Below are 54987 nucleotides of genomic sequence, written 5' to 3'. Positions count from 1 at the left end.
GTCGCCTGGCTGGTGCCCAGGCAGCGCATCACCGCCGCCCCCGACAGGTGCCGCTCGCTGTGCTGGCGCGCCGCCATGGCCACGGCAACGGCCGCCAGCAGCACCGACACCAGCGCCGACAGGCGCAGGAAGCGCCCGGCACGATCCAGCGCCGAGCGTACTTCCGGGCGCGCATCGGCGATGGTCTCGATCCGCTGCCGCGGGCCAAGCGCTTCCTTCGCGGTGGCGGTGAACCGCTCGACCGCGGCCGCATCACCGGCCACCACCAGGCGGTGGCGCATCCGGCTGCCTTCCTGCACCAGCCCCGTCGCCGGCAGGTCGGCCAGGTTCAGGAACACCCTCGGGGCGACGTTGAAGTAATCCAGCGCGGCGTCCGGTTCGGCGGTCACCAGCGCGGCGAGCTGCAGTTCCAGCTCGCCCACCGACACGGTGTCGCCAACCGACGCGCCCAGGGTCTGCGCGCCGGCGCGGCTGAGCCAGGCGGTGCCGGGGGACGGGACCGATCCGGCCGCGGTCTCGCGGCCGTCCGCGCCGACCACGCGGTACGCACCCCGAAGGGGGAAGCCTTCGCCGAGGGCGGCGAGCTCGCCCAGCTGCAGGCGCGCGGACTCGCCACGGCCGGCCCGGATCATGCTGTTGAGTTCCACGGTACGCGCCTGGCGCAGGCCCGTCGCGTTGGCCGCCTCGGCGATCGCGCCTTCGATCGGCCGCTCCGAACTCACCACCGCATCGCCGCCCAGCAGCTGGTTGGCCTCCATGGCCAGCGCGCGCTGGGCGCGGTCGGTGACGAAGCCGATCGTGGTCACGGCGAGCACCGCCAGCACCAGCGCGGCGAGCAGGATCCGCACCTCGCCCGCCTTCAGGTCGCGGCGGGTCTGCCGCCACGCCGCGCGCAGCACGCCCGCGGCCCCCAGGCCGCGCCAGGTCCCGGGCGCGCCGCTCATGCCGCGACGCCGTCTTCGACCAGCCGGCCTGCGTCCAGCCGCAGCCGGTGATGGCAGCGCGCTGCCAGGTGCTCGTCGTGCGTGACCAGCACCAGGGTCGTGCCGGCGTCGGCGTTGAGCTGGAACAGCAGCTCGATGATGGCCTCGCCGGTGTGGCTGTCGAGGTTGCCGGTCGGCTCGTCGGCGAACAGCAGGGCCGGCGCGGTCACGAACGCGCGCGCGAGGGCGACCCGTTGCTGCTCCCCCCCGGACAGCTGGCGCGGATAGTGGCCGAGCCGCTGGCCCAGCCCGACCTCGCCCAGAATGCGCCGCGCCGGTTCCTCGACCTCGCGGTCACCGCGCAGCTCCAGCGGCAGCATCACGTTCTCCAGCGCGGTCAGCGACGGCAGCAGCTGGAAGTTCTGGAACACGAAGCCGACCTTTTCCCCGCGCACCCGCGCCCGGCCGTCCTCGTCCAGCGAGGAGAGCTCGCGCCCGTCGAGCAGCACCCGGCCGCTGCTCGGCACGTCCAGCCCGGCCATCAGCGACAACAGCGTGCTCTTGCCGGAACCGGACGCGCCGACGATCGCCACCGTCTCCCCGCGCCCGATGGCGAAGTGCACGTCCTCCAGGATGGTGAGCGGCCCGCCGGGCAACTGCACCTGCTTGCCCAGGGAGTCGACCTCCAGCATCGGGGCGGCGGCCGCGGGCGTGGACAGGGAGGAAGCAGCGGGATCGGTCATCATTGCGAGGCTTGTATGGAGGAAGGTGATGCAGCAACGCAGTCGCACCGGCGGCGCTCGTGCCGCCAACAGGGTTGCCGGCCCGGCGCTGGCGGCACAATGTGCCATTGGCTTGATGCTGGCCCTGTTGCTGGCCTGGCCGCGGCTGGCGGCCGCGCAGGATCGCACACCGGGCGACGGCGCCCCGACGGTACTGGTGATGGGCGACTCGCTGTCGGCCGCGTACGGAATGGCGGCCGCCGACGGCTGGGTCGCGCTGATGGCCGAACGCCTCGCCGCGCGCCAGCCGCGCTGGGACGTGGTGAATGCCAGCATCAGCGGCGAGACCACCGCGGGGGGTCGATCGCGGATCGTCGACGCGCTGGCACGGCACCGGCCGGAGGTCGTGGTGATCGCCCTGGGCGCCAACGACGGGCTGCGCGGCCTGCCCACGCAACAGACCGCGGCCAACCTGGCGTACATGATCGGCGCCGCGCATGGCGCCGGGGCGCGGGTGCTGCTGGTGGGCATGCAGATGCCGCCCAACCTCGGCGCGGAGTACACCCGGGCCTTCGCCGGGAACTACACCGTACTGGCCGAACGCTTCGACGTGGCCCTGCTGCCGTTCCTGCTGGAGCCGATCGCGCTGGACGCCGACGCCTACCAGTCCGACAACCTGCATCCGGTGGCCGAGGTGCAGCCACGGCTGCGTGACCACGTGTGGGCCGCGCTGGAGCCGCTGCTGGATTGAGGACGGCGCCATGGCGGTCGCGTCCCTCGCCGGGTCGCGGTCGCAGCCGCGGCTAACGGCCGGCGAGCAGCGGGTATGGATTGACGGCGGTGCCCTCCCACCAGCGCTTCTCGGGCCCCAGTTCGAAGATCGCGAAGTGCAGGTGCGGGGCGTCGTCGCTGGCATTCCCGGTGCTCCCGACGTAGCCGATCACCTGCCCCTGCTCCACCGCGTCCCCCTCCTCCAGCCCCGGCGCGTAGCGGTCCAGGTGGGCGTAGTAGTAGGCGTGGCGGCCGGCGGGATCGAACTGGTAGATCGTCAGCCCGCCGGGCTTGCTGTCGAACAGCTTCTCGATGTGGCCGTCGGCGACCGCGAGGACCGGCGTGCCGCGCGGCGCCATGATGTCGAGCGCTTCGTGGCTGCGGTCGTCCCCGCGGGCGTCGCGGAAGGTGTCCTCAAGGGCGTCGGGGGCAACGCCCTGGACCGGGACGATGAGGCCGGCCGTGTTGGGGGTGGCGCGCCCGGTTGCCGGGGGCGACACCGAGCCGCGTACGTCCGCGGCTCCTGCACGCGGCGGTGGCGCAGTGCCGGAACCGGGTTCGGCGGGCACGCCGGGCTCCGTATAGGCGTCGGCCTCCCCCGGTTCCGGGCGGCCCGCTGTCGCGGCCGGGTCCACGGTGCCGCCTGCCCCCGTGCCCGCACCCCGAGGGAGGGAAGCCTCGCCGTGCTGCGCCTGCTCGCGTTCGAACACCAGCGCCGCGGCCGCGTCCGGCCGGTCGCGGGTCATCCAGAAGTAGACCGCATTGGCCCCCACCAGTACGCCGGCTGCGAACAGCAGCACGCCGGCGAAGACCCGTCCGCCGCGCCCCACCGCCTACTCCTGCAGCACCACGACCGTGCCCGGTGAGATCGCCCGGGCGAGCGCCAGCGCGCTCCAGTTGGTCATGCGGATGCAGCCGTGCGAGGCGGTCTTCCCCACGTTCGCCGGCTCGGGCGTGCCGTGGATGCCGTAGTGCTCCTTGGACAGGTCGATCCACACCGTGCCCACCGGGCTGTTCGGACCGGGCGCGATCTCCGCCTTGGCATGCTCCGGGTCGGCGTCCCAGAACAGGTCGGGGTTGTAGTAGAAGACCGGGTCCTCGGCGACCGCATCGACCGTCCACTCGCCGATCGGCAGCGGGTCGTGCTCGCTGCCCATCGTCGCCGGCCACTGGCCCAGCACGGTCCCGTCGCCATCGAGCAGCCGCACCACGGAGTCGGACCTGTCGACCACGATCTTCTCGCCCTTGGGCAGCTCCACGTCCACGACGTTGGGGACCCACCAGCGCGCGCCCGCCTCCAGTTCCGCGTCGGGGTTGAGGCGGCGCAGCAGGTCGGGACTGGCGTGGAACTTCTCCCCAAGCGCCTCCAGGGCGGAGGAGTAGCCGAGCCGGTCCAGGCCGGCCTTCGCCTCCATGTCTTCGGGGATGTCCACGAACGGGCCTTCCACGTCGGCCGCCGTGAGCGTGTAGGCCAGCAGCGGCGCGGCGGTGTCGAGGCCCAGCTTTTCCCGGGTGGGGGCGTCGACCACGCCGGTGACCTCCAGTCCGTGGCGCTGCTGGAAGCCCTCGATCGCACGCGCGGTGTTGCCGCCCCAGCCGCCGTCGATCTCGCCGGGCGAGAAGCGCGCGCGCTCCAGCAGCACCTGTGCGCGCAGGATCGCCGCCGCCGGCGCATCGGCGTCCACGGTGCCGGCCTCGTCCCAGCCGTTCACGACGGCGGCGAAATCCTGCCCGCTGGTGGCTTGGTCCTGCGCCTCGGTCGGCTGTTCACCTGACTCCTGTGAGGCCGCATGGACGTGCCCCGCGGCAAACGGGAGCAGGAGGACAAGGCAGGTGGCGAGGGTGGAAGGGCGGAGTGCAGGCATGCGGATGGTTCCGGGTCGAGGGTCCACGGGAATGCTCCCTGCCGGAGCGACGCCGCACCGTGAAGCCGGGCTGAGCGGTTCAGTCGGGCGGAAACGGCTTTACTCCGATTTCGCGCACCTCTTACGCGCGCTGCGGGAACCTGTGCCTGCGACGCGAAGGCAATGCACCCGAGCGCGCTCCACACGGAACCATCCGAGGAGGAACGACATGGCGAACAATCGAAACCGTCAGGACCAGGACCAGGGCCAGTTCGGCGAGGGCCAGCAGCAGGGCCGCCAGACCCGCGGCCAGTACGAGCAGGGCCGGCAGAACGTGGGCCAGGACCACGGCCAGCACTCCGGCCGGAGCCAGATGGGCCGCGGCATGGAGGAAGAGGAGGAGGAGTAGTCTCCCCTTGACCCTTCCAGGAGAAGGCGCCTCCGGGCGCCTTCTTCGTGTCCGCCGGCCGCGTTCGGCGGTCTAGCCGGCGTCCAGGCCCGGCAGCTGCTGCCGGCCGGCCTCCTCCAAGCCCTCCCATGGGTCCCGCTTCAGGCTCGCGGCGCGGCGCAGTGCGCGCGGCAGGTCATAGTCCGAACCGGACTTCGCCCGCCCCAGCTCGTCCCAGCGCAGGGGCACGGCCACGCCCGCCGCCTCGCGCGCCCGCAGTGACCAGCTCGCGACGCTGGTCGCACCGCGTCCGTTGCGCAGCCAGTCGATGAAGACCACGCCCTTGCGCTTCGCCTTGGAGGCGGTCGCCACGTAGCGGTCGGGCGCGCGCTGCGCCAGCGCATGGGCGAACGCCTCGCAGAACGCTTTCGCGGTCGCCCAGTCCGGACCCGGCGCGATCGGCACGACCACGTGCAACCCCTTGCCACCGGACAGGCGCAGGAAGCTCTCCAGACCCGCTTCGCCCAGCCGGTCGCGCACCTCACGGGCGGCAGCCTTGATGGCGTTCCAGTCCACGCCCTCCCCCGGGTCCAGGTCGAAGACCAGCCGGTCCGGGCGCTCGATGTCGTCGATGCGCGAGCCCCACGGGTGGAGCTCCAGCACGTTCATCTGGACCAGGTCCAGCAGGCCGTCGACGTCCTCGATGTAGACGTAGTCCTCCGACCCGCCGTCCTTCTCGCGGATCGGCACCGCGTGCACCGCCCCGCCCAGGGCGTCGGCGTGGTGTTTCTGGAAGAAGCAGGTACCCGCCACGCCGTCCGGGCAGCGCAGCATCGACAGCGGCCGCCGGGCCACCTCCGGCAGCAGCCGGCCGGCGATCGCGCGGTAGTAGTCCGCCACCTGCTGCTTGGTGATCCCCTTGCCCGGATAGACCAGCTTGTCCGGGCTGGTGAGCCTGGCGCGCGCGGGCACGGGTCAGGCCGCCTTCTTCCTGGCGGCCTTCTTCTTGGTCGCGGACTTGGCCGCCTTGCCCGCCGACTTGGCGGCGGTCTTCTTCGCGCTCTTCTTCGCCGCCTTCTTCGCAGGCTTCTTCGCCGCCGGCTTTGCCTTCCCGCCGTCACCATCGCCGGATTTCGCGTCCGCCTGCTTCTTCGCCGGCGTGCGCTGCTTCTTGCTGATGCTCTGCTGCAGCAGCTCCATGAAGTCGACGACGTTGGTCGCCGCGTGGTCGTGCACCTCCGGCTCCTGCTCGGCGGCGGACACTACCCCGCTTTCCTTCATGCGCTTGCTGATCACGTCCTGCAGGCGTTCGCGGAACTCGTCGCGGTAGTCCTCCGGCGTCCACTCCCCGGTCATGGTCTGGATCAGCTGCTCCGAGAACTCTAGTTCCTTCTCGGTGATCCGGTAGTCACGGCTCTCGCCCTCCGGAAGCCGGTACTCGCCCACGTCCACCAGTTCCTGCGGGTAGCGCATCATCATCAGCATCAGCGCGCTCCCCTGCGGCATCACCGCGCACAGGTGCTCGCGGGTGCGGATGACCACCCGGGCGATGCCGATCCTGCCGGTGCGCTCGAGCGCCTCGCGCAGCAGGACATAGCCCTTCTCGGCCTTCTTGGCCGGCACCAGCACGTACGGCTTCTCGAAGTACTGCGGGCCGATCTCCTCCACGTCGACGAACGCCTCGACCTCGATCGCGTCGTGGCTCTCCGGGGCGGCGGACTTGATGTCGTCCGGCTCGAGCACGACGTAGCTGCCCTTGTCGTACTCGAAGGCCTTGACGATGTCCTTCCAGGCCACCTCCTCGCCGGTCTCCGAATTGACCCGCTCGTAGCGGATCGGCCGCTTGTTGCGCGAGTCCAGCATCCGGAAGGAGATGTCGGTCTTGCGCTCGCCGGCCATCAGCGACACGGGGATGTTGAGCAGCCCGAAGGTGAGGGTGCCGGACCAGATGGGGCGGGCCATGGAAGCTCCTGCGCCGTGCGGGCGATCCAGTATTGGAAGCCCCGCGTGACGCGCGCGTCGAACCTTTCACCGCCGGTTGCCGCCCTCCGCGGGAGCATCGGTGGCAGGCCCGATCACGAGGAATCTCCATGAACCCCACCGCCGAGCGCGTGTTCACCCGCCCCGAGGACATCGAGCACCTGCGCGGGCAGATCCGGGAGCTGTGCGAGGGCGCGTTCGTCCGATTGACGCTGCGGGACGGCGACGTGCAGCAAGGCACGGTCAGCGCCCGGCCGCAGGCGCAGGTGTTCTTCGGCCCCGACGGGGAGGAGGGAACCAACGCAACCGTCCGCCTGGTGGACCCGGCGATGGACCCGGTCGGCGCCACCCAGCGCGAGTTCTGGCTCGACCAGATCGTCCGGATCGAGCGCCTGGACCCGCCCTGACCCGGCGGAAAACGGGTGGCGGAAACGGAAAAACCCGGCCGGAGCCGGGTTTTCCTGTCTTCGGGCGCCGCCAGGCGGCGCGGCGAAGGCGTCTTACATCGCTTCGACGGCGTCGGCCTGCAGGCCCTTCTGGCCCTGGGTCACGGTGAAGCTGACCTTCTGGCCTTCCTGCAGCGACTTGAAGCCGGTGCCCTGGATGGCGCGGAAGTGGACGAACACGTCCTCGCCGTTCTCACGGCTGATGAAGCCAAAGCCCTTGGCATCGTTGAACCACTTGACGGTTCCGGTTTCGCGATTGGACATCTTTCTTGATCCTTGTAACGGGTGTCGAATGCCGCATTGGTGCGGCGGTGGTGCTGGTTGCAAGGAACAAGCGAGGTGCAACGATGATGCGGATCGTGGGATCTGCGGCATCGGGCCACGGTTCACGGTGACCCTGGCAAGCAGCGACCTGCACAATAGGGTGCGCCGGACCCTGCCGCAAGTGCCCGGGTCAGGGCGCCAGTCCTCCGTTCATGAAAAACGAGCAACCCGACCGCCATGACCGACACCCCGAACGACACCCCGCCCGACCGCCTGTCCAACGACCCACGCAGCCCGCACCACCACCCGGAGCTCCTCGCCCGCGGGATCGGGATCCGCTTCAACGGGCAGGAACGCACCAACGTCGAGGAGTACTGCGTCAGCGAAGGCTGGGTGCGGGTGGCGGCAGGGCGGGCGCTGGACCGCCGGGGGCAGCCGATGACCATGAAGGTGAAGGGAACGGTGGAGCCGTACTACCTCACCCCGGCGCCGGATACCGAGGGCCACGTGGACGCCGGCGAGTAGCCGGCCTGCCGTGCCCCGGGCGCGGCGGCTATTCCCACAGCCGGCCGGCGCCGGCGACGAGCAGCTGGTACTTCTGCGGCGGCACCGCGCCGGTGATGGCGAACCCCTCCAGCGACGTGTCGCGCCGGGTCGCGATGGCGGCGAGGGTGCCGTTCGCGTTCACCAGGCGTGCGACCACCGGGTGGGTGGCATTGCTCCCGCGGCGCCAGACCACGCCGACCTCGCCGTTGGCCAGCTGCACCGGGGTCCCGGGCGGAAACACGCCGATCTCGCGCACCAGCCGCGTTGCCAGCGTCTCGTCCACCAGCCGCCCACGCTCCAGGAACAGGCTGCGCAGGGCGTGGCGGGCATGCACCGCTTCGCGCCACGCCCGGGGCCGCACCATCGCGGAGTAGATGTCGACGATCGCCAGCAGCCGCGCGCCGCGGCAGATCTCGTTGCCCTGCAGGCCACGCGGGTAACCGCTGCCATCCAGGCGCTCATGGTGGTTGGCGATCGCCTCCAGCCAGACCGGGTCGTCCACTCCGGCGACCTGCAGCAGCTCCACCCCCAACTGCGCGTGTGCGTCGACGATCGCCCGCTGGTCCGGCGTGAGTGCCGATTCCTGGCGGTTGAGCGCGGCCGACATCGGCGCCAGCGCCACGTCGAAGGTCAGCGCCGCGGCGAGCAGCGACAGCGACTCGTCCTCGTCCCACTCCAGTGCCTGCACCATGACCTGGCACAGGGCGGCGGCGTGGAGCAGGCGTGCGCTGTGGCCGTCGTCCTCGGCCACCTCCAGCTGCATCGCCGCCAGCGCCGCGTCGGCGTCGCGTGCCACCAGCGCGCGCAGGCGGATCGCCATGTCCAGCACCTGCAACGCGAGGTCCTCGCCCCGGCACTCGGCGATCGCCGTATGCAGTCGCTCGAGCTCGACCCGCATGCGCTGCAGGGTGGCGAATACCGGTGGAAGGGGTTCGGCGGGCGGCTCGGGGGCAGGCTGCGCCTCCGCGGCTGGCTCCGCGTCATCGTCCCCTTCGGCTTCGTCGGGGTCGCCGGCGCCCTCGCCGGTCGCGCTGGCGGGCGTGCCAAGCAGTTCCTCCATCGACGGCGCCATCTGGCCGCCGCTGCTGGCCGACTCCGGCACCACCATTCCGCGCTCGAGCACGATGGCGCGGTGCGCCTCGCCCGCGACCACCATGCCCTGCGCGAACAGGAGCTTGCCGCCGCGGTCGTACACCGACCACGGCAGCGGTTTCCCGATCTCGACCTCTTCCGCGCTTACCGGCCGCACGCACGCCTCCTGCCACGCCCCATCGGGACCCCCTCCCGTGCAGTAACGACCGTTCCGGCAAAGCCTTGAGGCCGGGCCGTGCGGTCAGGTATCGCGGGGCGAGCTCGCGACGTCCCCGTCGCTCACCGGACCGTCCCCGGCCCCGCCGTCGACGGAGTCGTCGAAGCCGCCCCGCACGCCCTTGCTGTGCTTGTCGCGGTTCTGGTCCTCCACCGCGGCGCCGCTGTCGCGCAGCCTGACGGTGTCCAGCGCGTCCTCGACGCGCTTGTCGTCGTCGGGCTGGCGCAGCCCCTGCTTCTGGCCGCTGGCGACGCCGCCAGAATACGCGTCGTCGGGATATCCCCCTTGGCCGCGCTGCGTGTCCGCTCCGGTGTCCGGTTTCCTGTCCTGGCCAGTCATGGCGATCCTCCGTTGTTGCGGGTTCGCGCCAAGCCTCGCACCGGTTGCGTCAGGGCGACGCGATCATCCGCCTCAGACCAGGTCTTCCCCGTTGCGCCGGGCCTTGCGCATGTCGCGCAGGATCCCGCGGCCCATGAGGAACATCATCACGGCGACCACGGTCGGCCAGACCAGGATGTAACCCATCATCAGGATGTCTTTCATGCCACTCCTCCTTTCCTGTATCAGGCGCGGCCCGGCTGGCCGGCGCCCTCCATTTCCAGCACCTCGTCATCGGCGTCTTCGTCGTGGAAGTTGGTCACGCGGCGCCGGATGAGCCGGAAGTCGAAGTCCTCGCTGCTGCGCAGGCTCATCAGCACGCAGATGGTGGTGCTCACGCCATAGGCGTTGAGCGAGCTCAGCAGGACGGTGTAGTCACGCAGGAAGCCGAGCGTGAACGGCATCAGCCCCAGGGCCGCGCCGATGCCGACCACCAGGCCGGCGCGCAGGCCGAAGAATCCGAACGCCATCAGCCCCAGCACCACACCCGCGCCGATGGTCGCGAACAGCTCGAGCAGAAGCGCGCTGACGCCCACCAGCGGGATCAGCTCGAAGCGCGCCGCGCAGAACACCACCAGCGACACCAGCACCGAGGTGGTGAACGCGCGGTTGGTGATCCGGCCCCAGTACAGGCTGCCGATCACCGGGAACACGATCGAGCCCCACAGCGCGCCGACGAACACCAGCAGCGAGAGGATGTCGATCCGGTAGCTGGCGAAGATCAGCCCCGCCATGGTGGCCACGATCATGGTGATGCGGCCCACCCACAGCATGACCTTCGGGTTGGCGCGCCCACGGGCGATGTTGCGACCGTAGATATCGGTCATCACGATCGACGACAGCGCCGCCAGGTCCGAGTCCGCGGTCGAGGACAGCGAGCCGATCACCATGATGAAGAACACGCCGATCAGCACCGGGCCCAGGTAGGTCGAGGCCATCTGCGGGATCAGGTTGTTGTAGTCGCCGCCCGCCGGCTCCATGCCGACCATCAGCGCCACCACGCCGATCATGCCCAGGCCGATCACCGTGGCGCCGTACGACACCGTCGCGGCGACGAAGGTCGGCTTGATCAGGTCCTCGCGCACGGCGAACAGGCGCTGCGCGATGGTCTGGTTGCCGATCGCGTAGGCCAGCACCGCCGCGAAGTACGGCGCGCCCTGCTCCAGGAACGCGGTCTTCGAGAACAGCGTCGCCTGCTCGGCGGTGAAGCGGTCCCAGCCCTGGCTGATCACCTCGGTGCCGCCGGCGTTGAAGAACACCATCGGGATGATGATCGCCGCCGCGCCCAGCATCGCCGCGACCTGCACCACGTCGGTCAGGATCGAGGCGCGGAAGCCGGACCACAGGGTGTAGGCCAGGGTGCCGAGGCCGGCGATCAGCACGCCGTGCACGAACTCCAGCGGCGAGAGCATCGCCACCAGCGCGCCGGCGGCGGTGAAGTTGGCCATCAGGCTGATGACGCTGCCGACGATGTTGGACCCGGCCAGGATCATCTGGCTGGAGCGGCCGTGGCGGGCCTGGATGATCTCGGCGAGGGTGTGCGCCTCCGGCGCGAGGGCGCGGAAGCGGCGGCCGAAGGGGTAGATGAACAGGATCATCAGCGCCCCCCACAGGCCGTAGTGGATCGGCCCGGAGATGCCGTACTTGTAACCCGACGTGGCCGCGGCATAGAACGAGGCCGCCCAGATCCAGGTGGCGGTCATGCTGGCGGCGGAAACGCCGAAGCCGACCGCGCCGGTGGAGTTCATGTAGCCGTCGACGTTCTCGCTCTTGCGCCCGATGCGCATGGACAACAGGAACGTGCCGCCATAGAACGCCAGCAACAGCAGCAGCACGGTCGGGGTCTGGAGCTGGTAGAACGAAAAGCCGTCCACGGACAGTGATTCCTCCGGTTACGGCAGGCACGGACTGCCTGCATGACGCAGACAAACCGGCCGGGAATCGACTGCAGTGGTCGAGCGACGCGCGAGAAAGAAAGGGCGCCTGGCGGTGCACGGGGCACCACGCACGGGTCAGCTGGGTTCGTCTACGCCGGGAGCGCCCCGGGCGCCGCCAGTCGCGGCAGCGTCGGCATCAGGGCGCGGCGATCGCAGAACCCTAACAAACGGGACTACCGACTGTCACGCAACACTGTGTTGCACGCGTACTTGTCACCAGGGCAGCGGATCGCCCTTTGCGTGCCAGAAACTGCCGGTGTCCTCCATCCCGAGCTCATCGATCCGCTCCACCAGGCCGGCGGCGGCCTCGGAGGGCTGCACGTCGCCCCTGTTGCCCACCATGTCGGTCGCGACATAGCCGGGGTGCAGCAGCAGGACCGCGATCCCCCGCGGCGCCAGGTCCACCGAGAGCGACTTGCCGACCGCGTTCACCGCCGCCTTGGACGCGCGGTATCCGTACGAGCCGCCCGAGCCGTTGTCGGTCATCGACCCCATCCGGCTGGTGATGATCGCGATCTTCGAACCTTCCCGCAGCCGCGGCAGCAGGGCCTGGGCCACGCGCAGTGGAGCGATCGTGTTCACCTCGAACTGGCGGCGCATGGCCTCGAAGCCGGCCTCGTCGATGCTCCCGAGCGACTCTCGCGTGAGTACCCCTGCGTTGAGCAGCAACACGTCCAGCTCGACGCCCTCCAGCCGGCGCGCGAGCGCGGCGACGGCCCCGGCATCGGTCACGTCGACCCCGCTTTCCACCCGGGCACCGGTGGACGGCAACGCGTCCCCCGCATCACGGCAGACGGCGATCACCTTGTCGCCGCGATCGAGGTAGTGACGGGTAAGCGCGAGACCGATGCCGCGGTTGGCACCGGTGATCAGAACGGTCTTCATGTCACCGATTCTCGCGTAAAGGATCCTGTTCCTGCAGCGAGTTGCCGTGGTCGCGCGACGAGCGGTTGGGATCGGCCTGCCCGGCCGATGCCCGCTCGCCTCCACTGGTGGTCCCCAGGTGCGTGGTCGCTGCGTCGCGCCCGCCCTCCAGTCCCGTGTCGCGCCCGGTATCGGCGCGGTCGTCGTTGGGCGGCGTGTCCGGGGCTCGCTGGGTGAGCCGGGACTTCGGGTCGCCCGGCGTGGAATGCGCGTTGGCCATGGCGGTCTCCTGTGCGGATGGAGGTCCATGCTGGGCGGGCGGCGGTTACCGCCTCGTAAACGCGCGCAGCAAAAAACCCGCCGGCGGTGAGCCGGCGGGCCTCTGGTCGCTCGATATCGGGGCAAGCGCCGCGTCGCGCATGCCCGGCGGCTTACCCGGCCTTGCGGGCACCCACCTGGATGCGGCGCGGCGTGGTCTCCGGGCGCTTGGGGATCACGATCTCCAGCACGCCGTTCTCGCCGTGGGCGGTGATGCCGTCCGGATCGGCGCTGTCGGGCAGCGCGAAGCGGCGGTGGAATACGCCATGGCGGCGTTCGATACGGGAGAAGCGCTCGCCCTCCTGCTTGGCAACGCCCATCCGCTCGCCCTTGATGGTGAGCAGGCCCTTGTCCATCTGGATCTCGATGTCGGCGGGGTCCACGCCGGGGATGTCCGCGAAGAGCACGAAGCGGTCGTTCTCTTCCTTGATGTCCACCCGCGGCACCCACTGGCTGGTCACCACGGCGGACTCGTCGCTGGAGTTGTCACCGAACAGGCTGCCGTCGAACAGGCGGTCGAACAGTTGGCCCATGGGGTCCTGGGGGCGGGGCCACTGGTTGCCCCGCTGCATGCTGGTCTGGCTCATGTGCATTACCTCGTTTCCGTTGCGCTGAGCGGCGTGTCCGCTCCTGTCCCAACAGATATGCGCTCCGGCTTGCAATCCAAGCGCCTCCGTGGCAGGCGGGCGGTGATTGTTGGCGATCGTTAAGCGGCGCGTTCACGGCGCGGCGCCGATGCTCCTGCCGATGCAAACGCCTCCCGTCCTCGAGACCGGCAGCGACCACGCGCTGCAGTTCCACGTCCCGGATGCGGATCCGCCGCCCGGCGGGTTCCCGCTGGTCTGGCTGCTGGACGCGCCCACCACCTGGGCACCGATGCGGCATGCGCTGGACGAGTCCGGGTCGGCCGACTCCATTGCGGTGGTGGGCATCGGCTGGGAAGGCGAGGGACCGGTCGACCAGGGGCGGCGGAGGCGTGATTTCACCCTGGCCGCCGCCAGCGAGGTTCCCGGACCGCGTGGCGGCGGGGAGTGGGGCCATGATGGTGACTGCGGGGGCTTCCTCGAACTGCTGGTGGACACCCTGCAGCCCCGGGCAGTCGACATGCTTCCGGTCGATCCACGCAGGCAGGTGCTGGTCGGGCATTCGCTCAGCGGGCTGTTCGCGCTGCACGCACTGATGACGGGGGCAGGCACGTTCGCGGGGTACGTTGCCGCCAGTCCGTCGATCTGGTGGGACGACGCGCGCATCCTCGACGCGGCGCGCAGCGCCGACTGGAGCCATGCGGCCGGCGCGCGCGTGCTGGTGACGGTGGGATCGGAGGAGCAGCGCGTGGGGCCCGAGCGCCCGGCTAGCGTCGCGGGCGAGGACGCGGCGGCAACGCTGGGCGAGCCGCACATGGTCGACAACGCGAGCCTGTTCGCCGAGCTGTTGCGCTCCCGGGGCCTCGACTGCCGGTTCGAGCTGTTCGAGGGCGAGGGGCACGGGACCGTGCTGCCCTTTGCGATGGCGGCGGCGGTCGAGCTGGTGGAGGCGCTCCGCGCTTCCTGAACAGGCGGAGGAGAATGCACCCTGGAACGTGACTTCCGTCACTGCGGAGGGGCCGCACTGGCATCGAACAATCGCGGCATCTTCCGCGGAAACCAACCATGCGCCTGCTGACCGCCGTAGCCACGACCCTGTTGTGCACTGCCCTGCTGCCCGCCGCGGCCGCAGAGCGCGAGGTGACCATCGCCACCGCGGATCCGGCGGTCACGCTGGCCGGGACACTGTTGACCCCCGACCACACCACCGCGCCTCCGCTGCTGGTGATGATCACGGGCACCGGCAACCACACGCGCGACCAGGTGATCTCGGGCACGCCGATCTTCAGCGACCTGGCCGCCCGGTTGCAGCAGGCCGGAATCGCGACGCTGAGGGTCGACTCGCGCGGCAGCGGGGCGTCCACGGGACCCAAGGCGATGGAGTCCACCACGCTGGATCGCGTCGAGGACACCCGCGCGGTGGTCCAGTGGGTCCGCGAAGAGGTTCCGGACGCACGGCTGGGCCTCCTCGGCCACAGCGAGGGAGCGATGATCGCGGCGGAACTGGCCGATGAACCCGGCGTGGAGTTCCTGGTGCTGATCGGGGCCCCCGCGCGCAGCGGCCGCGAGGTGTGGGTCGATCAGCAGGCTGCCGGCGTGGCCCAGGCACTGGAAGGCCAGCCCGACCGGATCGCCGAGGGACGTGCGCTGCTCGAGGAGGCGGCCCGGCTCTCGATCGACGGCGCTCCTGCCGAACCGCTGGAGCAGCTCGCGGTGCGCCTGTTCGCCGTAGTGGGCGTCGATGAGGCCACCGCCCGCGCCGAGGGCGACATCGCCAACTTCGCCAGCCGCATGACCGATCCCTGGATGCGCGCGTTCCTGGCCCATGACCCGACGCCGGCGCTCCGCTCCGTGCGCCTGCCGACCCTCGCGGTGTACGGGAGCCACGACACCCTCACTTCCATTGCGCAGAACGCCGGACCTCTGGTGGAGCTGGTAACGGCGGACAACCCGCACGCGTTCACGCTCCAGGTGCTGCCGGGGGAGGACCACTTCATGCTGCGCGGGGAAGGCCTGCCGCCGGGCGAGCACAAGCGCGGCAGGATGCGCGTCGCCCCTCCCCTGGCGCCGCTCGTCGCCGATTGGGTGCAGGCCGTGGGCGAGGCCGCCTCCGCCCCGCCGGCCCCGGGTGCCTGAACGGCGACGCACCCTTCACCCGGGTCTGGCCTGCCCTTAACGGTCGCGCTGTCAGCCTCGCACCATGCCAGGTTGTTCCTGGCGCGGCCGCCGGGCTCCCGTCCGGCGGTGCCGACAACAGGAGGACACGATGAATCGACTGAGCATCCCGACGCTGGCCATCGCACTCACCGGAACCCTGGCGCTGGCGGCCTGCGCCGACAACAGCGTGGAAACCGCTGCGGACGACCAGCCGCTGCCGGCCACGACGGCCGCGGCGGATCCGTCGATCAACGACGACAGCCGCATGCAGGACGACGCGTACGACCGTGCCGGCCGCGACGACACCCGCACCATGGGCAACGTCAACGACCCGTACGCCGACCCGCTGGAGCAGGATGCCGAGCGCATCGGCGACCGCATGGAGGACGCGGCCGAGGAGGTCGAGCAGGAGATCGAGGAGGCCGATCGCGAGCTGCGCGACAACAACTGATCCGCTCCAACTGTCTGAAGAAAAAGGCGGCCGGAAGGCCGCCTTTCTCTTTGCGCGCGTTCGGGCCGCGGCAGGGCTTTCGCCCGGCCTATACGCGCGTTCGCGACACTGCCCGGGAAGGACGACCCCCTCGTCCCGCCCCAGGAAGCACCATGAAGACGCTCAACCTCGTGACGCTCGTGCTGGTGATCATCGGCGGCATCAACTGGGGCCTGGTGGGCCTCGCGCAGTTCGACCTGGTGGCCGCCATCTTCGGCGGACAGGACGCGGCGCTGTCGCGCATCGTCTACGTGCTGGTCGGCCTGTCGGCGCTGTGGCAGATCATCCCGCTGGTGCGCGCCGGGCGCACCGACGAGGTCCACGCACAGGCACGGCGCTGACGCCAGGCCGGGAACGCTGCCCCGGCGGCCTCAACCCCGCCGCGGCAGCTTCCAGTCCGGGCGCACGAAATGGCAGGTGTAGCCGTCCGGCAGCCGCTCCAGGTAGTCCTGGTGCTCGGGTTCGGCTTCCCAGAAGTCGCCGACCGGCTCCACCTGGGTGACCACCTTGCCCGGCCAGAGGCCTGAGGCGTCCACGTCGGCGATCGTCTCCTCGGCCACGCGCTTCTGCTCGGGCGAGGTGTAGAAGATCGCCGAGCGGTAGGACGTGCCGATGTCGTTGCCCTGCCGGTTCTCGGTCGTCGGGTCGTGCATCTGGAAGAAGAACTCCAGCAGGTCGCGGAAGCTCATCACCTCCGGGTCGAAGATGACCTCGATCGACTCGGCGTGCGTGCCATGGTTGCGGTAGGTGGCGTTGGGCACGTCGCCGCCGCTGTAGCCCACGCGCGTGGAGACCACCCCCGGCTGCTTGCGGATCAGGTCCTGCATGCCCCAGAAGCAGCCGCCTGCCAGTACTGCGCGTTCGTGTTTCATCGGATGTCCTCGACCTGGTCCAGGTAGTCGCCGTACCCCTCGGCTTCCATCCGCTCGCGCGGGATGAAGCGCAGGGCCGCCGAATTGATGCAGTAGCGCAGGCCGCCGCGGTCGCGTGGCCCATCCGGGAACACGTGGCCGAGGTGGCTGTCGCCGTGGGCCGAGCGCACCTCGGTACGGATCATCCCGTGCGAGGTGTCGCGCAGTTCGGCGATGTTCGCCGGTTCGATGGGCTTGGTGAAGCTCGGCCAGCCACAGCCGGCGTCGAACTTGTCGGACGAGGCGAACAACGGCTCGCCGGAGACGATGTCGACGTAGATCCCCGGCTCCCTGTTGTCCAGGTACTCGCCCGTGCCCGGCGGCTCGGTGCCGCTTTGCTGGGTCACGCGGTACTGCTCGGGGGTGAGCCGGGCGATGGCGTCGGGGTTCTTGCTGTACTGGCGCATGTCGGGCTCCTGCGGGGACGTTCGGCTTCTCACGGCCGGTCCCATGGATCTGGGGGCCGCGCGCCGAAGCTCAAGCACCGGGCCGCCCATGGTGCCTCGGGATTCACGCCCGTGGGACACCACCGGCGGGATGCTGGCGTCCCGCCCGGAGAACGACCATGGTCCGCACACCCCGCAGACCGCGTCAGTAGCCCGTCATCTCCAGGTAGCCCACGCCGGAGGCGCTGCCCCGCACCCGTACCGGGCCCTCCCAGTACGGGGTGCCCAGCTCCATCCAGGCGTCCGGGTTGAGGGCGGAGACCTCGACTTCGAAGTCCTGCGCCGGAATGGCCAGGGTCCAGTGGATCGGCACGTCGCGATCGGCGACCGTCGCCTGCGCAATGGCCTCCAGTCGCACGTCGCCGGCCTCCAGCGCCGTCGCGGTGCCATCGGGCTCGATCCAGGTGCCGCTGAGGTAATGCCCGCCGCCGGCGTGCCGCAGCTGGAACAGCATCAGCCGCCCACCCCCGTCCAGGCGCAGGGAGAACCAGTCCCAGCCAAGCTGGTCGCCGGCCAGCGGCTGGCTGCTCCACTCCCGGTCCATCCACGCCGGTCCGCTGACCTCGACCCGGCGCCCGTCGATCTCCAGTTCCCCGCTCGCATGCAGGAAGGGGTGGCTGTAGTAGTACGAGGCCTGGCCGTCGCGGGACTTCAGGCTGAAGCCGCCGTCGCCCTGCAGCACCAGCGGGCCGCGCGACGCGAGCTGCAGCGAGAAGGCGAAACCGTCGCCGCCGGCCCGCACGTGCATGCCGGTTTCCGGCCGCCCGGCAAGGGTCCAGTCGTCGATCCAGGCGCGAAAGGAGGCCGCCTCCGCGCCGGCCTGCCCCACCCCGCCGCGGGCCAGGCGCTCTGCAGCCCGATGATCGTCCGCGGTGGTGACGCCGGCATGGCCCATCCAGATGTTGCCGTCGTCCCAGCCGGGCGAGTCCGCGTCGGGGCGCAGTCCGTAGCGGAACAGGGTCCACTGGGTGCCGTAGTCGTTCCCCTGCGCGTCCCGGAGATTGGCGGTGACGTACCACCACTCGATGCGGAAGCCCGGGTGGGCGCCGTGGTCGGCGGGGAAGACGAACTCCCGGCCGGGTTCGACCTGGGCGTATTCGTCGCTCGTGCGCCCGAGGCCCGCGAAGCCTTCCGGCGCCGCAGGCTCCCCGCCGCCGCACCCCGCCAGCAGCAGGACCGCGGCCAGCATCCGCCCCCTAGCGCTCATTGGCGAACACTCCAAGCAGGTCCAGCGGGCGGCTGCGCCACAGCTTCCACAACGGCCATGCCGACGCCAGCCAGGTGGCAAGCAGCGCCCAGCCCGCCAGCTCCAGCAGCTGCGCCGGGAACACCCGCAGCGGCAGCCGCCAGCCGAAGGCCTGCACGTTGATAACCGCCACCAGGCACCACGCCAGCAGGATGCCCAGCGGCAGTGCGAGCACCAGCGTCAGGCCGGCCAGCAGCCACGTCTGCCCGGCGTTGAGCCGCATCAGCCGGGCGCGCTCCACGCCCATCGCCCAGAGCGGCGCCAGCTGTGCCAGGCGCCCCTCGGCCTGGGTCAGCAGCGCGATGAACAGCGCCACGCCCGCGACGCCCAGGGTCAGCGTATTGAGCGCGGTGGTGGCGGTGAAGGTGCGTTCGAATACCTGGGTCGCCCAGCCCTTCAGCCGCGACTGGTCGACCACGCGATCCTCGCCCAGTGCGAAATCCTGCTGCAGGCGGACCGCGATCGCATCGACCTGCTCCGGCGCCACCCGGGCGGCGATGCGCGTGACCGGAACGCCGGGCCAGCGCCGGCGCACTTCCTCGATGTCGGCGAGGACGTGGCCACGGGGATTGCCGTAGTCGGCATACACGGCCACCACCCGCGGGTGCCATTCACCCGCCGGGGTCGCCAGCCGGACGGTGTCGCCCAGGCCCACCCCGAGGCGCCGCGCGAGCTGCTCGCTCAGCATCAGCGTGCCGCCCCCGGCCAGCGCGTCCCACGGACCGTCCCGCGCCTGCAGCAACGGCCAGTGCCGGCGGTACAGCGGGTCGTCCGGGATCCCGGCCAGCTCGACCGGGCCGCCGGCGATGTCCAGCTCCAGGTCCACCACGGCGGTAGTGGCACGCACCGACGGCTCCGCCTCCAGCGCCGCCAGCACCGCGTCCGCCTGGGCCTGGTCGCGCGGGCGCACGTACAGCTCGGCGGCAAGCCGCTGGTCCAGCCAGCCGGTGAAGGTCTGGCGGAAGCCCTCGGTCATGCTGCCGGCGCCGACGTTGGCCGCCAGCGCCAGCAGCAGGGCCATGAGCGCAAGGCTGAGCGCCGGAAGCTGCTGGCGCGCGTCGGCGATGAACCAGGCCGCGAGCGGGGATCGACCCGTGCCGGGCAGCAGGCGCAGCAGTGTGTTGAGCAGCAAGGGCAGCGCGAGCGCGGCGGCGAGCAGCACGCCGCCCAGCAGCACGAACCCGCTGGCCAGGCTGTCACCGAAGGCCCACGCCAGCAGCGCCGCCAGTGCCGCGAGCCCGGCCACCGCGCCTTGCCGCAGCAGCCACGCGCGGTGCGCCTGCACCCAGGCTTCGCTCCCGGCCAGCGCCAGCAGCGGCAGGCGCGCCGCCCGCCACAGGCTGGTCGCGCCGGCAAGCAGGGCGCCCAGCAGCGCCAGCCCCAGCCCGGCCAGCCACCACGCGGGGCTGAGCGTCAGCTGCCCGCCGATCTCCGCGCCGTACAGCCCGCGCAGGCTTGCGGCGACGTCGGGCAGCAGCGCACCGGCGATCAGGTAGCCGCTGGCCACCCCCGCGAGGCCGCCCAACACCGCCAGCACGCCCAGCTCGGCCACCAGCGCCGCCAGCAGCACCCGGACCTCCACGCCACTGGCACGCAGGGTGCGAAGCAGCGGCCGGCGCTGCTCCAGCGCCAGGCCGATCGCCGCGTGCACGATGAACAGGCCGACGGCAAAGGCCAGCAGGCCAAGGGCGGTGAGGTTGAGGTGGAAGCTGCCGGTGAGCCGGTCGAGCTCGTTTTCGCCACTGCGCTCCCAGCGCAGGCGGGTATTCCACGGCGCGGGCAGCGTGCCCTCGGCGTCCGCGGGCAGCAGCAGCCGCGTGATCTCGCCGCGGGCCTGCAGCACCCGTTCGGCCACGCCGATATCGACCAGCACCGTGCCCGGTGCCATGTCCGGGCGGACCTGGAGCGGCGGCAGGCGCTCCCCGTTGTCGAGCATCGGAGCGTCGCCTTCCTCCAGTCCGGCGTCGGCCAGCGTCTGCGCCGCGACCCACGCCTGCCCCGGCGGGCTGATGAAGTCGACGAGGCCGGCCTCGCCGAGTGACTCGCCGGCCATTTCGCTCCCCGGGGGCAGGCTCAGGGGCTCGACGCCGAGGATGCGCAGGCGCGGCCCCGCTTCGGCCAGCTGGACACGCCCCTCCAGCACCGGCGAGACCGGCCACCCCTGCCGGCGCAGGTCGCCGAAGGCGGCCCGCGGCAGCGGTCGGCCATCGGCCGGCTCCAGGCGCGCGTGCGGCGTGCCGCCCACCAGTTCGCTGGCCAGGGCGTAGCTGGCGCGCGCCTGCGCGTTGATCGCCAGCACCCCGGTCAGCAGCGCGGTCGCCAGCCACAGGCCGGTGAACAGGCCGAAGAACTGCACCGGATGGCGGTGCCAGTGGCCGGCCAGCGCATGCAGGGTCCAGCCCAGGACGCTCATGGCGGCGACGGCGCGGATGCGCCTGCGGCCGGGTGCACGCGTCCGGCGCGCAGCACCACGGTCCGCTGCAGCCGGGCGGCGACGGCAGGACTGTGCGTGACCATCAACAATGAGGCGCCGCTGCCCTCGACCAGCGACAGCAGGAGGTCCAGCACCTCGCCGGCGGTCGCCTCGTCCAGGTTGCCGGTCGGCTCGTCGGCGAGCACCAGCGGCGGCCGCGAGGCCAACGCCCGCCCCAAGGCGACGCGCTGCTGCTGCCCGCCGGACAGCTGCTCCGGATAGCGCCCCAGCAGCGCCCCCAGCCCAAGCCGATCGACCAGCTCGGCCTGCCAGCGCGGATCGTGGCGCCCGGCCAGCCGTGCCTGGAAGGCGAGGTTGTCGGCGACCGTCAGGCTGCCGACCAGGTTGAACTGCTGGAAGATCAGCCCGATCCCGCAGCGCCGCCACCGCGCCAGCCCGCGCTCGTCCATTTCGTGCAGCGCCTGTCCGTCGGCCAGGATCGCACCGCGGTCGGCGCGGTCCAGCCCGGCGACCAGGTGCAGCAGCGTGCTCTTGCCGCTGCCCGACTCGCCCATCAGCGCCAGGCTCTCGCCCCGGACAAGTTCCAGATCCACGCCCTGCAGGACCGGCAGGATGCCCTGCGGTGTCGGATATCCCTTGTGCAGGCGTTCGATCTTCAGCATCGGGCGGGCGCCTCGCTCGGCCGCGCGTCGGCCATGCCCCGAGCCTACCCTCCGCGGGGTTTCACGCGCGCACTCCGGGCCTTTAACGCCGGCCACGCCAGCATGGTCGTTCCCCACGAAAGGAGCCCCCATGGACAAGACCGCGACCGAACGACTCACCCAATGGCTGCGCGATGCCCACACGATGGAAACCGAGGCCGAGACCATGCTCAAGGCCCTGTCCTCCCGGATCGAGAACTACCCGGAGCTGCGCCAGCGCATCGACCAGCATGTCGAGGAAACCCGCAACCAGGCCCGCCGCATCGAGGCGCGGCTGGAGGCCATGGACTCCAGCCCATCCTCCGTCAAGGACACCGCGGCGAGCGCCATGGCCTCGCTGCACGCCGGCGGCAACGCGATGATGAGCGACGAGGTCGTCAAGGGACTGGGCATGGCGTACGCCTTCGAGCACATGGAGATCATCAGCTACCGCAACCTCATGTACGCGGCCGAGCAGTACGGCGACAGCGCGACCGCCGAGCTGTGCCGGCAGATCATCCCGGAAGAGGAGGCGATGGCCGACTGGCTGGCCCGCCACCAGCAGACCCTGGTCCAGCAGTTCCTGGCCCGCGAACAGACCGACGGCGCCACCGCCAAGCACTGACCGCGCGCGACCCGCTGGTCGCCAAAACACGCGTTTCGTCGGCGTATCCGGCGCCCCGTCTGATCGGGCGCCCGGGACACCGCGCTGCTCGCTATTCTCGGCCGCAATCGAACTTCGGGACCCCCGGCCGTGATCAAGAGCAGCTTCTTCGTCCTGCGCCTCGCCATCGCCTGGATGCTCGGCATCGCCCTGGTGGCGGCGCTGTGGTCGAACCTGCCGCTGATCGGCTGGATCGAGTGGCCGATCGTGGTGGCGGGCATGATCACGATGGCGCTGGTGGTGGCGGGCGCCCTGTCGCACCTGGGCCGGGTGCGTCTGATCGCCGGGCGAATCGACCGGTCCACGCTGGCCAACCGGCAGCGCCGCCAGATCGAGGTGCCCTTCGAGGCGGGCGAAGCCTTCGACCTGCTCGACGCCGCGATCCGGGAGCTGCCCCGCATCGAGGAAGTCGAGAGCGCGCGCGACAGCCTGCAGGTGCGGGCTCGGGTTGGCCGGCCGAGGACCTACGGCGAGCATTCGCTGGGCCGCTGGAACCCGTTGCTCTGGTGGTTCGGGACGCCGCGCAACCAGATCCTGGCCACCGTCACGCCCGGCGACGACAGCGGCAGCGTCACCCTGATCTGCGAGCCGGAAAGCCCTGCCTGGAGCGACTGGTTCCTCGTCGACGATGCCACCAACTTCGAGAACGCCGAGGCGATCACCCGCGCCATCACCCGCCGGGTCGCCGAGCGCAGGCGGGGGGAAAAGGCCGAGGCCGCCCAGACCGCGACCGAGAAGGAGCTCACGGTTGCCCGGCTCAGCCTGCTGCACGCCCAGGTCGAGCCGCACTTCCTCTACAACACCCTGGCCAGCGCGCAGCTGCTGACCCGCAGCGACCCGGCGCGGGCCGACGAGATGCTCGGGCACCTGATCCAGTACCTGCGGCATTCCCTGCCCAGCGCGGACGAGGCGATGTCGACCCTCGGCGCCGAGCTCGAGCGCGCGATCGCCTACCTGGAGATCCTGAAGATCCGGATGGGCCCGCGCCTGGACGTGCAGGTCGACATCCCCGAGCCGCTGCGCGCCACCCCGCTGCCGCCGATGATGCTGCAGACCCTGGTGGAGAATGCGATCAAGCACGGCCTGGAGCCGCGCACCGGCGGCGGCACGGTCTGGATCCGGGCCCGCGCCAGCGACGGCCAGGTGGCGGTGACGGTTGCCGACGATGGCGAGGGCTTCAACACCCGCACCAGCGGGACCGGCATCGGGCTGAAGAACGTCCGCGAGCGGCTGCGGCTGGCATTCGGCGGAGCCGCCTCGCTCTCGGTGGTGGCCAATTTCCCGGCCGGGGTCGCGGCCACCCTCTCGGTGCCGGCACGGACCATCCGCGAGGCCTCCCATGCCTGAGCACGCCCCGACCTGCATCGTCGCCGAGGACGAGGCGCTGCTGCGCGCCGAACTGCTCGGGCAACTCGCCAGCGCCTGGCCGCAACTGCGGATCGTGGCCGAGTGCGAGGACGGCGCCAGCGCGGTCGAGGCGCTCGCCGAGCACCGGCCGGACGTTGCCTTCCTCGACATCCGCATGCCAGGACTGGGCGGGCTGGAGGTCGCCGCGGCCGCGGTCGAGGCGAGCCCGTCGACGCAGATCGTGTTCGTCACCGCCTACGACCAGTACGCGGTCGATGCGTTCGAACGCGGCGCGGTCGACTACCTGCTCAAGCCGATCAAGCCGGCCCGCCTGGCCGCCACCATCGGCCGGCTGCAGGCACGCAGCGGCAACAACGAGGCGGCCGCGCTGGCGGGGCTGCTCGAGCGCCTCGGCGCCCACCCCGGACTCGCCACGCGGGCGGCCGACGCACCGCCGCCACTGACCTGGATCACGGCCAGCGCCGGTCGCGAGACGCGACTGATCCTGGTTGACGAGGTCGCCTACTTCCGGGCCGACAACAAGTACACCAGCGTCGTCACCGCCGAGGGCGAGGCGCTGCTGCGCACGCCGATCAAGGACCTGCTCCCCGTGCTCGATCCCGACACCTTCAAGCAGATCCATCGCTCGACGATCGTCAACATGCGGGCGATCGCGGGCGTGGTCCGCGACGACAGCGGACGCGGCACGGTCCGGCTGAAGTCCCGGCCCGAAACCCTCCCGGTCAGCGCGCCGTTCATGGCGCTGTTCCGGCACATGTGACCCGGGGTGCCCCATGAATACCTTGCTTGCGCTCTGCGCCTTCCTGCTGTCGCTGGCCGGGATCGATTTCGGCAGCGGCGACTACGTCCACCAGCTGCACCGGGGTGACACGGAGGTGCTGCACAGCCGGGCCCGGGTGGAGGCCGGCGTGGGACACTTCGAATGCGTCCACAGCAGCAGCGGGCGCTGCCACTACACGGTGTACCCGCGCGCCTGCACGACGGGTGCTTCCTGCGGCCTGCGCCCGTTGCGGAGCTTTGCCCTGGACGCGGGTGACAGCCGGCAGCTTGCCGGCCTGGCGCACGTCCAGCTCTGCGTGGGGACCGGTACTTCTTCGTCGCCCGATGCATGCAGGGGACCCGTCGCAATCCGGACGCACGACGGACTCGCAAGCCGCTGAGGCGCCTCTCCCGGGGCGCGTCGTGGCCACGCCAAAAAGCAGCGCCCGGGCATTTGCCCGGGCGCGCGCAACCTGCTCAGAGCAGGTGGGTCAGTCGGACGTCCCGGCCGACCCGGCCGACGCTTCACGAGCCTCGCCGTTGGCCGGCTCCGCCGCGTCCGTCGCGCGGGGCTCCGCGGCATCGCCACCTGTCGCGCCCGGCCCTATGGCGGCGGCCGCATCGCCGGCACCCTCCGCCTGCGGCACGTCGAACGGCTGCGTCGGGGTCACCCGCCAGATGATGTTGGCCAGGTCGTCGGCGACGATCAGCGCGCCACGCGGATCCACCGTCACGCCCACCGGACGGCCGTAGGTGTTGTCGTCGTCGCGGAAGCCGGTCACGAAATCGATCGGGTCGCCGTACGGCCGACCGTTGCGGAACGGGACGAACACGACCTTGTAGCCGACCGGCACGCTGCGGTTCCAGCTGCCGTGCATGCCAACGAAGACCCCGTCGGAGAACTCCGGACCCATCGCCGGGACCGAGAAGTCCACGCCCAGCGTCGCCGTATGCGAGCCCAGGGCGTAGTCCGGGGTGATCGCCGAGGCGACCTTTTCCTCGTCCTGCGGCATCACCCGCGGGTCGGGGTTCTGGCCCCAGTAGCTGTAGGGCCAGCCATAGAAGCCGCCCTCCTGCACCGCAGTCAGGTAATCGGGCACCAGGTTGGGGCCGAGTTCGTCGCGCTCGTTGACCACCGCCCACAACTGGCCACTGCCGGGCTGGATGGTCAGCGCAGTCGGGTTGCGCAGGCCGGAGGCGTACTCGCGGTGCATGCCGGTGAGCGGATCGATCTGCCAGATCACCGCGCGGTCCTGCTCGGCAGTCATGCCACGTTCGGTGATGTTGCTGTTGGACCCGATACCCACATACAGGTAGCGCCCATCGGCGCTCGCGGTCATGGCCTTGGTCCAGTGGTGGTTGATCTCCGAAGGCAGCTCGGTGACGGTCACCGGCGGGCCGCTGGCCTGCGTCTGGCCCTCGTTGTACTCGAAGCGCACCAGCGCGTCCTGGTTGGCCACGTAAATGCGATTGTCGATCATCGCCAGGCCGTAGGGCGCGTTGAGGTTGTCGGCGAAGACCGTCTGCAGCTCATAGGTGCCGTCGCCGTCGGCGTCGCGCAGCAGGGTGAGGCGATTGCCGCTCGTCACCGAGGTGGTCCCGGCGGCTTTGATCGGGCCGGCGACCACGTCCTTGGGCTTGAGTCTCGGCGCATTGCCGCCACGGCCCTCGGCCACCAGGATGTCGCCGTTGGGCAGCACCAGTGTCTGCCGGGGGATCAGCAGGTCGGTCGCGATCGCGGACACTTCGTAGCCTTCCGGCACGACCGGCATGCGGTCGCCCCACTCCGCCGGGTTGGCGATGACCATGCTCGGCAGCAGGCCGCGCTCGTACTCGCCCAGTTCCGGGTCGGTGCCGTAGTTGGGCGGCGGCGGTTCGCTCCCGCAGGCGGCCAGCACGACCGCGGCGGCAAGGGCGGAAACAGTGATGCGGCGGTTCATCGCACACCTCCCACGCGGCGTCCGGAAAGGGCGAGCCATGCCGCGACCGCGGCAAGCACGAACACGATCAGCGACAGGATCGGCGCCTCGGGCATGATCGCCCAGGCATCCTGGCCGTGGACCAGGGCGTTGATGAAGCCCAGCACGAAGGTCGCCAGCACGACCAGGAAGTACAGCACCGAGCGGCCGGCGCGGTGCCGGACCAGGTCCACGATCGAGAGCACCAGGACGATGCCGCACAGCACCATCCCCCCGACGATCAGCCAAGAGGAGAAGTTGCTCCACTGGATGTGGTACGAGTTCGCGTAGGTCCAGTCGGTGATCAGCGCACCGAGGAACAGCGGGACCATGCCCGCGGTGAAAAAGGCATGTAACGGATGTACCGCCACCAGATGATGTGGGCGGTCGGGTGTGACGGCCATGCGGCACCTCCTTGCGGGCAGCTGAATGCGATCACACCAGCATAGGGGCCGTGGAGGCGAAGCGAAGGGCCCGGCGTGGAACGATCCAGTGCGCCGGGCCCGTTGATGTTCCGGTTGCGGCGGTATCAGGCCTGCTTCTGCTCCGCGATCCACTGGTCGATCCGGCGCTCCAGCAGGGTCAGCGGCATCGCGCCGCCGCCCAGCACCGCGTCGTGGAAGGCGCGGATGTCGAACGCGTCCCCCAGCTCGCGCTCGGCCCGGGCACGCAGCTCCTGGATCTTGATCATGCCGATCTTGTAGCTGGTCGCCTGGCCCGGCCAGGTGATGTAACGACGCACCTCGGCCTCGATCGCCGGCAGCGGGATCGAGCTGTTCTGCGCGAAGTACTCCACTGCCTGGTCCTGGGTCCAGCCCTTGGCGTGCAGGCCGGTGTCGACCACCAGCCGGATCGCGCGCCACATCTCCGAGGTCAGGCGGCCGTACTCGGAGTACGGGTCGGTGTAGGTGCCGGGCATCTCGCGGGCCAGCCACTCCGAGTACAGGCCCCAGCCCTCGGAGTAGGCGCTGAACATGGCCTGCTTGCGGAACTCCGGCACGCCCTCCAGCTCCTGCGCGATGGCGATCTGCATGTGATGGCCCGGCAGCCCCTCGTGGTAGGCGATGACCTCCAGTTCGGTCTTCGGCATCGCGTCCATGTCGGACAGGTGCGCGTAGTAGATGCCGGGGCGCGATCCGTCCGGGGTGCTCGGGTAGTAGTGCTGCGCCGCGCCGTCGACCTCCCGGAACGGCTCCACGCGCTTGACCACCAGGTCCGCCTTGGGCAGCAGGCCGAAGTAGTTGGGCAGCTGCTCCTTGATGGTCTCGATGGCGGCGGTGGCGTCGTCGATGTAGGCCTGCCGCCCCTCGTCGGTGTTGGGGTACTTGAACTGCGGGTCGGTGCGGACGAACTCGAAGAACGCCTTCAGGTCGCCCTCGAAGCCGACGCGCTCCTTCAGCGCCTCCATCTCCCCGCGCAGGCGCTCGACCTCGTCCAGCCCGATCTGGTGGACTTCGTCGGGCGTGAGGTCGGTGGTGGTCGAGGCACGCAGCCGCTCGGCGTAATAGGCCATGCCGTTGGGATGGGTCGTGCCGACGCCGGACGGATTCTCGAGCGCGTTCGGCAGGTCGGCCTGGAACCAGCCGATGACCTCGTCATAGGCCGGCTTGACCGCCTCCAGCAGCGCCGCGCGCGCCTGTTCCTTCAGCTCGCCCGCACGGTCCCCGTCGATCTTGCCGGCTTCCACCAGCGCATCCGCCTTGGCCTGTGCGTCCGCCCACAGCGCGCTGTCCTCCCCTTCGGTGAAGGGTGCGCCGGTGATGACCTTGCTGCCCTGCTCGATCACCCCTTCATGGGCGAACCGCGGCGGACGGATGCCCAGTTCGGCCGAGCGGCGCACGTGGTCCATCAGCTGCCCGAAGGCGCGCGGTGCCTCGCGCAGCCGGGCGATGTAGGCCTCGTAGTCGGACTCGTCCTCCACCTTGTGGAAGCCGATCATGAAAGTCGGCAGCGTCGACTGCATGCCGCCCATCTGCTCGAACGGGTACTGGTGATCGGCGAAGCGGAAGGCGGACTCGCCCGACTCCACCTGGTACTCGAACAGGTCCCACGACAGCTTCGCGTCCGGGGTCAACGCGTCGTAGTCGAAGCTGGACTTCATCTCCTCCAGCGCGGCCCGGCCCCAGGCGAGCTGGCGCTCGGCAGCGGCACGGGACATGTCGTCGAGCTCGGAGTACCGGTCCTTGCGCCCGAGGAAGGTCATGCGGATCGGGCTGAACTGCAGCTGCTCCTCGTACTTGCGCTCGAACCAGGCGTTCAGGCGTGCGGTTTCGGAGGTGGCTTCGGCTTCGCCCTGGCTCGTGGCGGCCTGCTGGGAGACAGCCTGGGCGTCCGCCAGCGCCAGCGACGGGTACGCGGCCAGCAGGGCGAGGGACAGGGCGGATACGGCGAGGGTGCGGCGCATGGTGACCTCTGGCGTTCGGCGGGGATGGGTTCCCGGGAAGGCCGATCATGCACAAGGGGCGTGCGCGGTGCACCGTGCCGGAAGGTGGGTCCGGGGTGCGGGGGCGCAAGGAGAAAGGCGGCCTTGTGGCCGCCTTTCGTCACCTGGGCTTTTACGCAGGCCCTCACCCCGGCCCTCTCCCGCGAGCGGGAGAGGGGGAAGGGCGGTTACGCCAGCAGCGGATTCGGCTTGTCGGTGTCGATGCCGTACTCCTTGATCGCCCGCGCCACGTCCTTCGGCGTCATCTTGCCCTCCGCGGCAAGCGCCACGATCGCGGCGTGGGCGACGTGGTAGCGGTCGACCTCGAAGTGCGCGCGCAGGTTGGCGCGGGTGTCGGAGCGGCCGTAGCCGTCGGTGCCCAGCACGGTGTAGCGCATCGGGACGAAGGCGCGGATCTGCTCGGCGAACAGGCGCACGTAGTCGGTCGCTGCAATCGCCGGACCCTGGCGGCCCTCCAGCAGCTGCGTCACGTACGGCTTGCGCGGGTCCTTCGCTTCCGGGTTGCGGGCCTGCTCGCGGACGGCGGCGTTGCCGTCGCGGGCCAGCTCGTTGAAGCTCGGGCAGGACCAGATGTCGGCGGTGACGCCGAAGTCCTTCTCCAGCAGCCCGGCGGCGGCGATCACCTCGTTGAGGATGGTGCCGCTGCCCATCAGCTGGACGCGCATCTCGCCCTTCTTCGGCTTGCCGCCGTCCTTCAGCAGGTACATGCCCTTGATGATCCCCTCGGCGCTGCCCTCGGGCATCTCCGGGTGGGGGTAGTTCTCGTTCATCAGGGTCAGGTACCAGTACTCGTCGACCTGGTCCTCGAGCATGCGCTTCATGCCGTGCTGGAACAGGGTGACGACCTCGTAGCTGAAGGTCGGGTCGTAGCTGCGCACGTTGGGGATCAGGCCGGCCTGGATCTGGCTCTGGCCGTCCTCGTGCTGCAGGCCCTCGCCGTTGAGCGTGGTCCGGCCGGCGGTGCCGCCCAGCAGGAAGCCGCGGGCGCGCATGTCGCCGGCTTGCCAGGCGGCGTCGCCGACGCGCTGGAAGCCGAACATCGAGTAGTAGATGTAGCAGGGCAGCAGCTGCAGGTCGTTGGTCGAGTAGCTGGTCGCCGCCGCCATCCAGCTGGCGAAGGCGCCGGCCTCGGTGATGCCTTCCTGCAGCACCTGCCCGGACTGGTCCTCGCGGTAGTACATCAGCTGGTCGCGGTCGACCGGCTTGTACTTCTGGCCGTGCGGGGCGTAGATGCCGATCTGCCGGAACATGCCCTCCATGCCGAAGGTGCGCGCCTCGTCGGCGACGATCGGCACGATGCGCGGGCCCACCTGCTTGTCGCGCAGGGTGATGTTCATCGCCTGCACGAAGGCCATGGTGGTGCTGATTTCGCGGTCGCCGGTGCCCTTGAGCAGGCGCTCGTAGGTCGACAGCTCCGGCACCTTCAGGCTCTCGCTGGCCTTGCGCCGGCGCTGCGGCAGGTAGCCACCCAGCGCGCGGCGGCGCTCCTTCATGTACTGGACTTCCTCGGAGTCCTCGCCCGGGTGGTAGAACGGCACCTGGCCGTCGGCCAGCTGCTTGTCGCTGATGGGCAGGTTGAAGCGGTCGCGGAACAGCCGCACCGCCTCGTCGTCCATCTTCTTGGTCTGGTGGGTCGGGTTCAGCGCCTCGCCCGAGGCGCCCATGCCGTAGCCCTTGACGGTCTTGGCCAGGATCACCGTCGGCATGCCCTCGGTACGCACCGCCTGGTGGTAGGCGGCGTAGACCTTGTGCGGGTCGTGGCCGCCACGGTTGAGGCGCCAGACGTCCTCGTCGCTGAGGTTGGCGACCAGCTGCGCGGTCTCCGGGTACTTGCCGAAGAAGTTCTCGCGGGTGTACGCGCCGCCGAAGGCCTTGCAGTTCTGGTACTCGCCGTCGACGGTTTCCATCATCAGCTGGCGCAGCTTGCCGCTGGTGTCACGGGCCAGCAGCGGGTCCCAGTAGCTGCCCCAGATGTTCTTGATCACGTTCCAGCCGGCGCCGCGGAACACGCCTTCCAGCTCCTGGATGATCTTGCCGTTGCCGCGCACCGGGCCGTCCAGGCGCTGCAGGTTGCAGTTGATGACGAAGACCAGGTTGTCCAGGCCCTCGCGGCCGGCCACCGAGATCGCGCCCAGGGACTCGGGCTCGTCGGTCTCGCCGTCGCCCAGGAAGCACCAGACCTTTCGGTCGGTCTTCGGCATGAGGCCGCGGGCCTCCAGGTACTTCCAGTTGCGCGCCTGGTAGATGGCGGCGATCGGGCCCAGCCCCATGGAGACGGTCGGGGTCTGCCAGTAGTCGGGCATCAGCCACGGGTGCGGATAGGACGGCAGGCCCTTGCCGCCGGTCTCCATGCGGAAGCAGTCCAGCTGCTCCTCGGTGATGCGGCCTTCCAGGAACGAGCGGGCGTAGATGCCCGGCGAGCTGTGGCCCTGGATGTACAACAGGTCGCCCGGGTGGTCCTCGGACGGGGCGCGCCAGAAGTGGTTGAAGCCCACGTCGTACAGGGTCGCGCCGGAGGCGAAGCTGGCGATGTGCCCGCCCAGGTCGCCCGGCTTGCGGTTGGCGCGGACCACCATGGCCATGGCGTTCCAGCGGATGATCGAGCGGATCTTCCATTCCAGCGCGTGGTCACCGGGGCTCTTGGCCTCCATGTGCGGCGGGATGGTGTTGATGTACTCGGTGGTGGGGGCGAACGGCAGGTGGGCGCCGGCGCGGCGGGTGACCTCGACCATGCCCTGCAGCAGCTGGTGGGCACGCTCCGGGCCGTCGTTCTGGATGACGGCGCTGACCGAGTCGATCCACTCCTGGGTCTCGGCCGGATCGGGATCGTCCTGGAACAGGGCTGCAAACGGGCTTTCGTACGTCGTGGTCATGCGCCTCGCGGCCCCTTGGCCGCGCCTCGTAAAGTGTGGGGGCTGGTACGCCCGATTCTACCAGCGGGCCGGCCGGGCCCGGATTGCCGCGTGCGTCCGCTGCGGGCCGGCCGCGCGGGGCCGCGCGGCCGGGTGTTCCGTGCCGGTCACCCGCGCCGGCTGGCGCGGATCTGGGCGTCCATGGCGGCGATGGCGGTGACGTTGACCACCCGCCGCGAGGTCGCGTCGGGGGTCAGGATGTGCGCCGGCTTGTCCAAGCCCATCAGGATCGGGCCGATGGCCACGCCGTCGGTCGCCACCCGGAACATGTTGTAGGTGATGTTGGCCGCGTCCAGGTTGGGCAGCACGAACAGGTTGGCGCGGCCGGACAGCGTGGTGTTGGGGAAGACCCGCCGGCGCAGGGCGTCGTTCCAGGCGGTGTCGGCCATCATCTCGCCGTCGACCTCCAGCTTGGGGAAGCGCCGGGCGAGGATCTCGCGCACCTGCCGCATCTTGGCCGCCGAGGGGTTGTCGTGGCTGCCGAAGTTGGAGTGCGACAGCAGCGCCACCTTCGGCTCGATCCCGAACAGCTTCAGCCGGTAGGAGGCCTGCATGGTGGCCTCGGCGATCTGGTCCGCGGAGGGGTCGTACTGCACGTGGGTGTCGAGGAAGAACCAGGCGCCCGCGTCGTTGATCACGCCGGTCATCGCGGCGGTGCCGGTCACCCCACGGTCGAAGTCGAAGATGCTGCGCAGGTAGCCCAGCTTCTTGTGGAAGCGCCCGACGATGCCGCAGATCAGCGCGTCGGCCTCGCCGCGCTCGACCATCAGCGCGGCGATCAGGGTCGGCCGCGAACGCACCAGGGTCTTGGCCGCGTCGATGGTCACGCCGCGGCGCTCGGTCAGCGCGTGGTACTGCTGCCAGTACTCGGGGAAGCGCGGGTCGTCGTTGATGTTGGTCAGCTCGAAGTCCACGCCCTCGCGCAGGCGCAGGCCCAGCTTCTCGATGCGGGCGTTGATGACGTCCGGGCGGCCGATCAGGATCGGGCGCGCCAGGCCCTCGTCGACGACGGTCTGCACCGCGCGCAGCACCACCGGCTCCTCGCCCTCGGCGTAGGCCACGCGCTTGCGGTCGGCGCGGGCACGGTCGTAGACCGGCTTCATCACCAGGCCGGTGCGGTGGATGAACTGGCGCAGCTGCTCGCGGTAGGCGCCCATGTCGGCCATCGGCCGGGTGGCCACGCCCGAGTCCATCGCCGACTGCGCCACCGCCGCCGACAACTCCACCATCAGCCGCTGGTCGAAGGGCCGCGGGATCAGGTACTCCGGGCCAAAGGTCGGCACCTCGCCGCCGTAGGCCGCGCCCAGGTCGGAGGCCTCCTTCTGGGCCAGGTCGGCGATGGCGTGCACGCAGGCCAGTTTCATCGCCTCGTTGATGCAGGTCGCGCCCACGTCCAGCGCGCCGCGGAAGATGTAGGGGAAGCAGACCGCGTTGTTGACCTGGTTGGGGTAGTCCGAGCGTCCGGTGGCGATGATCGCGTCCGGGCGCACCGCCTTGGCCGCCTCGGGCAGGATCTCCGGGTGCGGGTTGGCCAGCGCCAGGATCACCGGCCGCTCGGCCATGGTCGCGACCATCTCCGGCTTGAGGATGCCGCCGGCGGACAGGCCCAGGAACACGTCCGCGCCCTCGACGATTTCCGCCAGGCTGCGCTTGTCGGTGTCACGGGCGTAGCGGATCTTGCCTTCGTCCAGGTTGTCGCGGCCGGTGTGGATCACCCCGTCGCGGTCGAAGGCGAGGATGTTCTCCGGCTTCACCCCCAGCGCCACCAGCATGTCCAGGCAGGCGATGCCCGCGGCGCCCGCGCCGGTGGTGGCCACGCGCACCTGGCCGATGTCCTTGCCCGCCACCTTGAGCGCGTTCAGGACCGCGGCGCCGACGATGATCGCGGTGCCGTGCTGGTCGTCGTGGAACACCGGGATCTTCATCCGCTCGCGCAGCTTGCGCTCGACGATGAAGCACTCCGGCGCCTTGATGTCCTCCAGGTTGATGCCGCCGAAGGTCGGTTCCAAGCTGGCGATGATGTCGACCAGCTTGTCCGGGTCGCGCTCGTCGATCTCGATGTCGAACACGTCGATGCCGGCGAACTTCTGGAACAGCACGCCCTTGCCTTCCATCACCGGCTTGCTGGCCAGCGGGCCGATGTCGCCCAGGCCCAGCACCGCCGTGCCGTTGGTCACCACCGCCACCAGATTGCCGCGCGCGGTGTAGTCACGCGCCGCGCCCGGGTCCTGGACGATCTCCTCGCAGGGATACGCCACGCCCGGCGAGTACGCCAGCGCCAGCTCGCGCTGGGTCACCAGGGCCTTGGTCGGGGTGACCTTGATCTTTCCGGCCGGGACCTGGCTGTGGTAGTCGAGGGCGGCCTGCTTGAAGTCTTCGGGGCTGGACATGGACGGCAATCGGGGGGCGAGGGGCGGAAACACCCGATTCTAGCGGCCCCCCGCCTTTCCGGGCGTGCCGTTCCCGGCCGCCGGTCAGATATCCAGGAAGCCCGCGTCGTCGATGGCCTGCAGCTGGATGCGATTGGCGAACAGCGAGAACGCCAGCATCCCCGCCAGCCCGTTGGCCCGCGCCAGCCAGCGCGGGATCCAGCGCGGCGGCAGCAGCACCCCGGCCTCGAACAGGGGTACGAAGCGCTGCACGTCGCCAAGGGTCATCTTGCCGGCGAACAGCCAGCGCCCCAGCCGCAGCTGCCGGGTCCGCAACGCCCAGCGGTAGAAGGTGTGCACGCCCACCAGCCCGCGCAGGTACACGGTGTCCTTGGTGAAGGCCGCCCCACCGGTCACGGGCATCCCGCGGAACACCCGCTGGGCGGACGCGGCGCCCTCCTCCGGCGGCTGCCCCGCCTCCAGGAAGTAGCGGAACACCTCGACGAAGTCGGCGCCCTCCATCGCCATCGCCACCGCCTCCACCCGCAGGCTCAGGCGCTTGATGCGCTCGATGTCGAGGTTGCCGGTGGCCTGCTCGGCGAAGGTCGCCAGCCCTTCCTGGGTCGCGGTGACCCGGGGCGAGGACAGGCCCAGGCTGCGCAGTACCGGCTGCTCGTCGCCGTTGAGCGCGGTGAGCGAGTGGACGAAGGCCTCGTGCTCGCGCAGCTGGTGGCGGTCGTACTCGGTGAAGGCGGCGCCGGTACGCAGCCGGATGCGGGTCGCGCCGGCAGCGGCCTTGGCCACCAGGTCCGGGTCCAGCACCACCTCGATCACCCGCTCGTTGAAGTAGTCGTCCAGGTCGCGCTGCAGCTGCATCGCCAGCGAGGTGGCCGAGATCGGCCATTGCTCGGACGGGGACACCAGGCCGCGGTGCAGTTCGTCGGCGACGGCGATGAACTTGCGCGCCGCCCAGCGCACGCCCGGGCCGTGGCCGGGCAGCGGGGACTCGGGATGGCCGTACAGCCGCACCGACAGATCGCAGGCCTCGTCGGTGCCCAGGCATTCGCACAGCCGCGCCGCGGTTTCCCAGCTGCGGGCGGACTCGATCAGGTACGCGCCCATCGGATGACCCGGGTCCGCGGCGCGGGCGACCGCCTCCAGTTCGGCCCGCTCCTCGGAGAAGTCGTGCCGCGGGTACTTGACCACCGGCAGCCGGGTGACCCCGCGTGCATGGTCGGCGAGGAAGCCGTCCAGCACCCGCGCTGGCCAGCTGGCCAGCGCCAGCAGCCGGATGCCGGACGCGGCCCGGAGCATCCGCTCGTCGAGCCGGGCGTGATGGACGATGTCGGGCGCGGTATGGGGCACGCGCCGAACCTACCCACCCGCACGTGCACGCCCCGTAGGGTGCGACCGGCGCAACGCTGTATCGCCTCGCCCTATTGCACCCTGCGCCCGGCGAGCTGGCCGGCCGCGGTGGCGACCTCGCCCTGGAGCTTGCGGTAGTTCGCCAGCCGCTGCGGGTCCAGGTTCCCGGTCGCGATGGCGGCCATTACCGCACAGCCGGGCTCCTTCAGGTGCCGGCAGTCACGGAAGCGGCACTCCAGCGCGAGTTCGGCGACATCGGCGAAGTTGTCGGCGACGTCCTCCTCGCCCGTCGGCTTGAGCTCCCGCATGCCCGGGGTGTCGATCAGGCAGGCGCCGCCCGGCAGCGGGATGAGCGCGCGATAGGTGGTGGTGTGCCGGCCCCGCGAATCGGTGCTGCGCACCTCGCCGGTCTTCATCAGCTCCTCGCCGGCCAGCGAGTTGGTCAGGGTGGACTTGCCCGCCCCGGAGCTGCCGACCATCACCACGGTCGCGCCTGGCTGCAGCCAGGGCCGCAGCGCGGCGACGCTGTCGGGTTCACGTGCATCCACCGCGCGCACCGGGACCTCGGCGCTGGCCAGCGCGGCAATGGTCGCCACCGCGCCGGGAACATCGGCCGCGTGGTCGGCCTTGGTCAGCACCACCACCGCCTGCGCACCACTGCCCTTGACCAGCAGCAGGTAGCGCTCGATGCGGCGGGGATTGAAGTCCTTGTCCAGCCCGCAGACCACGAACACGGTGTCCACGTTGGCGGCGATCAGCTGCTGCTTGTAGTGCTCGCCCGCCGCGGCGCGCTTGATCGCGCTGCGCCGCGGCAGCAGGGCGACGATCTGCATCACGTCGCCGGAGCGCTCCACCAGCACCCAGTCGCCAACTCCCGCGCGGGCTTCCGGCGGAATGCCGCCCTTGCGGTAGCTCGGCCGGCGCTGCCACTCCGCCGGCGACTCCACCGGGAAGCTGTCGTCGGGTCCCTCGGCGACCACGTAGCCGCTGCGGTGCTGCTCCACCACGCGGGCGGGGCGCGCCTGCGGATGTGCCTCCAGGCACTCGCGCCACTCCGGGACGGCCACCTGCCCGTGGTCGTCCAGGGGCCAGCCGATCTCCTGAAGGGCGTGGGGCTCAGACATGCAAGGGGCGGCGTGCCGGTAACATCCGCCGATTCTAGGGGGCGCGGGGTGCCGGGCGCACCCGATAACCCTCCTGCAGCGGCATTCCGATACGCTGGCGCCTTTCGCCCGACACCGACCGCCCCGTGTCCATCCCCGTCCTGAAGATCCGCACCCGCCTGTCCGAGGTCCGCTACGAAATCCGCGGTGAGCTCGCCCGTCGGGCCCGCGAGCTGGAGGCCGCCGGTCGTACCCTGGTCAAGCTCAACATCGGCAATCCCGGGGCGTTCGGGTTCCGGGCGCCGGCACACCTGCAGGAGGCAGTCGCCGGCAACATCGCCGCTGCCGATCCCTACACGCACCAGCAGGGGCTCCCCGCAGCGCGCGAGGCGATTGCCGCCTTCCACCGTGCACGTGGCACCCCGAATGCGTGCCCGGAGCGGGTCTTCATCGGCAATGGGGTCAGTGAGCTGATCGACCTGTCGCTGCGCGCGCTGCTCGACCCGGGCGACGAAGTGCTGCTCCCGGCGCCGGACTATCCCCTGTGGTCGGCAGCCACGATCCTCAACGACGGTGTACCCGTCTACTATGACTGCCGCCCCGAGCACGGCTTCCTGCCGGATCCGGCGCAGATCGAAGCACGCATCACCCCGCGCACCCGCGCGATCGTGCTGATCAACCCCAACAACCCCACCGGCGCCAGCTATCCGCGCGTGCTGCTGGAGCGCATCGCCGCCATCGCCGCCCGCCACGGGCTGCTGCTGATGGCCGATGAGATCTACGACTCGATCGTCTACGACGGCACCACGTTCCAACCGCTCGCGCCACTGGCCGGAGAGGCGCCGTGCCTCTCGCTTGGTGGACTGAGCAAGGTCCACCGGGCCTGCGGCTGGCGGGTGGGCTGGGCGGTGCTGTCGGGTGACCCGATCGCCTGCGGCGACTTCCACCACGCGATGGACCTGCTGGGTGCGCTGCGGCTGTGCGCCAACGTACCCGGGCAGTTCGCCATCGGGGCGGCGCTGCATGGCGAGGCCACGATCGCCCCGCTTTGCGCCCCGGGCGGGCGACTGCACGAAGCAAGGCGCGCGGTGATCGAGGCCGTGGAGGCCAGCGAGCACCTGTCGCTCGTGCCGCCCGGCGCCGCCCTCTACGCGTTCCCGCGGGTCGTGGGGCCGGCGGCACGCGGATTCGACGACCACCGCTTCGCCCTGGAACTCCTGGAAACAGAGGGCGTGCTGGTGGTTCCCGGGTCGAGCTTCAACGTTGCCTGGCGCGATCATTTCCGCGTCACCCTGCTGCCCGAGCCGGACGTGCTGCGCGACGTGTTCGCGCGCATCGACCGGGTACTTTCCCGCCACGCCGCGGCTGGCCACGCCCGCCGCAGCGGGGCGATTGCCTGACCGGAGCCCGTCATGGCCACCGACCCGCATGCCCTCACCTATCTCGCGCTGGGCGACAGCTACACCATCGGCGAGGGGATCGACTCCGCCGACCGCTGGCCGGTCCGGCTGACCCTGGCACTGCGCGGGGAAGGCGTCCCACTGGAGTTCCCGCGCACGCTGGCGACCACCGGCTGGACCACCGACGAGCTCTCGGCCGCGATGGACCGGGCCACCCCGCCGCTTGGCGTCTACGACTTCGTGTCGCTGCTGGTGGGGGTCAACAACCAGTACCGCGGCCGCAGCGCGGCGGACTACCGGGGCGAGTTCCTCGGGCTTCTGCAGCGTGCGATCGCGCTCGCCGGCGACCGCACGGCGCGGGTGATGGTGCTGTCGATCCCGGACTGGGGCGTGACCCCGTTCGCTGAACGCAACGCGCGCGATGCGGCCACGATCGCCTCGGAGCTCGACGCGTACAACGCGGTCGCCGCGGAGCTGTGCGAGGCGCATGGAGTGGCGTTCGTCGACATCACCGGCATCAGCCGCGAGCACGGGGGTGATCCGTCGATGCTGGTCGAGGACGGCCTGCATCCCTCCGCGGCGATGTACGGCCTCTGGGTCAGGCAGGCGCTGCCGGTCGCGCGCGGGCTGCTCGCCGCATGAGCGTCGCCGCCACCCCGGCGGACCCGGCCGCGCGCCCCGTGCCGGCGGAGCTGGCGCGTCGGATCTCCGCGGCGTTTGGCCCGGAGCACTGGTACGGCAACCGCTGGGACCTTCACTACACGCGGGCCAAGCTGGGCAGTGATCCGCTGTATCCCGGCGTTTGCGCGGCCCTGCGCGGCAGCGGCGCCCCGGTCCTCGACCTGGGATGCGGGCTCGGCCTGCTGGCGCACGCGCTGCGCGCCGACGGCCAGGCCATGGCTTACCGCGGGATCGACCTGGACGCGGCCAAGATCGCCCGCGCACGCCGCGCCGCCGCCCGTGCCGGGCTGGCGGACGCGATGTTCGAGGCGCAGGACCTGGCCGACCCGGCGTTCGACCTGGCCAGCCTGGGCCACCACGGGAACGTTGCGGTGCTGGACGTGCTGCAGTTCGTACCCGCCGAAGCCCGCCGGCCTTTGCTGGAGAAGATGACCGCGATGCTCGCGCCCGGCGCGCGGCTGGTGATCCGCACCGGCCTGGCCGACGGCAGCCGGCGCGCGCGCATCACCCGGGCAGTGGACGTGTTCTCGCGCGTGGTCGGCTGGATGGGGGCCACGCCGGGCGGGTATCCGGAGCCGGAGATGCTGCGCGCCGCATTCGACGCCGCCGGTTTGCGCAGCCAGTTCACCCCCCTGTACGGCCGGACCCCGTTCAACAACTGGCTGGTGGTCGCGACGCGGGACGCCTGAGCCGGACGCCGCCGTTCACCCCGTCGTCCGGCCCGGAACCACGGGCCGGTACCCGCGCCGTGCCAGCATTTCGAGCAAGCGCTCCACGGTCTCCACGTTGCGCCCGTGCCGGGCGCCTTCGTGCAGCAACACGATGGCACCTGGGCCCAGGTCGCGCCCGATCCGAGCGATGACCTTGGCCGGATCCCGCTCCAGCGCATCGAACCCGCGCGCGCTCCAGGCCACCCGGGCCAGCCCGTGCCGGCGCAGCGGGGCGGCAAGGAAGGGGTTGGCCATGCCGACTACGGCCCGGAACCAGCGCGGTGGGGTCCCGGCCAGGCGGGTCAGCAGCTCCTGCGCCTCGGCGACTTCGCGCTGCATCCGCCGCGGGCCCAGCGCCCAGAACCACGCCTGCGGATGGTGCTGGCTGTGGTTGCCGACCTCGTGCCCACGGCGGACGATCTCGCGCACCAGCTCCGGCCGCGCCGCGGCGCGCTCGCCCACCAGGAAAAAGGTGGCCGTGGCGCCGTGCGCGTCCAGCAGGTCGAGGATCGGCAGGGTGTCGTCCGAGGGTCCATCGTCGATCGTCAGCCACACCGCCGGCTCGTCCGTAGGCAAGCGGGCGAGCACCGGTGCGAACAGCCGCGAGTCCGGCTTCATCACCCCCCAGAAGAACAAGCCGTGGCTGGCCAGCAGGAGTGCCAGGCCCGCCGGCCAGCCCCACTGCCACCAGGCCAGCGCCACCAGCAGTTGCGATGCCAGCGCGACCGGAAACCACGCATGCGGACGGCGTGGTGGGCAGTGCAGGTCGGGGGAGGCCATGACCTGGATCATGCTAGCCGAGCGGGTCGGCGGCAGCGTCATGCCTACTCCGGATCACGGCGGAGCAGCAGCGCGAGCGCGGCCAGCCCGGCCAGCAGTGCGCCCCCGGCTCCCGCCACACTCAGCGCCTGCATCCGTTCGCCGTCGTCGAAGAGCGTGGCCACGGGCATCGACCACGGGTAGAACTTGCCAAAGCGCTCGGACTGGCCGATCAGGAACCCGGCCACCGTCGCGGCCATGCCGGCACCCACGGCGACGGTGAAGCTGGACCAGCGAAGCGCGATCCAGAGCTGTAGCGCCATCATCAGTCCCGACGCGGCCAGGATGGCGCCCACGCGTGCCAACAGGAACGCCCACGGCACCGGGCCGGCGATTCCCAGCGCCGGCCTAGCCTCGCCCACCAGCCATCCGCCGAGCGGCGCCAGCACCAGCAGCACGAGGTGGGCGCCCGCGACGAGGCACGCCATCGCCGTCGCCTTGGCCGCGTAGTGGTGCCAACGCGGCACCGCCAGTGCGAACAGGTGCTTCCACTGGCGGTTGCCGTGCTCCAGTGCGGCGAGCAGGGCTGCCTGGAGGGTGATGTACAGCGGTAGCATCAGGAACGCCCACAGGCCGAGCACGCCCTTCAGGTAGGACTCCCAAACCGCCGCGGTGGGCGGAGTCCCCCGGTCCCCGAGGGGCATCAGGCCGAACTGCAGTACCACCACGCCCACAACCAGCGCGGGCGAGACCAGGCACATCCACGCCGCCAGCGTGCCGCGGAGCTTCAGGAACTCCGCGGCACATGCGCCGCGCAACGTCGCTCCGCTCATGCGTCCTCCAACTCGTCGGAACAGGTCAGGTCGAAGAACATCGACTCCAGCCCCGGCCGCACACGGTAGAAGGCGCTCAGGGGGGCCGCACGCTCCACCAGGGCGCGCAACAGCGACTGGTCGTCCATGATGCTTTCCTCCACGAGCGTTGCGCCATCCGCCAATGGGCGGGCGGCGATTCCCAGTTCCGCCAGGTGCGCGAGCAGCACGCCGGGGTCACCGCTCTCCAGCCTCAACGGCCTCCTGGAGCGCCCCCGCAGCTCCTCCATGGTCCCCTGGAATCGCAGCCTGCCGGCCGTGATCACCCCTACGTGCGTGGCCACCTGCTCGACCTCGCCAAGAAGGTGGCTGGACAGGAACACGGTCAGGCCCGTGTCGTCGACCAGGCTCCTGATCAAGGCGCGCATCTTCAGGGTGCCCGCGGGGTCCAGCCCGTTGCCAGGTTCATCCAGGATCAGCAGTTGCGGCGAGCCTAGCAGCGCGAGCGCCAGGCCCAGCCGCTGCCGCATCCCCAGCGAGTACGCGCAGACCTTGCGGTCCGCGGCCGACAGCAGCTCGACCCGCTCAAGCGCCGCATCGACGGCGCGACCCGGCAGGCCGAGCAGGCGACGGCTGACCTCGAGATTGCGTCGACCCGTGAGATGGGGGTACAGCGAAGGCGCCTCCACCAGTGCCCCCACGCTTGCGCCCCCGCGCGGATCGCCCGCCACTTGTTCGCGGCCGGCGATCGTGATCGTGCCGGCCTGCGGCCGAAGCAGCCCCAGCAGCAGCCGGATGGTCGTGGTCTTCCCCGACCCGTTGGGCCCCACGAAGGCGTAGACCCCGCCTGCGGACACCTGCAGGTCGAGGTCGAAGACCCCGTGTTTCGCGTCATGCCGGTAGTGAAGACCCCGGGTTCGGATCGCATCCATGCTGGACTCCTTCAGACGGGTTCGAGATTGTGCCGGGTCAGGACATCGCGGTACCTGAGAGGCCAGCGCGACCGGAAGCCACGCATGCGGACGGCGTGGTGGGCAGTGCAGGTCGGGGGCCATGACCTGGATCATGCCAGCCTCAGGATGGCCTCGTTACACTGCCCGCTTCCCCCGCGTCACGGAACGTTTGCCATGCAGCTCGACCCCGCCCTGCGTTCGCGCATCGAAAGCCTCCTGAACGACAACCGCGTCGTCCTGTTCATGAAGGGTGAGCCGCGTGCGCCGCAATGCGGCTTCTCCGCCAAGGCCGCCGGTGCGCTGGCCGCGACCGGGGTCGAGTTCGCCCACGTCGACGTGCTGCAGGACCCGGAGATCCGCGAGGGCATCAAGGTCTACGGCCAGTGGCCGACCATCCCGCAGCTGTACATCGGCGGCGAGCTGATGGGCGGCAGCGACATCATCGAGCAGATGGCCAACTCCGGCGAGCTCTACACCGCCCTGGGCGTGCCCGCGCCGGACCGCACCCCGCCGGAGATCACCATCGGCCCCGAGGCCGCGGAGATGCTGCGCCAGTCCATCGAGAACGCCGGCGAAGGCTACGCGCTGCAGGTCGAGGTCGACCCGCGCTACAACGCGCGCCTGCAGCTGGCGCCGGTGGACGCCTCGGCGATCACCACCGAGGCCGCCGGGCTGAAGGTGCAGTTCGACCTGGCCAGCGCCCAGCGCGCGCGCGGCATGTCGATCGACTGGGTCGACGACGAGCGCGGCCGCGGGCTGGTGATCGAGAACCCCAACGCGCCGCCGAAGGTGAAGGCGATCGCGCCCGCCGAGGCGGCGCGCAAGGTGGCCGCGGGCGAACTGCTGCTGGTCGACGTGCGCCCGGCCGCCGAGCGCGACCAGGCATCGGTCAACGTGCCGTTCCGCACGCTGGACCGCGAGGACGGCGGTGCCGCCGAGCTGGAGCAGCTGCCCAAGGACACCGCGATCGCGTTCCTGTGCCACAGCGGCCAGCGCAGCGGCAAGGCTGCCGAGCACTTCCGCGGCCTGGGCTTCACCGAGGTCTACAACGTCGCCGGCGGCATCGATGCCTGGGCACAGGACGTGGACACCACCATCCCGCGGTACTGATCAGCCCGAGAACCCGCCCTCGTCCAGCCACGCCTGCTCGGCGGGCGTGGTGGGCCTGCCCATCAGTGCGTTGCGGTGCGGGAAGCGGCCGAAGCGCTCGATGATCGCGTGGTGGTGGCGCGCCCACTTGTCGGCATCCGGCCCCTCCAGGGACTGGTGCAGCTCGACCGCGCGCTGCTGGTCCAGCAACTGCTCGGAGTGGGTGAACGGCAGGTAGTAGAAGAAGCGCAGGCGGGCGTCGGCCTGCATGTCATGGCCATGCCCGATCGCCCGCTCGGCGACGGCGCGCGCCATGGGATCCGTGGCGTAGGCGTGGGCGCTGCCGCGGAACACGTTGCGCGGGATCTGGTCGAGCAGCAGCACCAGGGCCAACGACCCGGTCGCGTCCCGCTCCCAGTCGGCCAGTTCGGCGCGGCTCGCGGCCATGTGGGTAGGCAGCAGGCGCTCGCGGCACAGCGCGTCGAACTCCGGCCCGCCGCGGAACCACTTTTCCTCCCCGGCCTGGCGCCAGAATTCAACGACGTCCGCGGCGGCAACGATCCCGGTCATGGCGTGTTCCCGATGGTGGATTCGCCGCAACCGTAGCAGCCGCCCGACACGGCAAAGTAAAAGCGCCGCGTCGTGACATTGGTTGGGTTGGCCCCGCACGGGGGCACGGCTACGGTGGGGCATCCGGCACCCTGCCGGCGAACTCGACTGGGGAAAACGCCACATGATCCGACCCACCTGCGCCGCGCTCGCGGTCGCCCTCGGCCTTGCTCTGGGCTCCGGCCCGGCGGCGGCCGCGGACACCTCGCCCTTTGCCCACGATCCCTATCCCAGCACCTACGAGCGCATCGCCGCGCCGCCGGTGCTGATCACCGGCGCGACCGTGCTGGACGGCGCCGGCAACCGGATCGACGGTGCCGACGTGCTGATGGCCGACGGCGTGATCGTGGAGGTCGGCCGCGGGCTGCAGGCACCGGCCGGCGCCACCCGCGTGGACGGCACCGGCAAGTGGGTCACGCCGGGCATCATCGACGTGCATTCGCACCTGGGCGTGTACCCGAGCCCGGGCGTGCGCGCGCACAGCGACGGCAACGAGGCGGTCGCGCCCAACACCGCGCACGTGTGGGCCGAGCACTCGGTCTGGCCGCAGGACCCCGGCTTCGGCGCCGCGCTCGCGGGCGGGGTGACCTCGCTGCAGATCCTGCCCGGCTCGGCCAACCTGTTCGGCGGCCGCGGCGTGACGCTCAAGAACGTGCCGGGCACCAGCGTGCAGGCGATGAAGTTCCCGGGCGCGCCGTGGGGCCTGAAGATGGCCTGCGGCGAGAACCCGAAGCGCGTCTACGGCCAGAAGGGCGGCCCGTCCACCCGCATGGGCAACATCGCCGGCCACCGCGCGGCCTTCATCGAGGCCGCCGAGTACCTGGAGAAGCACGGCGGGCGCACCGACCGCGACGGGTCCGGAGAGGACGAGCCGCGCCGGCGCTGGTGGCAGTCGTCGGATGACGATTCCGGCCGCTCCAATGGCAACGGCAACGGCAACGGCGGCAAGAAGGACCTCAAGATGGAGACCCTGGCCGCCGCGCTCAACGGCGACATCAAGGTCCACATCCACTGCTACCGCGCCGACGAGATGTCCAACATGATGGCGCTGGCGGACGAGTTCGACTTCCAGATCGCCGCCTTCCACCACGGCGTGGAGGCCTACAAGATCGCCGACGAGATGGCCGACCGCGGCATCTGCGGCGCGCTGTGGGCCGACTGGTGGGGCTTCAAGATGGAGGCCTTCGACGGCATCCAGGAGAACATCGCCCTGGTCGACCGCCCCGCGAACTCCTGCGCGATCGTGCACAGCGACTCCGCCGAGGGCATCCAGCGCCTGAACCAGGAGGCGGCCAAGGTCATCGCCCGCGCCGGCCTGGCCGGCATCGACATCACCCCGGAACACGCGATCCGCTGGATCACCTCGCACCCCGCGAAGTCGATGGGCATCGCCGACCAAGTCGGCACCCTGGAGCCGGGCAAGATGGCCGACGTGGTGCTGTGGAGCGGTAACCCCTTCAGCGTCTACGCCCAGGCCGAGCAGGTGTGGATCGACGGCGCCCGCCTGTACGACCGCAACGACCCGTCGCGCCAGCCGGTCCGCGACTTCATGCTTGGACAGCCGGCCGCGGCCGGCAACGGAGGTGTGCTGTGAGCCGCTTCGGAACCCTCGGCCGCGTCGCGCGCCGCACCCTGCTGGCCACCGGGCTGGCGCTGGCCGCCACCGGCGCCTTCGCCCAGGACGCCGCGACCGGCGGGCCGGCACTGCTGATCCGCAACGCCACCGTCCACACCGCCGGACCGCAGGGCACCCTGCAGGGCGCCGACGTGCTGGTGCGCGGCAACACCATCGCCCAGGTCGGGACCGGCCTGGCCGCGCCCGCCGGCGCCCAGGTGGTCGACGCCGAAGGCCGGCCGTTGTCGCCGACGCTGTTCGGCGGCATCACCGGCATCGGCATCGAGGAGGTCTCGGGCGAGCAGTCGACGGTGGACAACCGCGTGGGCCTTGGCGGCGAGGGCATGGACGTGCGTCCCGAGTTCGACGTCACCCTGGCCTACAACCCGGAGTCGGTCCTGATCCCGGTCACCCGCACCGAAGGCATCGGCTGGACCCTGCTGGGCGCCTCCAGCGGCCAGGGCGGCTCGATCATCGGTGGCCAGGGGGCGGTGGTGCGCCTGGACGGAAGCCTGGATCCCGCCGGTCCGAAGCTGCTGTTCGTCGACCTGGGCTCGGACGCGGCGCGGCTGAGCGGCAACTCGCGCGCGGCGCAGTGGATGCTGCTCGACCAGCTGGTGGACGAGGCCCGCGGGCGGATCGCCCCCGATTCGCACGCGGCGATGCTGACCCCCGCCGGCCGCAAGGCGCTGGGCTCCTTCCTGGACGGCTCCGGCCGCATCGTGGTCAACGTCGACCGTGCCTCCGACATCCGCCAGCTGCTGCGCTGGTCCGCCGACAAGGGTGTGAAGGTGGCGGTGTCCGGCGGCGCGGAGGCCTGGAAGCTCGGGGCCGAACTGGCCTCCGCCGACGTCCCGGTGTTCGTGGACCCGTTGGCCAACCTGCCGGCCGGCTTCGACCAGGTCGGCGCGACCCTGGAGAACGCGGCGCGCCTGGCGGCCGCCGGCGTGGAGGTCGGCTTCACCCAGTCCGGCGATGCCTCGCACAACGCGCGCAAGGTGCGCCAGCTGGCCGGCAACGCCGTCGCCAACGGCCTGCCCTGGGAAGACGGGCTGGCGGCGCTGACCTCGGTGCCGGCCGAGGCCTTCGGCGTGGACACGGTCGTCGGCGCCATCGCCCCGGGCAAGCGCGCCGACCTGGTGCTGTGGAGCGGGGATCCGCTGGACGCGGCCTCGGTCGCGCTGCAGGTGTGGATGGACGGCCGTCCGATCGAAATGGAAAGCCGCCAGACCCGGCTGCGCGACCGCTACCTGCGTCCGCAGGTCCCGGCCGCGCAGGGCGGGCTGCCGAGGGCCTACCCGGCGGCCGACGCGCCGCGGCGCTGAGTGCTTGCGTGCCGCACCCGGCTCCCGGGTGCGGCTTGCGGCGCGGCCCACGTCCAAGGGCGGGCATCCCGCCCCCGGATGCGACGGCGGTCACGGCAGCTATATGCTGTGGCGCACAGGACCGTCGGCATGGGGGTGGTGATGCGCATCGGACTCGTCGTCGACTCGGCGTGCGACCTGCCGCTGGACTACCTGGAGGAGCACGGCATCGTGGTCCTGCCGACCACGGTGCGGATCGGTGACGCGATCCTGGCCGACGAACGCAACCCGGAGGCGACCCTGCGCTTCCTCCACGCCCATGTCGCCGACGGCGGCGCCGGGGCGGAGACCACGCCCTACAGCGTGGAGCAGATCAGCCGGCTGTTCCTGGAGCGGCTGGTCATCGACTACGACTACGTGCTGTGCATGACGATCACCCGCACGCGCAGCCAGATCCACGAGAACGCCCGGCAGGCGAGCTTCGCCATCCTCAGCGAGTACCGTCCGGTGCGCGCCGCCAGCGGCAACAACACGCCGTTCGCGCTGCGGCTGATCGACACCCAGTCGGTGTTCGCCGGCCAGGGCATCACCGCGGTGGAGGCGGTGCGCCTGCGGGCGGCGGGTAGCACCCCCGGCGCCATCCGGGAGCGCCTGGAGCAACTGGCCCTGCACACGCACGCCTACCTGGTGCCGCCCGACCTGCAGTACCTGCGCGCCCGCACCCGCTCGCGCGGGGACCGCAGCGTCAGCCTGCTCAGTGCCACCCTGGGCACCGCACTGGACATCAAGCCGGTACTCCACTGCCACCGCGGCGAGACCGGGCCGGTGGCCAAGCTCAAGGGCCTGGATGCGGCAGTGGGGAAGCTGTTCGAGTACACCGGCCGGCGCATCCGCGAAGGGCTGATGACCCCCACCGTGTGCCTGAGCTACGGCGGCGCGCTGGACGAGCTGCATGCGCTGCCCGGCTACGGCGCCCTGCGCGCGGCCTGCGAGGAGCACGGCATCGAACTGTTCGAGAGCGTAATGAGCCTGACCGGGATGGTGAACGTCGGCAAGGGCGCGCTCGCGGTCGGCTTCGCTGCCGAGGGGAATGCGCGCTTCGGCTGAGGGTGCAACCCGCCAGCTTCGGCAAGCCTTCCGGGACTTTGCGCCTGTGCGGCGCGGCGGGCCGGCGGGCTAGGCTGCAGGGCTTACCCGTCACCTTGTGCCTTCCATGACCCGACGCCTGCTCGTGCTGGCGCTGTCCAGCGCCCTGACCGCCACCTTCGCCCTGCCCGTCGCCGCCCAGGACCCGGCACCTCCGCCCGTGCCGCAGGACGACGCCACGCAGGACGCCGAGCTGGAACAGGACCAGCTGGACCCGGTCGCGGTGGATCCCTCGGAGGTTCCGCTCGACAGCGCCGCGGGACAGGCCAAGCGCGATGGCAAGGCCGACGCCGGCGACTGGGACGTCGACAACCCGCCCGGCCCGTCCAAGACCGTCGCCTTCCAGACCGACGAAGGCACCTGGATGGACGTGGACGTCTCCCCGGATGGGCGTGAGATCGTCTTCTCGCTGCTGGGCGACCTGTACCGGATGCCGATCACGGGCGGCGACGCCACCCGCATCACCTCGGGCATGGCCTGGGACATCCAGCCGCGCTGGTCGCCCGACGGCAGCCGCATCGCCTTCACCTCCGACCGCGACGGCGGCAACAACCTGTGGACCATCGCCGCGGACGGCTCCGACCCGGTACAGGTCAGCGACGAGGACTACCGCCTGCTCAACACCCCGGCCTGGACCCCCGACGGCGAGTTCCTGATCGGCCGCAAGCACTTCACCTCGCGCCGCTCGCTGGGCGCCGGCGAGCTGTGGATGTACCACGCCTCCGGTGGCGGCAAGGGCCTGCAGCTGGTCGAGAAGAAGAACGAGCAGCAGGACCTGGGCGAGCCGTCGGTGTCGCCGGATGGCCGCTACGTCTACTTCTCCCAGGACGTGAGCCCCGGCCCGACCTTCGAGTACAACCGCAACCCCCATGGCGTGATCTACGCCATCAAGCGCCTGGACCGCCAGACCGGCGAGATCGAGACCCTGGTCGCGAGCCCCGGCGGCGCGGTGCGCCCGGTGCCCTCGCCCGACGGCAAGTTGCTGGCGTTCGTGAAGCGCGTGCGCGAGAAGTCGGTGCTGCACACCCTGGACCTCGCCAGCGGCCAGGTCCGCCCGGTGTGGGACGGCCTGGCGCACGACCAGCAGGAGGCCTGGTCGATCTTCGGGCCGTACACCGGCTTTGGCTGGACGCCGGACTCGAAGTCGGTCGTGGTCTGGGCGCAGGGCGGCATCTGGCGCATCGACATGGGCAGCGGCGAGGCCAGCCGGATCCCCTTCACCGCGCAGGTCGACCAGAAGGTCATCGAGCCGCTGCGATTCGAGCGCAGCGTCGACGAGGGCAAGTTCGCACCGCAGATGATCCGCGACGTCGCGACCTCCGCAGACGGCAGCTCGATGGTGTTCCACGCGCTGGGCACGCTCTGGCGCAAGTCGCTTCCGAACGGCGAGCCGCGCCGCCTGACCGGCAGCGAGGGCGTCTACGAGTACGAGCCCAGCTTCAGCCCCGACGGCCGGCAGATGCTCTACACCACCTGGAGCGACGAGGGCCTGGGCGCGATCCACGTGCGCAGCGCCAGCGGCAGCTCGGCCGGGCGCAAGCTCACCCGGGAGCCGGGCTTCTACTACCACCCGCGCTTCTCTCCGGACGGCAAGCGGGTGGTGTACGCGCGCTCGGGCGGCAGCAGCCTGACCGGCAGCCTGTGGTCGGGTGACCGCGGCATCTACGTGGTGCCCGCCTCCGGTGGCGAGCCGGTCAAGGTGTCCGACGAAGGCCAGTCGCCGCAGTTCAGCGCCGACGGCAGCCGCGTGCTGTACCTGGCCGGCGGCGGCATGGAGAAGAAGCTGATGTCGGTGGGCCTGCACGGCGAGGATCCGCGCGAGCTGTTCGACCTGAAGTACGTCGACTCGGTGCAGGTGAGCCCGGACGGCAAGTGGGTCGCCTTCACCGAGCTGTTCAATGCCTACGTCGCCCCGATGGTGCATACCGGCAAGCCGGTCGAGCTCAGCCGCGAGACCAATGCGATCCCCGTGGCGCGCGTCAGCGCCGACGTCGGCAGCTACCTGCACTGGGCGGCGGACTCGAAGTCGCTGCACTGGATGGTCGGCGACCGCTACCACTCGCGCCGTCTGGACGAGAGCTTCGACTTCCTCGCCGGCGGCGCCGACATCGCCGAACCGGTGCACGGCGGCGGCGTGCCGGTCGGGTTGACGGTGGACGTGGACGCGCCGCGCGAGGTGGTCGCCTTCACCAACGCGCGGATCATCACCATGCGCGATGCCGAGAACACCCGCGAGGTGATCGAGGACGGCACCATCGTCCTGCGCGGCGACACCATCGCCGCGGTCGGGCCGTCGGGCAGCGTCGAGGTGCCGGCCGGCGCCAACGTGATCGACGCCAGCGGCAAGACCATCGTGCCGGGCTACATCGACGTGCACGCCCATGCCTCGCACTTCGGCCGTGGCGTGGTGCCGCAGCAGAACTGGGCCTACTACGCCAACCTCGCCTTCGGCATCACCACCCTGCACGACCCGTCGGCCACGACCGAGTTCGTGTTCTCCGAGGCCGAGCTGCAGAAGGCCGGGAGGATGGTCGGCCCGCGCGTGTTCTCCACCGGCACCATCCTGTACGGCGCCGACGGCGGCTCGCGCGCCGAGGTCGATTCGCTCGACGATGCCCGCAGCCACCTGCGGCGCATGCAGGCCAACGGCGCGTTCTCGGTCAAGAGCTACAACCAGCCGCGCCGCAACCAGCGCCAGCAGATCAACACCGCCGCGCGCGAGCTGGGGATGCTGGTGGTCGAGGAAGGCGGTTCGACCTTCCACCACAACATGACCATGGTGCTCGACGGCGCCACCGGCATCGAGCACAACATCCCGGTCGCGCCCCTGTACAAGGACGTGGTCGGGCTGTGGTCGCAGACCGACGTGCGCAACACGCCGACCCTGGTGGTGAACTACGGCGGCCTGTCGGGCGAGTACTGGTGGTACGCCCGCGACAACGTCTGGGAGGACCCGAAGCTCAACCGCTTCTTCCCGCGCGAGACCCTGGACGCGCGCAGCATCCGCCGCGAGACCGCGCCGGAGTGGGACTACTGGCACATCGAGGTGGCCAGGGCCGCCAAGGTGCTGCGCGACGCCGGAGTGAAGATCCAGGTCGGCGGCCACGGCCAGCTGCAGGGCCTGAGCCCGCACTGGGAGGCGTGGATGCTGGCGCAGGGCGGCTTCGACGAGTTCGAGGCGCTGCGTGCGTTCACCATCGACGGCGCGGACTACATCGGCCTGGCCGGTGACCTCGGCTCGCTGGAGGTGGGCAAGCAGGCGGACCTGGTGGTGCTGGACTCCAACCCACTCGAGAACATCCGCAACACCGCCGACACCCGCTACGTGATGGTCGACGGGCGCCTGTTCGACGTCGACGCCGACATGGCCGAGATCGGCAACCGCGAAGTGCCGGCCCCGACCTTCTACTGGCAGCACCATGGCAGCGGGCGGCAGTTCGGCGCCGAGTTCGGCCCGACCGGCGTCGGGCATTGCCCGAAGTCGCACCAGCACTGGTTGCACCTGGAGTGATCCAGGCCGGCTCCGGGAAGTGAAAACAGCAGGGCCGCCCCGCCGGGGCGGCCCTGTTCACATTCAGCGTCGCGGACCGGGCCTACCCTGTACGCGACCACAGGAGGCCGACATGGGTACGCGCTATTACATCCATCTGCCCGACGCCAAGCTCGCGCGGGGCTCCGATCCCGGACTGTCGTTCACCGCCGTCAGCGCGGAGGGATTCGCGCAGGAGCTGGAACAGGCGCTCCGGAGCGACACGCTGTTCGGCCACTGGCTGGCCAAGCAGGACGAGCCGGACGAGGTCGACCCGGCGCTGGGCGCCACCGACCCGGATGCGACGGTCACCGGCCGGCAGGACGACCTGCGGGTGGAGCTGATCGCCACCACCACCCTGCCCGGCCAGCTGCTCCAGCAGCGCCTGCGCTGGCTGGCCGGCAGCGCCTGGGAGCTACGCAACGTCACCGCCGCCTGACCGCCCTCCGTCATGCCCGCGCACGCGGGCGTCGACAAGCGCCGCGCAGGCACAATCCCCCGATGACCGAGATCCTCCTGGCCTGGAGCGGCGGCAAGGATGCCGCCTGGACCCTGTACCAGCTGCGCGCACGCACCGATGTCCGCGTCGTCGGCCTGCTCACCACCGTGACCGCGGACCACGACCGCGTCGCCATGCACGGCATCCGCCGCGACGTGCTGCATGCCCAGGCCGCGGCCGTCGGGCTGCCACTGCTCGAGTCGGCCATCCGCGCCGGCGCCGACAACGACGCTTACGAGGCCGCTTTCGCGGAAACCCTGCGGGAAGCCCGAGCGCGCTGGCCCGGACTCGACACGATCGCCTACGGCGACCTCAAGCTCGCCGACGTGCGCGCCTGGCGCGAAGCCCTGTGCCAGCGGCATGGCTGGAAGATCACCACCCCGCTGTTCGGCGCCGACACCCGCCAGCTCGCGCGCGCGATGATCGAGGGCGGGCTGCAACCGCGCCTGTGCTGCGTCGACACCGCCCAGCTGGATGCGCGCTACGCGGGACGCCGCTTCGACGCCTCCCTGCTGGCCGACCTGCCGGAAGGCTGCGACCCCTGCGGCGAGGACGGCGAGTTCCACACCTTGGTGACCGACGGTCCCATGTTCCAGCAGCCGCTGCGGGTGGAGCAGGGCCAGACCGTCCTGCGCGACAACCGCTTCGCCTTCACTGATTTCCGACTGGCCCCACCGTAGGGCGCAATAGCCAACGGCGTATTGCGCCGGACCCCGGCGAACCCGTCAGCGCAACACCCCGCGCGCCGCCATGCGGCGGGCAAACAGCCACAGCGCAATGGCGACCGCCACCAGCAGCACCGGGAACCCGAGGCTCGCCGCGCCTCCGGCCGACCAGGCGGGCGTCACCGCATAGCTGGCCAGCACCTGCAGCACCAGCCCGATCAGCGCGACCAGGTAAACCGGCGCCGCCCAGCGCCGGCGCAGCAACAGGCCCAGCGAGCCGAGCACGCCGCCGATGGTGGCCACCCCATAGAACAGGTAGATCCAGCCCGGCGTGGCCTCGTAGATCGCACGCTGCTCCGGCGGCATCGCCTGCAACGCTTCGGCCGGCATCGCCAGCTGCATCGCGAAGGCCGCGACGCCGAGCAGGTTCCAGACCACGGCCAGTCCGCCGACGATCCAGACGCTGGCCGGCACCTTCCCCGAGTTCGGTTCCATGACACGCCCCCATTCGTGTGGTGGGGCAAGCTTACCCGTGTTGGCCGCGCTCCCAGCCGGCCACGGGTCCAGGCACTACGGTGAGGCAGGGGTGGCACCGCGGGACGGACCGCTCCTGCTGCGCCGCATGCCAGTCCGGACTGCGCCGCGCCAGCTTGGCCATCAGGTGCTGCCATTCGAAGACCAGCTGGCCTTCCGTCACCTCGATCAACGGGACGGTGCCCACCGGTGCCAGCTTGGTGCGGTCGTAGCGGTAGCCCCTGCCGGCCGCCTCGTCGACGACGGCCGACAGGTACGCATCCAGCGAGGAAAGCGGCTCCGGTTGCGCCCGGAACCGCTCCAGCTGCGGATGGTTGCGGTAGCCGCGCGTGCGGCCGGACAGCACCGCACGCGCCAGCAGGCCCTCGCGCCACAGTGCCGTGAGTCCCTGCCGGTCCAGGTGGGCTGGATGCAGGGACCACAGGCGCACGGATCAGCCCTTCAGCGCGCGCGCGTGGTGGGCGATGTGCTCGCCGATGAAGCTGGCAATGAAGTAGTAGCTGTGATCGTAGCCGGGGCGCATGCGCAGCTCGATCGGATGCTTCGCCGCGTCGCACGCCTCGCGCAGCAGTTCCGGGCGCAGCTGCTCGGCCAGGAAGTTGTCGTCCTCGCCCTGGTCGATGAGCAGCGGCAGCTTCTCCCGGGCGTTCTTGACCAGCTCCACGGTGTCGTACTGCTTCCAGGCCTCGCGATCATCACCCAGGTAGGCGCTGAAGGCCTTCTCGCCCCAGGGCACCTGCGTCGGCGCGACGATCGGCGAGAACGCCGAGACACTGCGGTAGCGGCCGGGGTTCTTCAGCGCGATCGCCAGCGCACCGTGGCCGCCCATCGAGTGGCCGCTGATCGAACGGCGATCGCTCGCCGCCGGGTCGGACTCGACCCACTCCGGCAGCTCCTCGACGATGTAGTCGTACATCCGGTAGTGCCTGGACCACGGCTCCCGGGTCGCGTTGACGTAGAAGCCCGCGCCCTTGCCCAGGTCGTAGGCCTCGTCGTCGGCGACGTCGTCCCCGCGCGGGCTGGTGTCCGGAGCGACCAGGATCAGCCCGTGCTCGGCGGCGTAGCGCTGCGCACCGGCCTTGGTGATGAAGTTCTGCTCGTTGCAGGTCAGCCCCGACAGCCAGTACAGCACCGGGCACGGACCTTCCTCGGCCTGCGGCGGGAAGTACACGCCGACGGTCATGTCACAGCCCAGCACCTTCGACTCGTGCCGGTAGACGTCCTGCCAACCGCCGAAACAGGCGTGGCGTTCGATTCGTTCCATGGGTGAAAAACCTCCTATGCATTTACCCCCTCTCCCGTTCACGGGAGAGGGTCGGGGTGAGGGGCTTTTGCTGTTGCTGTTGCCTTTGCTCTTGTTTACGAAGAGCAAGAGCCGCCCTCAACCGCCCTTCGGGCACCTTCTCCCGCTAGCGGGAGAAGGGATGGCCGGCTGGCGGGAGAAGGGAAAAGCCTCAGTACCGGATCACCGTCCGGATCGACTCGCCCTTCTCCATCAGCTCGAAGGCCTCGTTGATGCGCTCCAGCGGCAGGGTGTGGGTGACGAAGGGCTCGAGCCGGATCTCCCCCTTCATCGCGTCCTCGACCATGCCCGGCAGCTGGGTGCGGCCCTTCACGCCGCCAAACGCGGTGCCCAGCCACTTGCGGCCGGTGACCAGCTGGAACGGGCGGGTGCTGATCTCCTTGCCGGCGCCGGCCACGCCGATGATCACGCTCTGGCCCCAGCCGCGGTGCGCGCACTCCAGCGCCGCCCGCATCACATCGACGTTGCCGATGCACTCGAAGCTGTGGTCCACGCCCCAGCCGGTCATCTCCACGATCACTTCCTGGATCGGGCGGTCGTGGTCCTTCGGGTTGACGAAGTCGGTGGCGCCCATCTCCTTCGCCAGCTCGAACTTGTCCGGGTTGGTGTCGATGGCGATGATGCGCCCGGCCTTGGCCTGCACCGCGCCCTGGATCACCGCCAGGCCAATGGCGCCCAGGCCGAACACGGCGACGCTGTCGCCTTCCTGCACCTTGGCGGTGTTGTGCACCGCGCCGATGCCGGTGGTCACCCCGCAGCCCAGCAGGCAGGTGTGCTCCGGGTTGGCCTCCGGGTTCACC

At 70.8% G+C, this 54987-nt stretch carries 55 protein-coding genes and 1 pseudogene (2 of these 56 cut by a window edge); 22 read left to right on the top strand and 34 right to left on the bottom strand.

Annotated elements, in window-relative coordinates; all coding sequences use genetic code 11:
• On the bottom strand, window positions 1–944 hold the beginning of the coding sequence (locus tag G545_RS16060) for an ABC transporter permease (protein ID WP_052347298.1). It extends 1624 nt beyond the left edge of the window; the window shows 944 of its 2568 coding nt (coding positions 1–944); it begins with the start codon at window positions 942–944; its stop codon lies beyond the left edge, outside the window.
• Window positions 941–1666: an ABC transporter ATP-binding protein gene (locus G545_RS0108410; RefSeq protein ID WP_081677826.1), complete on the bottom strand. Its 726-nt coding sequence runs from the start codon at window positions 1664–1666 to the stop codon at window positions 941–943. The genes G545_RS16060 and G545_RS0108410 overlap by 4 nt, the downstream gene beginning before the upstream one ends.
• A 28-nt stretch (window positions 1667–1694) precedes the next feature.
• Between G545_RS0108410 and G545_RS0108405 the strand changes: the two genes are divergently transcribed.
• Entirely contained in the window at window positions 1695–2396 is a 702-nt protein-coding gene (locus tag G545_RS0108405; RefSeq protein WP_027069988.1) for an arylesterase, read from the top strand.
• A gap of 52 nt (window positions 2397–2448) precedes the next feature.
• On the opposite strand, the gene G545_RS0108400 is transcribed toward G545_RS0108405, so the two are convergent.
• On the bottom strand, window positions 2449–3246 hold the full coding sequence (locus G545_RS0108400; RefSeq protein ID WP_231553180.1) for a M23 family metallopeptidase: 798 nt from the start codon (window positions 3244–3246) through the stop codon (window positions 2449–2451).
• Between the two features lie 3 nt (window positions 3247–3249).
• Window positions 3250–4281 carry a L,D-transpeptidase family protein gene (locus G545_RS0108395; RefSeq protein WP_027069986.1) on the bottom strand — a complete coding sequence of 344 codons (1032 nt, stop codon included), beginning with the start codon at window positions 4279–4281 and terminating at the stop codon, window positions 3250–3252.
• A gap of 208 nt (window positions 4282–4489) precedes the next feature.
• On the opposite strand from G545_RS0108395, the gene G545_RS0108390 reads away from it, so the two are divergent.
• A complete protein-coding gene (locus tag G545_RS0108390) occupies window positions 4490–4669 on the top strand; it encodes a hypothetical protein (protein ID WP_027069985.1) in 180 nt (59 codons plus the stop codon).
• 72 nt (window positions 4670–4741) lie between these two features.
• Here the strand turns inward: G545_RS0108390 and ligD are convergent.
• A pseudogene (gene ligD, locus G545_RS0108385) lies at window positions 4742–5602 on the bottom strand (non-homologous end-joining DNA ligase); the annotation flags it as partial.
• A gap of 21 nt (window positions 5603–5623) precedes the next feature.
• Window positions 5624–6610: a non-homologous end joining protein Ku gene (ku, locus tag G545_RS0108380; RefSeq protein ID WP_027069983.1), complete on the bottom strand. Its 987-nt coding sequence runs from the start codon at window positions 6608–6610 to the stop codon at window positions 5624–5626.
• Window positions 6611–6738: 128 nt separating this feature from the next.
• Here ku and G545_RS14160 point away from each other — a divergent pair, with 128 nt between their 5' ends.
• Window positions 6739–7035 carry a DUF3247 family protein gene (locus G545_RS14160; RefSeq protein WP_052106627.1) on the top strand — a complete coding sequence of 99 codons (297 nt, stop codon included), beginning with the start codon at window positions 6739–6741 and terminating at the stop codon, window positions 7033–7035.
• Between the two features lie 93 nt (window positions 7036–7128).
• Here G545_RS14160 and G545_RS0108370 read toward each other — a convergent pair whose 3' ends face one another.
• The gene (locus G545_RS0108370) at window positions 7129–7338 is read right to left on the bottom strand and encodes a cold-shock protein (RefSeq protein ID WP_027069982.1); all 210 of its coding nucleotides are present in this window, start codon (window positions 7336–7338) and stop codon (window positions 7129–7131) included.
• 237 nt (window positions 7339–7575) lie between these two features.
• Between G545_RS0108370 and G545_RS0108365 the strand changes: the two genes are divergently transcribed.
• A complete protein-coding gene (locus G545_RS0108365) occupies window positions 7576–7863 on the top strand; it encodes a DUF3297 family protein (RefSeq protein ID WP_027069981.1) in 288 nt (95 codons plus the stop codon).
• Between the two features lie 28 nt (window positions 7864–7891).
• Here the strand turns inward: G545_RS0108365 and G545_RS0108360 are convergent, their stop codons facing one another.
• The 7 genes from G545_RS0108360 to G545_RS0108330 form a co-directional block, all read right to left on the bottom strand.
• Window positions 7892–9133 carry an HD-GYP domain-containing protein gene (locus G545_RS0108360; protein WP_027069980.1) on the bottom strand — a complete coding sequence of 414 codons (1242 nt, stop codon included), beginning with the start codon at window positions 9131–9133 and terminating at the stop codon, window positions 7892–7894.
• A gap of 84 nt (window positions 9134–9217) precedes the next feature.
• Window positions 9218–9532, bottom strand: coding sequence for a hypothetical protein (locus G545_RS0108355; protein WP_027069979.1), 315 nt, complete (start codon window positions 9530–9532; stop codon window positions 9218–9220).
• A gap of 72 nt (window positions 9533–9604) precedes the next feature.
• The gene (locus G545_RS15855) at window positions 9605–9736 is read right to left on the bottom strand and encodes a putative transporter small subunit (protein WP_027069978.1); all 132 of its coding nucleotides are present in this window, start codon (window positions 9734–9736) and stop codon (window positions 9605–9607) included.
• A 20-nt stretch (window positions 9737–9756) separates the two neighbouring features.
• Window positions 9757–11445: a sodium:solute symporter family protein gene (locus G545_RS14155; RefSeq protein WP_052106628.1), complete on the bottom strand. Its 1689-nt coding sequence runs from the start codon at window positions 11443–11445 to the stop codon at window positions 9757–9759.
• A 276-nt stretch (window positions 11446–11721) separates the two neighbouring features.
• Window positions 11722–12393: an SDR family oxidoreductase gene (locus G545_RS0108340; RefSeq protein ID WP_027069977.1), complete on the bottom strand. Its 672-nt coding sequence runs from the start codon at window positions 12391–12393 to the stop codon at window positions 11722–11724.
• Between the two features lies 1 nt (window position 12394).
• On the bottom strand, window positions 12395–12652 hold the full coding sequence (locus G545_RS0108335; protein ID WP_027069976.1) for a hypothetical protein: 258 nt from the start codon (window positions 12650–12652) through the stop codon (window positions 12395–12397).
• A 151-nt stretch (window positions 12653–12803) separates the two neighbouring features.
• On the bottom strand, window positions 12804–13262 hold the full coding sequence (locus tag G545_RS0108330; RefSeq protein WP_027069975.1) for an Hsp20/alpha crystallin family protein: 459 nt from the start codon (window positions 13260–13262) through the stop codon (window positions 12804–12806).
• A gap of 175 nt (window positions 13263–13437) precedes the next feature.
• Between G545_RS0108330 and G545_RS0108325 the strand changes: the two genes are divergently transcribed.
• The 4 genes from G545_RS0108325 to G545_RS0108310 all read left to right on the top strand — a co-directional run bounded on the left by G545_RS0108325 (window position 13438) and on the right by G545_RS0108310 (window position 16262).
• Complete coding sequence (locus tag G545_RS0108325; protein ID WP_161625781.1) at window positions 13438–14241, top strand: alpha/beta hydrolase; 804 nt, start codon at window positions 13438–13440, stop codon at window positions 14239–14241.
• A gap of 98 nt (window positions 14242–14339) precedes the next feature.
• On the top strand, window positions 14340–15410 hold the full coding sequence (locus tag G545_RS0108320) for an alpha/beta hydrolase (RefSeq protein ID WP_027069973.1): 1071 nt from the start codon (window positions 14340–14342) through the stop codon (window positions 15408–15410).
• 130 nt (window positions 15411–15540) lie between these two features.
• Window positions 15541–15882, top strand: coding sequence for a hypothetical protein (locus G545_RS0108315; RefSeq protein WP_027069972.1), 342 nt, complete (start codon window positions 15541–15543; stop codon window positions 15880–15882).
• 152 nt (window positions 15883–16034) lie between these two features.
• Window positions 16035–16262, top strand: a complete 228-nt coding sequence (locus tag G545_RS0108310; protein ID WP_027069971.1) for a DUF378 domain-containing protein — start codon at window positions 16035–16037, stop codon at window positions 16260–16262.
• A gap of 30 nt (window positions 16263–16292) precedes the next feature.
• On the opposite strand, the gene msrA is transcribed toward G545_RS0108310, so the two are convergent.
• From msrA to G545_RS0108285, 5 genes are all read right to left on the bottom strand, one after another.
• Window positions 16293–16793, bottom strand: coding sequence for a peptide-methionine (S)-S-oxide reductase MsrA (msrA, locus tag G545_RS0108305; RefSeq protein ID WP_027069970.1), 501 nt, complete (start codon window positions 16791–16793; stop codon window positions 16293–16295).
• A complete protein-coding gene (msrB, locus tag G545_RS0108300; RefSeq protein ID WP_027069969.1) occupies window positions 16790–17239 on the bottom strand; it encodes a peptide-methionine (R)-S-oxide reductase MsrB in 450 nt (149 codons plus the stop codon). The genes msrA and msrB overlap by 4 nt, the downstream gene beginning before the upstream one ends.
• 184 nt (window positions 17240–17423) lie before the next feature.
• Window positions 17424–18485 (bottom strand): lipocalin-like domain-containing protein, encoded by a 1062-nt coding sequence (locus tag G545_RS0108295; protein WP_027069968.1) that lies wholly within the window; start codon window positions 18483–18485, stop codon window positions 17424–17426.
• A complete protein-coding gene (locus G545_RS0108290; RefSeq protein ID WP_027069967.1) occupies window positions 18475–20937 on the bottom strand; it encodes an ABC transporter permease in 2463 nt (820 codons plus the stop codon). Before G545_RS0108290 ends, G545_RS0108295 begins: the two co-directional genes overlap by 11 nt.
• A complete protein-coding gene (locus tag G545_RS0108285) occupies window positions 20934–21620 on the bottom strand; it encodes an ABC transporter ATP-binding protein (RefSeq protein WP_027069966.1) in 687 nt (228 codons plus the stop codon). Before G545_RS0108285 ends, G545_RS0108290 begins: the two co-directional genes overlap by 4 nt.
• A 130-nt stretch (window positions 21621–21750) precedes the next feature.
• Between G545_RS0108285 and G545_RS0108280 the strand changes: the two genes are divergently transcribed.
• The 4 genes from G545_RS0108280 to G545_RS14150 all read left to right on the top strand — a co-directional run bounded on the left by G545_RS0108280 (window position 21751) and on the right by G545_RS14150 (window position 24830).
• A complete protein-coding gene (locus G545_RS0108280; RefSeq protein ID WP_027069965.1) occupies window positions 21751–22263 on the top strand; it encodes a ferritin-like domain-containing protein in 513 nt (170 codons plus the stop codon).
• Window positions 22264–22392: 129 nt separating this feature from the next.
• A complete protein-coding gene (locus tag G545_RS0108275; protein ID WP_027069964.1) occupies window positions 22393–23649 on the top strand; it encodes a sensor histidine kinase in 1257 nt (418 codons plus the stop codon).
• Window positions 23642–24430, top strand: coding sequence for a LytR/AlgR family response regulator transcription factor (locus tag G545_RS0108270; protein ID WP_027069963.1), 789 nt, complete (start codon window positions 23642–23644; stop codon window positions 24428–24430). The genes G545_RS0108275 and G545_RS0108270 overlap by 8 nt, the downstream gene beginning before the upstream one ends.
• A 13-nt stretch (window positions 24431–24443) precedes the next feature.
• The gene (locus G545_RS14150; protein ID WP_036136614.1) at window positions 24444–24830 is read left to right on the top strand and encodes a hypothetical protein; all 387 of its coding nucleotides are present in this window, start codon (window positions 24444–24446) and stop codon (window positions 24828–24830) included.
• A 90-nt stretch (window positions 24831–24920) separates the two neighbouring features.
• Here the strand turns inward: G545_RS14150 and G545_RS14145 are convergent, their stop codons facing one another.
• The 7 genes from G545_RS14145 to rsgA form a co-directional block, all read right to left on the bottom strand.
• Entirely contained in the window at window positions 24921–26369 is a 1449-nt protein-coding gene (locus tag G545_RS14145; RefSeq protein ID WP_081677799.1) for a PQQ-dependent sugar dehydrogenase, read from the bottom strand.
• Window positions 26366–26791 (bottom strand): DUF2231 domain-containing protein, encoded by a 426-nt coding sequence (locus tag G545_RS0108255; protein ID WP_027069962.1) that lies wholly within the window; start codon window positions 26789–26791, stop codon window positions 26366–26368. The genes G545_RS14145 and G545_RS0108255 overlap by 4 nt, the downstream gene beginning before the upstream one ends.
• Before the next feature lie 125 nt (window positions 26792–26916).
• Window positions 26917–28791, bottom strand: coding sequence for a DUF885 domain-containing protein (locus G545_RS0108250; RefSeq protein WP_027069961.1), 1875 nt, complete (start codon window positions 28789–28791; stop codon window positions 26917–26919).
• A gap of 206 nt (window positions 28792–28997) precedes the next feature.
• Window positions 28998–31703, bottom strand: a complete 2706-nt coding sequence (gene aceE / locus G545_RS0108245) for a pyruvate dehydrogenase (acetyl-transferring), homodimeric type (protein WP_052106633.1) — start codon at window positions 31701–31703, stop codon at window positions 28998–29000.
• A 146-nt stretch (window positions 31704–31849) separates the two neighbouring features.
• Window positions 31850–34132 (bottom strand): NADP-dependent malic enzyme, encoded by a 2283-nt coding sequence (locus G545_RS0108240; RefSeq protein WP_027069959.1) that lies wholly within the window; start codon window positions 34130–34132, stop codon window positions 31850–31852.
• Window positions 34133–34216: 84 nt separating this feature from the next.
• Window positions 34217–35425 (bottom strand): flavohemoglobin expression-modulating QEGLA motif protein, encoded by a 1209-nt coding sequence (locus G545_RS0108235; protein WP_052106634.1) that lies wholly within the window; start codon window positions 35423–35425, stop codon window positions 34217–34219.
• A 122-nt stretch (window positions 35426–35547) separates the two neighbouring features.
• Window positions 35548–36600 (bottom strand): ribosome small subunit-dependent GTPase A, encoded by a 1053-nt coding sequence (gene rsgA, locus G545_RS14140; protein WP_052106635.1) that lies wholly within the window; start codon window positions 36598–36600, stop codon window positions 35548–35550.
• Window positions 36601–36725: 125 nt separating this feature from the next.
• On the opposite strand from rsgA, the gene G545_RS0108225 reads away from it, so the two are divergent.
• The 3 genes from G545_RS0108225 to G545_RS0108215 are packed head-to-tail and all read left to right on the top strand — an operon-like array spanning window position 36726 to window position 39349.
• Entirely contained in the window at window positions 36726–37979 is a 1254-nt protein-coding gene (locus G545_RS0108225; RefSeq protein ID WP_027069957.1) for an aminotransferase class I/II-fold pyridoxal phosphate-dependent enzyme, read from the top strand.
• Between the two features lie 12 nt (window positions 37980–37991).
• Window positions 37992–38621: an SGNH/GDSL hydrolase family protein gene (locus G545_RS0108220; protein ID WP_027069956.1), complete on the top strand. Its 630-nt coding sequence runs from the start codon at window positions 37992–37994 to the stop codon at window positions 38619–38621.
• Window positions 38618–39349 carry a methyltransferase domain-containing protein gene (locus G545_RS0108215; RefSeq protein WP_043711569.1) on the top strand — a complete coding sequence of 244 codons (732 nt, stop codon included), beginning with the start codon at window positions 38618–38620 and terminating at the stop codon, window positions 39347–39349. Before G545_RS0108220 ends, G545_RS0108215 begins: the two co-directional genes overlap by 4 nt.
• A gap of 15 nt (window positions 39350–39364) precedes the next feature.
• Here the strand turns inward: G545_RS0108215 and G545_RS0108210 are convergent, their stop codons facing one another.
• The 3 genes from G545_RS0108210 to G545_RS14135 are packed head-to-tail and all read right to left on the bottom strand — an operon-like array spanning window position 39365 to window position 41873.
• Complete coding sequence (locus G545_RS0108210; RefSeq protein ID WP_027069954.1) at window positions 39365–40150, bottom strand: polysaccharide deacetylase family protein; 786 nt, start codon at window positions 40148–40150, stop codon at window positions 39365–39367.
• A 44-nt stretch (window positions 40151–40194) separates the two neighbouring features.
• Window positions 40195–40962, bottom strand: coding sequence for an ABC transporter permease (locus tag G545_RS0108205; protein WP_027069953.1), 768 nt, complete (start codon window positions 40960–40962; stop codon window positions 40195–40197).
• Window positions 40959–41873 (bottom strand): ABC transporter ATP-binding protein, encoded by a 915-nt coding sequence (locus tag G545_RS14135; protein ID WP_036137693.1) that lies wholly within the window; start codon window positions 41871–41873, stop codon window positions 40959–40961. Before G545_RS14135 ends, G545_RS0108205 begins: the two co-directional genes overlap by 4 nt.
• 195 nt (window positions 41874–42068) lie before the next feature.
• On the opposite strand from G545_RS14135, the gene grxD reads away from it, so the two are divergent.
• Window positions 42069–43004 (top strand): Grx4 family monothiol glutaredoxin, encoded by a 936-nt coding sequence (gene grxD, locus G545_RS0108195; protein WP_027069952.1) that lies wholly within the window; start codon window positions 42069–42071, stop codon window positions 43002–43004.
• Here grxD and G545_RS0108190 read toward each other — a convergent pair whose 3' ends face one another.
• A complete protein-coding gene (locus G545_RS0108190; RefSeq protein WP_027069951.1) occupies window positions 43005–43553 on the bottom strand; it encodes a DUF924 family protein in 549 nt (182 codons plus the stop codon).
• Between the two features lie 163 nt (window positions 43554–43716).
• Here G545_RS0108190 and G545_RS0108185 point away from each other — a divergent pair, with 163 nt between their 5' ends.
• From G545_RS0108185 to G545_RS0108160, 6 genes are all read left to right on the top strand, one after another.
• Entirely contained in the window at window positions 43717–45186 is a 1470-nt protein-coding gene (locus G545_RS0108185; protein WP_052106834.1) for an amidohydrolase, read from the top strand.
• Window positions 45183–46532, top strand: a complete 1350-nt coding sequence (locus G545_RS0108180) for an amidohydrolase family protein (RefSeq protein ID WP_027069949.1) — start codon at window positions 45183–45185, stop codon at window positions 46530–46532. Before G545_RS0108185 ends, G545_RS0108180 begins: the two co-directional genes overlap by 4 nt.
• Window positions 46533–46673: 141 nt before the next feature.
• Window positions 46674–47618 carry a DegV family protein gene (locus G545_RS0108175; protein WP_027069948.1) on the top strand — a complete coding sequence of 315 codons (945 nt, stop codon included), beginning with the start codon at window positions 46674–46676 and terminating at the stop codon, window positions 47616–47618.
• Between the two features lie 106 nt (window positions 47619–47724).
• Window positions 47725–51168: an amidohydrolase family protein gene (locus tag G545_RS14130; protein WP_081677798.1), complete on the top strand. Its 3444-nt coding sequence runs from the start codon at window positions 47725–47727 to the stop codon at window positions 51166–51168.
• A 112-nt stretch (window positions 51169–51280) separates the two neighbouring features.
• Window positions 51281–51625: a hypothetical protein gene (locus G545_RS0108165; protein ID WP_027069947.1), complete on the top strand. Its 345-nt coding sequence runs from the start codon at window positions 51281–51283 to the stop codon at window positions 51623–51625.
• A gap of 62 nt (window positions 51626–51687) precedes the next feature.
• A complete protein-coding gene (locus tag G545_RS0108160) occupies window positions 51688–52365 on the top strand; it encodes a Dph6-related ATP pyrophosphatase (protein WP_027069946.1) in 678 nt (225 codons plus the stop codon).
• Window positions 52366–52410: 45 nt separating this feature from the next.
• Here the strand turns inward: G545_RS0108160 and G545_RS14125 are convergent, their stop codons facing one another.
• The 4 genes from G545_RS14125 to G545_RS0108140 all read right to left on the bottom strand — a co-directional run.
• Window positions 52411–52845, bottom strand: coding sequence for a hypothetical protein (locus G545_RS14125; RefSeq protein WP_052106678.1), 435 nt, complete (start codon window positions 52843–52845; stop codon window positions 52411–52413).
• 31 nt (window positions 52846–52876) lie between these two features.
• The gene (locus G545_RS0108150) at window positions 52877–53314 is read right to left on the bottom strand and encodes a pyrimidine dimer DNA glycosylase/endonuclease V (protein ID WP_027069945.1); all 438 of its coding nucleotides are present in this window, start codon (window positions 53312–53314) and stop codon (window positions 52877–52879) included.
• Between the two features lie 3 nt (window positions 53315–53317).
• Window positions 53318–54148 (bottom strand): S-formylglutathione hydrolase, encoded by an 831-nt coding sequence (gene fghA / locus G545_RS0108145; protein WP_027069944.1) that lies wholly within the window; start codon window positions 54146–54148, stop codon window positions 53318–53320.
• Window positions 54149–54338: 190 nt separating this feature from the next.
• Window positions 54339–54987 carry the 3' portion of an S-(hydroxymethyl)glutathione dehydrogenase/class III alcohol dehydrogenase gene (locus G545_RS0108140; RefSeq protein WP_027069943.1) on the bottom strand. It continues 461 nt past the right edge of the window, so the window shows 649 of its 1110 coding nt (coding positions 462–1110); the start codon falls outside the window, past its right edge; it ends in the stop codon at window positions 54339–54341.

It is taken from the genome of Lysobacter defluvii IMMIB APB-9 = DSM 18482 (genome assembly GCF_000423325.1).
Lineage (GTDB): Bacteria > Pseudomonadota > Gammaproteobacteria > Xanthomonadales > Xanthomonadaceae > Novilysobacter > Novilysobacter defluvii.
Note: the sequence above shows the minus strand (reverse complement) of the source record. Positions and strands in the feature narration are given on the sequence as shown.

Bases quoted from the DNA above. Each gene is read 5' to 3' on its own strand.
- G545_RS0108270 (WP_027069963.1), top strand. From the start codon at position 23,642: ATGCCTGAGCACGCCCCGACCTGCATCGTCGCCGAGGACGAGGCGCTG.
- G545_RS0108320 (WP_027069973.1), top strand. From the start codon at position 14,340: ATGCGCCTGCTGACCGCCGTAGCCACGACCCTGTTGTGCACTGCCCTG.
- G545_RS0108315 (WP_027069972.1), top strand. From the start codon at position 15,541: ATGAATCGACTGAGCATCCCGACGCTGGCCATCGCACTCACCGGAACC.
- G545_RS0108190 (WP_027069951.1), bottom strand. From the start codon at position 43,553: ATGACCGGGATCGTTGCCGCCGCGGACGTCGTTGAATTCTGGCGCCAG.
- G545_RS0108220 (WP_027069956.1), top strand. From the start codon at position 37,992: ATGGCCACCGACCCGCATGCCCTCACCTATCTCGCGCTGGGCGACAGC.
- fghA (WP_027069944.1), bottom strand. From the start codon at position 54,148: ATGGAACGAATCGAACGCCACGCCTGTTTCGGCGGTTGGCAGGACGTC.
- G545_RS14135 (WP_036137693.1), bottom strand. From the start codon at position 41,873: ATGGATGCGATCCGAACCCGGGGTCTTCACTACCGGCATGACGCGAAA.
- G545_RS14160 (WP_052106627.1), top strand. From the start codon at position 6,739: ATGAACCCCACCGCCGAGCGCGTGTTCACCCGCCCCGAGGACATCGAG.
- G545_RS0108410 (WP_081677826.1), bottom strand. From the start codon at position 1,666: ATGACCGATCCCGCTGCTTCCTCCCTGTCCACGCCCGCGGCCGCCGCC.
- G545_RS0108370 (WP_027069982.1), bottom strand. From the start codon at position 7,338: ATGTCCAATCGCGAAACCGGAACCGTCAAGTGGTTCAACGATGCCAAG.
- rsgA (WP_052106635.1), bottom strand. From the start codon at position 36,600: ATGTCTGAGCCCCACGCCCTTCAGGAGATCGGCTGGCCCCTGGACGAC.
- G545_RS0108340 (WP_027069977.1), bottom strand. From the start codon at position 12,393: ATGAAGACCGTTCTGATCACCGGTGCCAACCGCGGCATCGGTCTCGCG.
- G545_RS0108310 (WP_027069971.1), top strand. From the start codon at position 16,035: ATGAAGACGCTCAACCTCGTGACGCTCGTGCTGGTGATCATCGGCGGC.
- G545_RS0108240 (WP_027069959.1), bottom strand. From the start codon at position 34,132: ATGTCCAGCCCCGAAGACTTCAAGCAGGCCGCCCTCGACTACCACAGC.
- G545_RS0108185 (WP_052106834.1), top strand. From the start codon at position 43,717: ATGATCCGACCCACCTGCGCCGCGCTCGCGGTCGCCCTCGGCCTTGCT.
- G545_RS0108215 (WP_043711569.1), top strand. From the start codon at position 38,618: ATGAGCGTCGCCGCCACCCCGGCGGACCCGGCCGCGCGCCCCGTGCCG.
- G545_RS0108165 (WP_027069947.1), top strand. From the start codon at position 51,281: ATGGGTACGCGCTATTACATCCATCTGCCCGACGCCAAGCTCGCGCGG.
- G545_RS0108175 (WP_027069948.1), top strand. From the start codon at position 46,674: ATGCGCATCGGACTCGTCGTCGACTCGGCGTGCGACCTGCCGCTGGAC.
- G545_RS0108295 (WP_027069968.1), bottom strand. From the start codon at position 18,485: ATGAGCGCTAGGGGGCGGATGCTGGCCGCGGTCCTGCTGCTGGCGGGG.
- G545_RS0108395 (WP_027069986.1), bottom strand. From the start codon at position 4,281: ATGCCTGCACTCCGCCCTTCCACCCTCGCCACCTGCCTTGTCCTCCTG.
- G545_RS0108280 (WP_027069965.1), top strand. From the start codon at position 21,751: ATGGACAAGACCGCGACCGAACGACTCACCCAATGGCTGCGCGATGCC.
- G545_RS14130 (WP_081677798.1), top strand. From the start codon at position 47,725: ATGACCCGACGCCTGCTCGTGCTGGCGCTGTCCAGCGCCCTGACCGCC.
- G545_RS0108210 (WP_027069954.1), bottom strand. From the start codon at position 40,150: ATGGCCTCCCCCGACCTGCACTGCCCACCACGCCGTCCGCATGCGTGG.
- G545_RS0108335 (WP_027069976.1), bottom strand. From the start codon at position 12,652: ATGGCCAACGCGCATTCCACGCCGGGCGACCCGAAGTCCCGGCTCACC.
- G545_RS14125 (WP_052106678.1), bottom strand. From the start codon at position 52,845: ATGGAACCGAACTCGGGGAAGGTGCCGGCCAGCGTCTGGATCGTCGGC.
- G545_RS0108285 (WP_027069966.1), bottom strand. From the start codon at position 21,620: ATGCTGAAGATCGAACGCCTGCACAAGGGATATCCGACACCGCAGGGC.
- grxD (WP_027069952.1), top strand. From the start codon at position 42,069: ATGCAGCTCGACCCCGCCCTGCGTTCGCGCATCGAAAGCCTCCTGAAC.
- ku (WP_027069983.1), bottom strand. From the start codon at position 6,610: ATGGCCCGCCCCATCTGGTCCGGCACCCTCACCTTCGGGCTGCTCAAC.
- G545_RS0108250 (WP_027069961.1), bottom strand. From the start codon at position 28,791: ATGCGCCGCACCCTCGCCGTATCCGCCCTGTCCCTCGCCCTGCTGGCC.
- G545_RS15855 (WP_027069978.1), bottom strand. From the start codon at position 9,736: ATGAAAGACATCCTGATGATGGGTTACATCCTGGTCTGGCCGACCGTG.
- msrB (WP_027069969.1), bottom strand. From the start codon at position 17,239: ATGCGCCAGTACAGCAAGAACCCCGACGCCATCGCCCGGCTCACCCCC.
- G545_RS0108205 (WP_027069953.1), bottom strand. From the start codon at position 40,962: ATGAGCGGAGCGACGTTGCGCGGCGCATGTGCCGCGGAGTTCCTGAAG.
- G545_RS0108235 (WP_052106634.1), bottom strand. From the start codon at position 35,425: ATGCTCCGGGCCGCGTCCGGCATCCGGCTGCTGGCGCTGGCCAGCTGG.
- msrA (WP_027069970.1), bottom strand. From the start codon at position 16,793: ATGAAACACGAACGCGCAGTACTGGCAGGCGGCTGCTTCTGGGGCATG.
- G545_RS0108365 (WP_027069981.1), top strand. From the start codon at position 7,576: ATGACCGACACCCCGAACGACACCCCGCCCGACCGCCTGTCCAACGAC.
- G545_RS0108290 (WP_027069967.1), bottom strand. From the start codon at position 20,937: ATGAGCGTCCTGGGCTGGACCCTGCATGCGCTGGCCGGCCACTGGCAC.
- G545_RS14145 (WP_081677799.1), bottom strand. From the start codon at position 26,369: ATGAACCGCCGCATCACTGTTTCCGCCCTTGCCGCCGCGGTCGTGCTG.
- G545_RS0108405 (WP_027069988.1), top strand. From the start codon at position 1,695: ATGCAGCAACGCAGTCGCACCGGCGGCGCTCGTGCCGCCAACAGGGTT.
- G545_RS0108390 (WP_027069985.1), top strand. From the start codon at position 4,490: ATGGCGAACAATCGAAACCGTCAGGACCAGGACCAGGGCCAGTTCGGC.
- G545_RS0108255 (WP_027069962.1), bottom strand. From the start codon at position 26,791: ATGGCCGTCACACCCGACCGCCCACATCATCTGGTGGCGGTACATCCG.
- G545_RS0108325 (WP_161625781.1), top strand. From the start codon at position 13,438: ATGCAAACGCCTCCCGTCCTCGAGACCGGCAGCGACCACGCGCTGCAG.
- G545_RS0108330 (WP_027069975.1), bottom strand. From the start codon at position 13,262: ATGCAGCGGGGCAACCAGTGGCCCCGCCCCCAGGACCCCATGGGCCAA.
- G545_RS0108355 (WP_027069979.1), bottom strand. From the start codon at position 9,532: ATGACTGGCCAGGACAGGAAACCGGACACCGGAGCGGACACGCAGCGC.
- aceE (WP_052106633.1), bottom strand. From the start codon at position 31,703: ATGACCACGACGTACGAAAGCCCGTTTGCAGCCCTGTTCCAGGACGAT.
- G545_RS0108160 (WP_027069946.1), top strand. From the start codon at position 51,688: ATGACCGAGATCCTCCTGGCCTGGAGCGGCGGCAAGGATGCCGCCTGG.
- G545_RS14150 (WP_036136614.1), top strand. From the start codon at position 24,444: ATGAATACCTTGCTTGCGCTCTGCGCCTTCCTGCTGTCGCTGGCCGGG.